Annotated in this window: 54 protein-coding genes and 1 pseudogene (1 of these 55 running past the window's edge); 28 read left to right on the top strand and 27 right to left on the bottom strand. The window is 36.1% G+C overall.

Translation table 11 applies throughout. From position 1 onward, the window contains the following. The 11 genes from DRF65_RS12985 to DRF65_RS12935 form a co-directional block, all read right to left on the bottom strand. Positions 1–375, bottom strand: the start of a protein-coding gene (locus DRF65_RS12985) for an urea transporter (RefSeq protein ID WP_115971192.1). Its footprint begins 513 nt before the window's first position; 375 of the gene's 888 nt are visible here — the first part of the coding sequence; the start codon lies at positions 373–375; the stop codon falls past the left edge of the window. Positions 376–598: 223 nt separating this feature from the next. Next, positions 599–1,300, bottom strand: coding sequence for a hypothetical protein (locus DRF65_RS12980; protein WP_115971191.1), 702 nt, complete (start codon positions 1,298–1,300; stop codon positions 599–601). Between the two features lie 190 nt (positions 1,301–1,490). Then, positions 1,491–2,279 (bottom strand): urease accessory protein UreD, encoded by a 789-nt coding sequence (locus DRF65_RS12975; RefSeq protein ID WP_115971190.1) that lies wholly within the window; start codon positions 2,277–2,279, stop codon positions 1,491–1,493. After that, positions 2,280–2,918, bottom strand: a complete 639-nt coding sequence (ureG, locus tag DRF65_RS12970; RefSeq protein WP_115971189.1) for an urease accessory protein UreG — start codon at positions 2,916–2,918, stop codon at positions 2,280–2,282. A 150-nt stretch (positions 2,919–3,068) separates the two neighbouring features. Next, the gene (locus DRF65_RS12965) at positions 3,069–3,767 is read right to left on the bottom strand and encodes an urease accessory protein UreF (protein ID WP_228438663.1); all 699 of its coding nucleotides are present in this window, start codon (positions 3,765–3,767) and stop codon (positions 3,069–3,071) included. Beyond that, positions 3,760–4,269, bottom strand: coding sequence for an urease accessory protein UreE (ureE, locus tag DRF65_RS12960; protein ID WP_115971188.1), 510 nt, complete (start codon positions 4,267–4,269; stop codon positions 3,760–3,762). The genes DRF65_RS12965 and ureE overlap by 8 nt, the downstream gene beginning before the upstream one ends. Further along, a complete protein-coding gene (locus DRF65_RS12955; protein WP_115971187.1) occupies positions 4,259–4,909 on the bottom strand; it encodes a hypothetical protein in 651 nt (216 codons plus the stop codon). Before DRF65_RS12955 ends, ureE begins: the two co-directional genes overlap by 11 nt. Before the next feature lie 113 nt (positions 4,910–5,022). Continuing rightward, the gene (gene ureC, locus DRF65_RS12950) at positions 5,023–6,744 is read right to left on the bottom strand and encodes an urease subunit alpha (RefSeq protein ID WP_115971186.1); all 1,722 of its coding nucleotides are present in this window, start codon (positions 6,742–6,744) and stop codon (positions 5,023–5,025) included. Between the two features lies 1 nt (position 6,745). After that, positions 6,746–7,114, bottom strand: a complete 369-nt coding sequence (ureB, locus tag DRF65_RS12945; RefSeq protein ID WP_115971185.1) for an urease subunit beta — start codon at positions 7,112–7,114, stop codon at positions 6,746–6,748. An 11-nt stretch (positions 7,115–7,125) separates the two neighbouring features. Continuing rightward, positions 7,126–7,428 (bottom strand): urease subunit gamma, encoded by a 303-nt coding sequence (gene ureA / locus DRF65_RS12940; RefSeq protein ID WP_047387758.1) that lies wholly within the window; start codon positions 7,426–7,428, stop codon positions 7,126–7,128. A gap of 155 nt (positions 7,429–7,583) precedes the next feature. Next, positions 7,584–7,949 carry a hypothetical protein gene (locus tag DRF65_RS12935; protein ID WP_115971184.1) on the bottom strand — a complete coding sequence of 122 codons (366 nt, stop codon included), beginning with the start codon at positions 7,947–7,949 and terminating at the stop codon, positions 7,584–7,586. 409 nt (positions 7,950–8,358) lie between these two features. Here DRF65_RS12935 and pruA point away from each other — a divergent pair, with 409 nt between their 5' ends. Further along, positions 8,359–9,984, top strand: coding sequence for an L-glutamate gamma-semialdehyde dehydrogenase (gene pruA / locus DRF65_RS12930; protein ID WP_115971183.1), 1,626 nt, complete (start codon positions 8,359–8,361; stop codon positions 9,982–9,984). A gap of 344 nt (positions 9,985–10,328) precedes the next feature. Further along, positions 10,329–10,538 carry a cytochrome C551 gene (locus DRF65_RS12925; protein ID WP_115971182.1) on the top strand — a complete coding sequence of 70 codons (210 nt, stop codon included), beginning with the start codon at positions 10,329–10,331 and terminating at the stop codon, positions 10,536–10,538. Between the two features lie 79 nt (positions 10,539–10,617). Here the strand turns inward: DRF65_RS12925 and DRF65_RS12920 are convergent, their stop codons facing one another. Then, positions 10,618–12,111 carry a serine hydrolase gene (locus DRF65_RS12920; protein WP_115971181.1) on the bottom strand — a complete coding sequence of 498 codons (1,494 nt, stop codon included), beginning with the start codon at positions 12,109–12,111 and terminating at the stop codon, positions 10,618–10,620. A 209-nt stretch (positions 12,112–12,320) separates the two neighbouring features. On the opposite strand from DRF65_RS12920, the gene DRF65_RS12915 reads away from it, so the two are divergent. After that, positions 12,321–12,524, top strand: a complete 204-nt coding sequence (locus DRF65_RS12915; RefSeq protein ID WP_115971180.1) for a hypothetical protein — start codon at positions 12,321–12,323, stop codon at positions 12,522–12,524. A 381-nt stretch (positions 12,525–12,905) separates the two neighbouring features. Here the strand turns inward: DRF65_RS12915 and DRF65_RS12910 are convergent, their stop codons facing one another. Next, positions 12,906–14,534: a tetratricopeptide repeat protein gene (locus DRF65_RS12910; RefSeq protein WP_115971179.1), complete on the bottom strand. Its 1,629-nt coding sequence runs from the start codon at positions 14,532–14,534 to the stop codon at positions 12,906–12,908. Between the two features lie 294 nt (positions 14,535–14,828). Here DRF65_RS12910 and DRF65_RS12905 point away from each other — a divergent pair, with 294 nt between their 5' ends. Next, positions 14,829–15,989, top strand: a complete 1,161-nt coding sequence (locus DRF65_RS12905) for a thioredoxin family protein (RefSeq protein WP_115971178.1) — start codon at positions 14,829–14,831, stop codon at positions 15,987–15,989. Positions 15,990–16,070: 81 nt separating this feature from the next. Here the strand turns inward: DRF65_RS12905 and DRF65_RS12900 are convergent, their stop codons facing one another. Next, complete coding sequence (locus DRF65_RS12900; RefSeq protein WP_115971177.1) at positions 16,071–17,093, bottom strand: 3-oxoacyl-ACP synthase III family protein; 1,023 nt, start codon at positions 17,091–17,093, stop codon at positions 16,071–16,073. A gap of 72 nt (positions 17,094–17,165) precedes the next feature. On the opposite strand from DRF65_RS12900, the gene DRF65_RS12895 reads away from it, so the two are divergent. From DRF65_RS12895 to DRF65_RS12875, 5 genes are all read left to right on the top strand, one after another. After that, entirely contained in the window at positions 17,166–18,065 is a 900-nt protein-coding gene (locus DRF65_RS12895; RefSeq protein WP_115971176.1) for a magnesium transporter CorA family protein, read from the top strand. 242 nt (positions 18,066–18,307) lie between these two features. Next, complete coding sequence (locus DRF65_RS12890; RefSeq protein WP_115971175.1) at positions 18,308–19,894, top strand: patatin-like phospholipase family protein; 1,587 nt, start codon at positions 18,308–18,310, stop codon at positions 19,892–19,894. Between the two features lie 39 nt (positions 19,895–19,933). Beyond that, positions 19,934–20,434, top strand: a complete 501-nt coding sequence (locus tag DRF65_RS12885) for a DUF2199 domain-containing protein (RefSeq protein ID WP_115971174.1) — start codon at positions 19,934–19,936, stop codon at positions 20,432–20,434. Position 20,435: 1 nt separating this feature from the next. Then, positions 20,436–20,909, top strand: a complete 474-nt coding sequence (locus DRF65_RS12880) for a hypothetical protein (RefSeq protein WP_115971173.1) — start codon at positions 20,436–20,438, stop codon at positions 20,907–20,909. Positions 20,910–20,964: 55 nt separating this feature from the next. Continuing rightward, the gene (locus DRF65_RS12875) at positions 20,965–21,720 is read left to right on the top strand and encodes a hypothetical protein (RefSeq protein WP_115971172.1); all 756 of its coding nucleotides are present in this window, start codon (positions 20,965–20,967) and stop codon (positions 21,718–21,720) included. Here the strand turns inward: DRF65_RS12875 and DRF65_RS12870 are convergent. Further along, positions 21,665–22,252 carry an NAD(P)H-dependent oxidoreductase gene (locus tag DRF65_RS12870; protein WP_115971171.1) on the bottom strand — a complete coding sequence of 196 codons (588 nt, stop codon included), beginning with the start codon at positions 22,250–22,252 and terminating at the stop codon, positions 21,665–21,667. The genes DRF65_RS12875 and DRF65_RS12870 overlap by 56 nt on opposite strands. Positions 22,253–22,343: 91 nt before the next feature. Between DRF65_RS12870 and DRF65_RS12865 the strand changes: the two genes are divergently transcribed. After that, complete coding sequence (locus DRF65_RS12865) at positions 22,344–22,724, top strand: winged helix-turn-helix transcriptional regulator (RefSeq protein ID WP_115971170.1); 381 nt, start codon at positions 22,344–22,346, stop codon at positions 22,722–22,724. 179 nt (positions 22,725–22,903) lie between these two features. On the opposite strand, the gene DRF65_RS12860 is transcribed toward DRF65_RS12865, so the two are convergent. Beyond that, the gene (locus DRF65_RS12860) at positions 22,904–23,464 is read right to left on the bottom strand and encodes a DNA-3-methyladenine glycosylase I (RefSeq protein ID WP_115971169.1); all 561 of its coding nucleotides are present in this window, start codon (positions 23,462–23,464) and stop codon (positions 22,904–22,906) included. A gap of 327 nt (positions 23,465–23,791) precedes the next feature. Here DRF65_RS12860 and DRF65_RS12850 point away from each other — a divergent pair, with 327 nt between their 5' ends. From DRF65_RS12850 to DRF65_RS12840, 3 genes are read left to right on the top strand one after another with little or no spacing between them, the layout of a single operon-like run. Further along, a complete protein-coding gene (locus DRF65_RS12850) occupies positions 23,792–24,706 on the top strand; it encodes an alpha/beta hydrolase (RefSeq protein WP_115971167.1) in 915 nt (304 codons plus the stop codon). A 38-nt stretch (positions 24,707–24,744) separates the two neighbouring features. Then, entirely contained in the window at positions 24,745–25,101 is a 357-nt protein-coding gene (locus DRF65_RS12845) for a hypothetical protein (protein ID WP_123947335.1), read from the top strand. Between the two features lie 53 nt (positions 25,102–25,154). Further along, on the top strand, positions 25,155–26,168 hold the full coding sequence (locus DRF65_RS12840) for a TQO small subunit DoxD (protein ID WP_115971165.1): 1,014 nt from the start codon (positions 25,155–25,157) through the stop codon (positions 26,166–26,168). Between the two features lie 300 nt (positions 26,169–26,468). On the opposite strand, the gene DRF65_RS12835 is transcribed toward DRF65_RS12840, so the two are convergent. From DRF65_RS12835 to DRF65_RS12815, 5 genes are all read right to left on the bottom strand, one after another. Further along, positions 26,469–27,065, bottom strand: coding sequence for a hypothetical protein (locus DRF65_RS12835; protein ID WP_115971164.1), 597 nt, complete (start codon positions 27,063–27,065; stop codon positions 26,469–26,471). A gap of 486 nt (positions 27,066–27,551) precedes the next feature. Further along, a complete protein-coding gene (locus tag DRF65_RS12830) occupies positions 27,552–29,129 on the bottom strand; it encodes a DHA2 family efflux MFS transporter permease subunit (RefSeq protein WP_115971163.1) in 1,578 nt (525 codons plus the stop codon). 116 nt (positions 29,130–29,245) lie between these two features. Continuing rightward, on the bottom strand, positions 29,246–30,349 hold the full coding sequence (locus tag DRF65_RS12825) for an HlyD family secretion protein (RefSeq protein ID WP_115971162.1): 1,104 nt from the start codon (positions 30,347–30,349) through the stop codon (positions 29,246–29,248). A gap of 16 nt (positions 30,350–30,365) precedes the next feature. Continuing rightward, positions 30,366–31,682 (bottom strand): TolC family protein, encoded by a 1,317-nt coding sequence (locus tag DRF65_RS12820; protein WP_115971161.1) that lies wholly within the window; start codon positions 31,680–31,682, stop codon positions 30,366–30,368. Continuing rightward, positions 31,666–32,304, bottom strand: a complete 639-nt coding sequence (locus DRF65_RS12815; RefSeq protein WP_165852219.1) for a TetR/AcrR family transcriptional regulator — start codon at positions 32,302–32,304, stop codon at positions 31,666–31,668. The genes DRF65_RS12820 and DRF65_RS12815 overlap by 17 nt, the downstream gene beginning before the upstream one ends. A gap of 97 nt (positions 32,305–32,401) precedes the next feature. Here DRF65_RS12815 and DRF65_RS12810 point away from each other — a divergent pair, with 97 nt between their 5' ends. Both DRF65_RS12810 and DRF65_RS12805 read left to right on the top strand, forming a co-directional pair. Then, positions 32,402–33,526: a hypothetical protein gene (locus DRF65_RS12810; RefSeq protein WP_115971159.1), complete on the top strand. Its 1,125-nt coding sequence runs from the start codon at positions 32,402–32,404 to the stop codon at positions 33,524–33,526. Positions 33,527–33,574: 48 nt separating this feature from the next. Then, positions 33,575–33,796, top strand: coding sequence for a hypothetical protein (locus DRF65_RS12805; RefSeq protein ID WP_115971158.1), 222 nt, complete (start codon positions 33,575–33,577; stop codon positions 33,794–33,796). A gap of 51 nt (positions 33,797–33,847) precedes the next feature. Here the strand turns inward: DRF65_RS12805 and DRF65_RS12800 are convergent, their stop codons facing one another. Then, positions 33,848–34,966 (bottom strand): DNA polymerase III subunit, encoded by a 1,119-nt coding sequence (locus DRF65_RS12800; protein ID WP_115971157.1) that lies wholly within the window; start codon positions 34,964–34,966, stop codon positions 33,848–33,850. 377 nt (positions 34,967–35,343) lie between these two features. On the opposite strand from DRF65_RS12800, the gene DRF65_RS12795 reads away from it, so the two are divergent. From DRF65_RS12795 to DRF65_RS12785, 3 genes are read left to right on the top strand one after another with little or no spacing between them, the layout of a single operon-like run. Continuing rightward, positions 35,344–36,645, top strand: coding sequence for a hypothetical protein (locus DRF65_RS12795; protein ID WP_115971156.1), 1,302 nt, complete (start codon positions 35,344–35,346; stop codon positions 36,643–36,645). Position 36,646: 1 nt separating this feature from the next. Further along, on the top strand, positions 36,647–37,237 hold the full coding sequence (gene lptC / locus DRF65_RS12790; RefSeq protein ID WP_115971155.1) for an LPS export ABC transporter periplasmic protein LptC: 591 nt from the start codon (positions 36,647–36,649) through the stop codon (positions 37,235–37,237). A gap of 10 nt (positions 37,238–37,247) precedes the next feature. Next, positions 37,248–38,291 carry an anhydro-N-acetylmuramic acid kinase gene (locus DRF65_RS12785; RefSeq protein WP_115971154.1) on the top strand — a complete coding sequence of 348 codons (1,044 nt, stop codon included), beginning with the start codon at positions 37,248–37,250 and terminating at the stop codon, positions 38,289–38,291. Positions 38,292–38,669: 378 nt separating this feature from the next. On the opposite strand, the gene DRF65_RS12775 is transcribed toward DRF65_RS12785, so the two are convergent. After that, complete coding sequence (locus DRF65_RS12775; RefSeq protein WP_115971153.1) at positions 38,670–39,059, bottom strand: SRPBCC family protein; 390 nt, start codon at positions 39,057–39,059, stop codon at positions 38,670–38,672. 527 nt (positions 39,060–39,586) lie between these two features. Here DRF65_RS12775 and DRF65_RS12770 point away from each other — a divergent pair. Continuing rightward, positions 39,587–40,198 carry an NUDIX hydrolase gene (locus DRF65_RS12770; RefSeq protein WP_115971152.1) on the top strand — a complete coding sequence of 204 codons (612 nt, stop codon included), beginning with the start codon at positions 39,587–39,589 and terminating at the stop codon, positions 40,196–40,198. On the opposite strand, the gene DRF65_RS12765 is transcribed toward DRF65_RS12770, so the two are convergent. Together DRF65_RS12765 and gldJ are read right to left on the bottom strand one after the other, a co-directional pair. Then, positions 40,191–41,462, bottom strand: coding sequence for a UDP-N-acetylmuramoyl-tripeptide--D-alanyl-D-alanine ligase (locus tag DRF65_RS12765; protein WP_115971151.1), 1,272 nt, complete (start codon positions 41,460–41,462; stop codon positions 40,191–40,193). The two genes, DRF65_RS12770 and DRF65_RS12765, sit on opposite strands and share 8 nt — an antisense overlap. A 143-nt stretch (positions 41,463–41,605) precedes the next feature. After that, a complete protein-coding gene (gldJ, locus tag DRF65_RS12760) occupies positions 41,606–43,207 on the bottom strand; it encodes a gliding motility lipoprotein GldJ (protein WP_115971150.1) in 1,602 nt (533 codons plus the stop codon). A gap of 165 nt (positions 43,208–43,372) precedes the next feature. Between gldJ and porU the strand changes: the two genes are divergently transcribed. The 4 genes from porU to DRF65_RS12740 all read left to right on the top strand — a co-directional run bounded on the left by porU (position 43,373) and on the right by DRF65_RS12740 (position 51,783). Next, complete coding sequence (porU, locus tag DRF65_RS12755; RefSeq protein WP_115971149.1) at positions 43,373–47,269, top strand: type IX secretion system sortase PorU; 3,897 nt, start codon at positions 43,373–43,375, stop codon at positions 47,267–47,269. Between the two features lie 59 nt (positions 47,270–47,328). Next, positions 47,329–48,477: a type IX secretion system outer membrane channel protein PorV gene (gene porV, locus DRF65_RS12750; RefSeq protein ID WP_115971148.1), complete on the top strand. Its 1,149-nt coding sequence runs from the start codon at positions 47,329–47,331 to the stop codon at positions 48,475–48,477. A gap of 248 nt (positions 48,478–48,725) precedes the next feature. Then, positions 48,726–50,981 (top strand): FUSC family protein, encoded by a 2,256-nt coding sequence (locus DRF65_RS12745; RefSeq protein WP_115971147.1) that lies wholly within the window; start codon positions 48,726–48,728, stop codon positions 50,979–50,981. Positions 50,982–51,054: 73 nt separating this feature from the next. After that, a complete protein-coding gene (locus DRF65_RS12740; RefSeq protein ID WP_115971146.1) occupies positions 51,055–51,783 on the top strand; it encodes a hypothetical protein in 729 nt (242 codons plus the stop codon). On the opposite strand, the gene DRF65_RS12735 is transcribed toward DRF65_RS12740, so the two are convergent. Continuing rightward, positions 51,764–52,378: a 4'-phosphopantetheinyl transferase family protein gene (locus tag DRF65_RS12735; protein ID WP_115971145.1), complete on the bottom strand. Its 615-nt coding sequence runs from the start codon at positions 52,376–52,378 to the stop codon at positions 51,764–51,766. The genes DRF65_RS12740 and DRF65_RS12735 overlap by 20 nt on opposite strands. Before the next feature lie 173 nt (positions 52,379–52,551). After that, complete coding sequence (locus tag DRF65_RS12730) at positions 52,552–53,067, bottom strand: pyridoxamine 5'-phosphate oxidase family protein (RefSeq protein ID WP_115971144.1); 516 nt, start codon at positions 53,065–53,067, stop codon at positions 52,552–52,554. A gap of 166 nt (positions 53,068–53,233) precedes the next feature. On the opposite strand from DRF65_RS12730, the gene ahcY reads away from it, so the two are divergent. From ahcY to DRF65_RS12700, 5 genes and pseudogenes are all read left to right on the top strand, one after another. After that, the gene (ahcY, locus tag DRF65_RS12725) at positions 53,234–54,547 is read left to right on the top strand and encodes an adenosylhomocysteinase (RefSeq protein WP_115971143.1); all 1,314 of its coding nucleotides are present in this window, start codon (positions 53,234–53,236) and stop codon (positions 54,545–54,547) included. Positions 54,548–54,630: 83 nt separating this feature from the next. Beyond that, positions 54,631–55,305 carry an acyltransferase family protein gene (locus DRF65_RS12720; RefSeq protein WP_115971142.1) on the top strand — a complete coding sequence of 225 codons (675 nt, stop codon included), beginning with the start codon at positions 54,631–54,633 and terminating at the stop codon, positions 55,303–55,305. 670 nt (positions 55,306–55,975) lie between these two features. Further along, the gene (locus tag DRF65_RS12710) at positions 55,976–56,746 is read left to right on the top strand and encodes a hypothetical protein (RefSeq protein WP_115971140.1); all 771 of its coding nucleotides are present in this window, start codon (positions 55,976–55,978) and stop codon (positions 56,744–56,746) included. Positions 56,747–56,914: 168 nt separating this feature from the next. Continuing rightward, complete coding sequence (gene yiaA / locus DRF65_RS12705; RefSeq protein WP_115971139.1) at positions 56,915–57,307, top strand: inner membrane protein YiaA; 393 nt, start codon at positions 56,915–56,917, stop codon at positions 57,305–57,307. Positions 57,308–57,538: 231 nt separating this feature from the next. Beyond that, positions 57,539–57,671: pseudogene (locus DRF65_RS12700) on the top strand (IS3-like element ISElsp1 family transposase); the annotation flags it as partial.

Here is a 57,671-nt window from a genome sequence, read left to right as displayed (position 1 = left end):
AAAAGGAAAAGTAAACACCGGGATTTTCTTTTGGATAAAGAAATTCTGAATAACAGCTGCTAATGCTCCTCCCAATAAGATAAGTATCCAAATTAAAATTGTTGTTTCGAATAAAAAAGCCAATGCCACTCCCACAAGTGCAGCACTGAAACCGTATAATCCGGCATTGATTTCAGACTGGTTATATTTCAGCTTCATGGCTGTAAAGGTTCCCGCTGCTGTTGAAAGCAATACTGCAACTCCGCACTGCCAGCTTCCCATAAAGATTCCTATCAGAAACAGAAGTCCGGTCCATCTGTTTTCCTGAAGCATAATTTGCCCGATTCCTTTTAAAACATTGTCTAAAAAGGGTATTTTTTTGAAAAATTCGTCCATAGTTTTTTTTAATTGTATTATTGATTGGAAATAAATTGGAGATTATGGATAGAGATGAAAGATAATAGACGAAGAGATGAGAGACATTTTAGTTTTAGATTTCAATAGTCAATTTTGCTTTGCAAGTGAATGGTGAATTATCAGTGAAAGAATGGCAACCCTAAACTTCAATCCTTAAACCTTAAACATTCTTACTCTCCTACTCTAAAACCCTCAAACCTCTTTACCAGCCCAGAAAGACCATCCCAACTCCGCAGACTGTTACCACAGCGCCACTTACCACTCCCATATATCTTTCCAGTTTTTCGGTATTGAATAAGGTTGAATAGCCATAACGTCCTAAAAGCACCATTCCAAGCATTGTTAAAACAGTAGTAACAGTAAATGAGGTTACCAGAACTGCGATTTCAGACATAGAATGTTTAACTCCCGAATAGAATAATAAAGGAATTAATGGTTCACTTGGCCCCATTACAAAGATCATAAAAAGGACAAGCGGGGTTACTTTTATTCGTGTCTGCGGCATTACGACTTCACTGTGATTATGTTCATACACATAAACATCATCCCCCATCACATCAAAATGCTTGTGAGGTTTATTTCTGATCGCCTGAATCAAACCATAGATTAAGTAAACTCCACCAAAGATCAGTAGTGCCCATCCTGAGAAATTTCCTCTGATATCCTGGAACCAGGAGATTTTATTCAGCTGCCAACCCAGAAACACTCCGATAAAACCAAGTACTAGGGAACTCAGGACGTGTCCAAGCCCACAAACCATTGTTAATACTGCGGTTTTCATTCCGCTCCATTTTTTGGATTTTGAAATCACGATGAAGGGCAGGTAATGATCCGGTCCTGAGGCCGTGTGTATAAAACTTATTGAAACGGCACTTAAAAGTAATGCCCAAACTGTACTGTCCATTTTCTATTAATTCTGTTTTCAGATTCTTATTACGTTTTGGCTAAAGCCAGTGGAAGATTTCTTTTTATTTACGCGGGCTAAAGCCCGCTTCTATTGAATGGTGGCAATGTCCGTTAAAACAATATTATTTTCTTCCAGTTCTAGCCTTGTCAAGATTTAAAACCTTGACAAGGCTCTCAAAGCTACCTTTTTACTCCAGTGACCAAAGGATTTCCTGAACATGCAGGAAGAAGTTATACATCAATTCTCCCCCATGCCCTAAGGCTCTTACTACAAATCCGTTATCTTCCATAGCAGAAACTCCTACTTCCATTTCTTCAATATGTTGTGCTGCGGCTTCAACGATCTCTTCAATCAATCCGTTTTTATCTACATTTTCCTTTGTGCTGTAGAAAATCAGAGTTCCCTGATGGGTATACTGTTCCAGATTACCGATACTGCTGATTGGGATCAGATCCGGCTGAATTACTACGTTATCCTTTACTACCAGTTTGTTATTATGATAGATTTCCATAAGATTCTGAAAACGTCTCAGTTTAAAAACCTCTCCATAATGCTTCCTTCCGCAGGTAATAATCTCACTGATGATGATCTGGCTGTTTTTCCCGATATGAACATTCGCTTTACTCTTAAAATTAGAATCTTCATGCGGAACAATAGGATGCGGAACGTAAGCGAAAGAGGCTTCATCCTCCATGGTGACATTCAGTTCCTGAACAGCCTTGTCTTCCATATTGAACAGTCTCTGATATGACTGTGACTGCAATTGAAGGGAAGATCCTTTTTCAAGGGCTACATCCAAATGGTAATGGTCACCATCCAGAATTCCCGGGGAGGAGCTCATCACCATCTGATAGAGCTTTTTGTCACTTTTTCTCTGTCCTACAGAAACTACTCTGAAAGGAAGCGAGACATAAAGATCTTTCACATAAGATTCTCCACCCTTGAATCCTGCAATAATATTTAAACGACTATCCATTTATCTTACTAAGTTCGGTTCTTCAATTTCTTCTAAAAGAGCGTATTTTTTGATCCATCCGATCACTTTATCCAACCCTTCATCTGTTTTAAGATTGGTAAAAACAAAAGGATTTCCTTTTCTCATTCTTCTGGCATCGTTCTCCATAACTTCAAGGCTGGCTCCTACATACGGGGCAAGGTCAATTTTATTGATGATTAATAAGTCTGATCTTGTAATACCAGGACCTCCTTTTCTAGGGATTTTTTCTCCTTCTGCAACATCAATAATGAAAATAGTAACGTCTGCAAGATCCGGGCTGAACGTTGCTGAAAGGTTATCGCCTCCACTTTCGATAAGAACCAGTTCAATTTCAGGGAAACGGGCTGCCAGTTCATCTACCGCTTCAAGGTTCATACTTGCATCTTCACGGATTGCCGTGTGAGGGCAGCCTCCGGTTTCTACCCCGATAATTCTCTCGTGAGGAAGAAGGCTGTTTTTAGCCATAAACTCAGCATCTTCTTTGGTGTAAATATCATTGGTAATTACTCCAAGATCATATTTCCCGAATAATTTTCTGCTTAAACGTTCCAGTAATGCAGTTTTTCCTGACCCTACAGGTCCTGCTACTCCTACTTTTATATATTTTCTGTTTTCCATTTTTTCTAAATTTTACTTTGTTTGTTTTTATTTTTCTAACGCTGAGAGCGCTAAGATTTTTTTGATTGTGAATATTTTAAGATCGCAAGGGCGTTTCACTCAGCAAATGTTATTTACATTCAATTCATTTTCCCTTTTTATCTTTTCGTATTACGACATATAAAGTCTTGAATACAACCTTTCGTGCTGCATACATCTGATATCAAAGGCCGTATTGCAAAGTCCTACCATATCTCTGTCCAGTTCCATGGTTTCCCAAACAGTTTTTTCCATGACAGGATATAGAGCGAATAAGATATCTTGCCCATCAAGCTGTCCCAGCGGTACCAGCTTTACGGCATTGGTGATCATTCCGGCAACAGAAGTGTAGTAAAATCCCAGCAATGCTTCGTATAAAGGAATTTTCATTAAATAAGCATAGACTCCAAAGACAATACAGTAATGAGAATTAGCTTCTTTATTTTGAACTGCTTTTTCAAATGCCTCCATAAAAGGGAAACTTTCTCTCCTTTTGAATATTTTTATTAATCTCAACCCCAGTTTCTGACTGGCCTGACGGATTTCTCTAGGACATTTTATGGCATTACACTCATTGTCGAGATCCAAAAGTGCCTGTAAATCTCCTTTTTCTGCTGCTTTATAAGCGAGTTTTGCAAAAGCACCGTCATTGAATTTAAGATTATACTGAAGCATGTTCTGTACAAACTCTTTCGCTGTTTCTGCATTATGAACGATTCTTTCCTGTACATAGGTTTCAAGTCCGTTGGAATGGGTATACCCCCCGATAGGAAGCGTAGGATCAGCCAGATGAAGCAGTCCTGATAAAAAGTTTATGTTTATATTATTCATCTTTCGGAGCGGCCATTTTTAAGATTTTGGTAAAAATTGTAGAGCCAAGACTTCCGTGTCCGTGAGGTTCTACATTGGATTTAAGGAGATTCAGCAGTTTTACGGATTGCTTTTCCGGTTTAAAACCACTTGCTTCCAGCCATCTGAACATCGGCATTTCAAAAGGAAGCAATACTTTATCATCCTGAATGAAAAGCGGAATATGCTTGTTCCCTATTTCGTAGCATACTGTTCCCATTTCCAGTAAAGAGCCGGGAACCATTACGATCGCTTCTGTTTCCAGGACATTGATCGCGATTACTTTTTCTGCATCCTCAAAAAGAATATCTCCTTCACGCAAACGCTGCCCTTCTTTAAGAAACTTGATGGCAACATCTACTCCATTTCTGGTTTTTTTGCGTTGGATTCTTTTTGTGGTTTCAAACCATTCAAGATCCAGATAATCTATATTCTTTTCTGTAGGATTTTCGGTGAGATTGCCTATGGTCTGATTAATTATCATCTTTAGCCGATTTTTTTCTGAAGTCAAAGTTTTTAGAAATACCCACCCCGAATGTTGAGCCACTAAGTCCCGCTACATAGCTCTTCGTCCAGCCTTCTTCTTTCGTTTTAGTCTGAAGCATTGAAAGCTCAGCAAACTTGAATTTTAAGGCCCAACCGCCACCTAATAAGATTCCGATCAAAGGGTAAGCACGGAGGCGGAATCCATTAAAGTTCTGCATTGCATCCGCTGTTGCTGCCTGCTGCTGTCCCCAAACATAATGTGCATCTATCTGCCCGATCAGTACAAAGTATTTTCCAAGCATTAGTGAAGGGCTATACCAGATTCCGGCCTCATTTTGCTTATACACCACATTATGATTCACAGAATTTTGAGAGTAAGCGTAATTAACCCCGACAAGGTCATTATTATTGATAAAGTATCCTACTCCCAATGGTGCACTGGAAACGGTACTGTTGCTATTCGTAGGGGTAGTAACCTTTGAGTAATCCAATGAACCATACATCATAAATTGACCTTTTGGTCCGGCTTCATCGCTCTTCAGCCTGCGTCCACCCAAAAACTGAGCATTTACATGACCCGAAAGCAAAGACATCCCGGCTACAGCAAGAGAAAAAACTGTTTTATTTAAATATTTCATTCTAAACTTAGTTCTATAATTGTTTTAAAATATTGCCTGATAAATCTTTTTTTGTCGTTGAATAAACCTAACAGGTTGTTGAAACCTGTTAGGTTATATTAATAGAATTTATCTTAGAACAAGTAATACAACTGAGTTAAAGGAAGTGTTTCTGCCGGTTCACAAGTGATATATTCACCATCTACCGTTACTTTATAGTTTTCAGGATTCACTTCAATTAAAGGGGTCTTATCGTTATGGATAAGGTCTTTCTTTCCAATATTTCTACAGTTTTTCACCGGAAGGATCATTTTTTCTAATCCATAAGAAGCGATTGTTCCGTTATCAATAGAGATTTGAGAAACAAAGTTGGCGCAAATACCGTATTTTGCTTTTCCATGAGCCCCAAACATATTTCTATAGATCACCGGTTGTGGTGTTGGAATAGAAGCATTCGGATCTCCCATTTTAGCAGCGATTACAAATCCTCCTTTGACAATCATTTCCGGTTTAACTCCAAATAATGCTGGTTTCCAGATCACCAAATCCGCTAATTTCCCTTCTTCAAGAGATCCTACATATTCAGAAATGCCGTGTGCAATTGCTGGGTTGATGGTGTATTTAGCTACATATCTTTTTGCACGGTAGTTATCGTTTCCGCTATTCTGATCTTCAGCTAAATCACCTCTTTGCTCCTTCATTTTGCTTGCTGTCTGCCAGGTTCTTGTGATGACTTCTCCTGGTCTTCCCATTGCCTGAGAGTCAGAACTCATGATACTGAAAACTCCCATATCGTGAAGAATATCTTCTGCGGCAATGGTTTCAGGACGGATACGTGAATCTGCGAACGCCACATCTTCAGGGATGTTTTTGCTTAAGTGGTGGCAAACCATCAGCATATCTAAGTGCTCATCAATTGTATTGATCGTGTAAGGACGCGTAGGGTTTGTAGAAGCAGGTAATACGTTTGGATACATCGCCGCTTTGATGATGTCCGGTGCGTGTCCTCCACCTGCTCCTTCTGTGTGGAACGTGTGAATGACTCTTCCGTTGATCGCTCTCATTGTATCTTCCAAGAAACCTCCTTCATTTAAAGTATCGGTGTGAATGGCTACCTGAACGTCATATTTATCAGCTACTTTTAATGCAGCATCAATCGTTGCAGGCGTTGCTCCCCAGTCTTCGTGGATTTTTACGCCTAATGCCCCTGCTTCCACCTGCTCTTCAATAGGCTCTTCTGCAGAACAGTTTCCTTTTCCGAAAAACCCTAAGTTCATTGGATATTCTTCCGCTGCTTCAAGCATTTTCTGCATATTGAATTTACCAGGAGTTACTGTTGTAGCATTGGTTCCGTCATTCGGTCCTGTTCCCCCTCCGATCATAGTAGTGATTCCACTGTACAGAGAAGTTTCAATTTGCTGTGGGCAGATATAGTGAATGTGGGTATCAATACCTCCGGCAGTTACGATATATCCTTTTCCACCGTGAACTTCAGTAGAAGCACCGATGATCATGTTCGGAGATACACCGTCCATTGTATCAGGGTTTCCAGCTTTACCGATTCCTACGATTTTACCGTCTTTAATCCCGATATCTCCTTTTACGATTCCCCAGTGATCGATGATAACGGCACCTGTGATACAAAGATCAAGAACTCCTTCATCTCTTTTAGCAGTAACATTCTGCCCCATACCATCACGTACGGTTTTACCACCTCCGAAAACAGCTTCGTCTCCGTAATGGGTGAAATCTTTTTCAATTTCAATAATGATTTCAGTATCCCCCAGTCTGATTTTATCTCCGGCTGTAGGACCTAATATATTGGCGTATTGCTTTCTGTCTACGTGTAAGCTCATCTTAGTGATTTTTAAAGTTTAACTCTTCAATTTTTGCAAGGCTTGCTTTTTTCTGATCTTCAGAATCTACCTGTCCATCAACAAGGTTATTGAAGCCCATTGCTTTTTTGGTTCCTCCTATTTCTACCAATTCCACTTCTTTTTCTTCTCCCGGTTCAAAACGTACGGCTGTACTTGCCACAATATTCAGTCTCTTTCCGAAAGCTTTTTCGCGGTCAAAGCTCATTGCTTTATTTACTTCGAAAAAGTGAAAGTGTGAACCTACCTGAATAGGACGGTCTCCTGTATTGGTCACTTTTATTTTTACGGTTTCTCTGCCTTCATTGCAGATGATCGTACCTTCTTTTACAAAAATTTCTCCTGGTATCATAATAAATAGGATTAACGGATTGGGTTGTGTACGGTTACCAGCTTGGTTCCATCAGGGAATGTAGCTTCAATCTGAACATCGTGGATCATTTCTGACACACCTGGCATCACATCATCTTTAGTTAAAAGATTTGCGCCTTCCTGCATCAGTTCGGCTACTTTTTTACCATCTCTTGCTCCTTCAAGCAAAAAGTGGCTGATCAGTGCGATTGATTCTGGATAGTTTAATTTCAGGCCTCTAGCCTTTCTTTTTAGAGCCAGCTCTCCTGCTAGAAATAGCATAAGCTTCTCCGTTTCTCTCGGTGTTAAGTGCATAGTATTTTTATTTAAAATTGAATAAACACTATCCTGTTCACCTTTTTCAAAAGGCAAATAAATAGGTTCAAAAATGTAAAAAAGGAAAATGATGTTTACGGATCTGTATTATGAAATACAAACCATAACGAATCATTAAAAACTGTAAAATGAAATTAGCAGCCCGCTATCTGCAGGGCATGATACAGAATGTACCTTGGTGCTGTAATACAAATACGGTTTTGAACGGCCGTAACCGGAGTATTAAAGGTATACTTTGCAAAGAAATAGTTGAACCACTGCTGTGCCAGTACTGAATAATCAAATTTTACTTTCTCCCAATCATTGGAATCCTGCACATCCTGCGCGTCTGAAAAACTGTATATTTCAGGCTGGGTCTGCTGATCTGATTTTTGCTGAAGAAGATGAATTTTTGAAAGAAGATCAGAATATGATTTAGTTTTTCCCGTATGCGTAAGAAGACCTACACATAAAGCTGAGAAAAATAATACAAAAGAGAAAAACAGGACTCTTTTTTTCATGTCTGATAATAATGGTGTAAAATTAGAGTAATCTTAATTCACAGGCTATCAAAAAAATTATTTAAAATGTTCAAAATCGCAACAAACACGATTTTATATAAAATTAACATTTCTTTATAAATCCTTTATTTACAACACTTAAAGGTACTTTATGAACTATGACAACTATTTCATTGTCACAATTCCAACAATTCCAACAGACTACTCTATATTTTTCTTCTCTACAAAGGATTAAATAAATCTATTAAATATTTTTAAAATTTAAGCTAAAAAAAATAATATATACTAATGATTATTGGCCAATAAAGTTTATCTCACAAAAACAGACAGGATTTTTTTCTTTCCTTATAATTATCGTAAATTTGTATACAACTTACTTATTCAGTTTAATAAAATAATAAAACGTAATATGTCAAAAGCAATTTCGCAAGTACCATTAGCGGTGAATGAGCCGGTAAATTCTTATGTACCGGGATCTCCGGAGGTTAAAAGCCTTATCAGCACTTATAAAAAAATGTGGGCTGAGAAGATAGAGGTTCCAATGGTCATCAATGGAAAGGAAGTAAAAACTGATACAAAGGTACAGCTTCAGTCTCCTCAGGATCATGCTCATGACTTCGGATTCTATTACCAAGGTGGTATGCAGCATGTGGATGACGCTATCAACGCGGCATTAGCAGCTAAAGAAGCATGGAATGGACTAGGTTGGGAACAACGTGCAGCCATTTTCTTAAAGGCAGCTGATCTATTAGCAGGTCCTTACAGAGATGTAATTAATGCAGCTACCATGATCGGACAGTCTAAAAATGTACACCAGGCTGAAATTGATGCTGCATGTGAGTTCATTGATTTCTTAAGATTCAATGTAGAGTTCATGACAGAAATGTATTCTGAGCAGCCAGTTTCTGACAACGGAATCTGGAACCGTGTAGAGTACAGACCATTAGAAGGATTTTGTTTTGCAGTAACTCCATTCAACTTTACAGCTATTTCCGGAAACCTTCCAACTTGTATGGCGATGTTAGGAAACGTTGTAGTATGGAAGCCTTCTGATAAGCAGGTTTATTCTGCAAAAGTAATCATGGATGTATTAATTGAGGCTGGTCTTCCTGCCGGGGTTATCAACATGATCTTTACAGATGGTAAAGAAACTGCTGAGAAAGTATTAGCTCACAAAGATTTCGCAGGTCTTCACTTCACAGGGTCTACAAAAGTATTCCAGGGAATGTGGAAAATGATCGGTGACAATATTCATAACTACAGAACATATCCAAGAATCGTTGGAGAAACAGGTGGTAAAGACTTTGTAATCGCTCACCCATCTGCTAACGTAGAAGCAGTAGCTACTGCTTTAGTAAGAGGTGCTTTCGAATACCAAGGGCAGAAATGTTCTGCTGCTTCAAGAGCTTATGTTCCTAAGTCCCTTTGGGCTGATGTGAAAAAAGTAATGGAAGCTCAGATAGCTACGATTAAAGTGGGTTCTCCTGAAGACACTTCTAACTTCGTAAATGCTGTAATCGACAAAAATTCTTTCGAAAAATGTAAAGGATATATCACCAGAGCTAATGAATCTTCTGAGGCTACAGTAGCTATTGGTGGAACATGTGACGATTCAAAAGGATGGTTTGTACACCCAACAGTAATCGAAACTACAAACTCTCAATACGAAAGTATGGTAGAAGAGATCTTCGGCCCAATTCTTTCTGTATTTGTGTATGAAGATCAGGACTGGAAAGAGACTCTTAAAGTAGTGGATTCTTCTTCTCCTTATTCATTAACAGGTTCTGTATTCTCTCAAGACCGTTATGCAATTGCTGAAGCTTACAAAGCTTTAGAAAACGCATCCGGTAACTTCTATATCAACGACAAACCTACAGGAGCTGTAGTAGGACAGCAGCCTTTCGGTGGCGGTAGAGCTTCAGGAACTAACGATAAAGCTGGTTCTAAAATGAATCTTCTTAGATGGACGTCTGTAAGAAGCGTAAAAGAAACTTTTGTTTCTCCAAAAGACTATAAATATCCATACTTAGGGTAATCATAAGTAATGAGTAACGGGCAATGAGTAATTTTTGTCTGTTCTTTCAATATAGCCTCGGAATTTCGGTTTCGGGGCTTTTTTATCGGAATATGATAAAGTTTGAGAGTCAGAGAGTATTAGCATTTGAGAGTGAGAATGCCAATGTTTAAATTTCAAGGTTCTGATTCTGCTTGTCATCAACACCTTTATTCAATACCATTCTCATACTCTCTGACTCTCAAACCCTCCAACTCAAGTTTATCTAACATCTTTTAACAAAGTTTACCTATATTTTACGATTTATCAACCCTCGTTAGGAATAATAGTTGTTTTTTCATTATTACACCCCAAAATAAAATTGTATGAAAAAGTTATTGCTAACAGCCATCGGAATAGGATTATTTGCAGTGAGCTGTGGAACCAAGGAGTCATCAATGTCTACCAGTAATAGTGATTCGGCTAATACACGGGCTGCAGCACCCATTGCTACAGATACAATGACTACAAAAATGACGAATCCGGACAGCATTAAGATGAAAAAGGATTCGATGGCAACATCTCCTGCCAAATAGTATTATATACGTTTAATTTAAAATGGAAAATCTGCAGATGAAAGCCCTGCAGATTTTTTTGGTTAGTATCTTCCAACTGTTATTTTGTTTTTTTAAATATTGTGCCACCTTGTATATCCATGGTGACACCGTTTACATTTCCCTTATCATCCAGTATGAAGTTAAAGTCAAAATCAGGATTCATTTGTTGTGGCACCTCCTCTATTATTTTTGATGAAAATAATTCATATTGCTGATGAACCAAAATAAATTTAAATGTCGGAAAAGTGATGTACAAATTATTCTTTTCTTTTGAAATACTAAAAGTTCCATATCCTTTATTTGAATATTCCCCGCAATATGCCTCTAAATCATGAGTGGGCTTTTTCTTTTCATTAATAGAAGAGCTTATATCTTTTTTAGGTTTCAGAATGTCATTCACTTCCATTTCATAAGAATAAGGTGTATTGTTATCCAACCCCAGCATCCGGATTGCTATCATATTACCAATCGTACTTGCAATATCTGAGTTATGTTGATTACTTAATACAACAAGACCAAATTTTTCTGCAGGAAACAATAAAACAGCCGAACTAAAACCGGATACCCCTCCTGAATGCCATACTTTATAATGTCCTTTTAAAATCTGTGTAAACCAACCATATCCATAACCCAGCAAAAAATTTTTCTGATCTGAAGTTACAGGAGGTACTCCATCAATCACAGTTTTAGTACTCATAGCACCTGTAGTATATTTCTTTGAAAGCACAACCTGATTTTCAAAAGTCCCGTAGCTGAGCCAAAGCCTGATCCAATTTGCCATATCTGTTGCAGAACTATTGATCGCTGCTCCTGGCTTATCATTATCAGGTTTTTGAAATAATATTCTTTCAATGCTTTTTTGATACATTCCATAGGGATAGGAAAAGTCTTTTTGTTTAATCATTTCATTGATCGATGTATTGCTGTTATTCATTTTTAGAGGAACAAATATCTTTTCTTTGATCAGCTCATCCCAACCTTTATGATTAAGCTGTTCTGCAATGGTTCCCAAAATAATGTATCCGAAATTACTGTACCTCCAACTATTTTTAGGCTCACCGTTTTCTTTTAAAAAAGGAAGCTTTTGCATTAAATCTACTCGCTTTTCTGAAGGGAAAAATATATAAGCTCCATCTACACTTCCCAGCCCGCTTCTATGTTCCAACAGATCTTCAATAGTGATCAAATTATTCATTCTATCCGTAGAAAATGTGAGATATGGAATATGTTGGGAAGGTTTGTCCTGAACTGACAGCTTTTTTCCATCTTCCAGCATACCAATCAAGGCAGATGTAAATGATTTGGTATTGCTTCCGATACCAAAAAGAGTATTGGGAGTTACCGGAAGTTTATTTTCATAGTCTCTGTAACCGAACCCTTTAGAATAAATCATGCTGTCATTTTTCACAATGGCAACAGATAATCCCACAGCTTTGTAATTATCCAGAATGTTATTGATTTCCTGATCAAGCCCTTTTAAGTTTTCTTTTGGTTTCTGGCTTAACATTAAACTGAAAGACAACAGGCTTACTAAATACAATACTTTTTCCATATTTTTATTTTTAAAGTAAAATAGAGATTCACTGAATAATATATTTCAGGTCATTTTCATTTGTTATTGATATTGGTATTTCTATAATAAGTAACAATATCTCCCTTTTAATTACACTAAAAATAATTTTATTTAAAGATTCTATCTATTATTGATAAAAATATCAATATTTTACTATATTTGATATTAATAACACCAAAAAGTATTATATGAAAAAATTATGGGTCGGAGCAGTTCTTGGACTTCTTTTCCTTGGAAGCTGTGCTCAGAATAAAGAGAAAAGAGAAGAATTTAAAGATGCTCACAACAAAGACTCCTTAAGAAACAGAATGGGTGATTCTGCAGTGGCCAATTCTATTCCATCTCCAACAGATACTTCAAAAACAAAAACCGACAGTACCAAAACTAAATAAAATCGCAAATCCACAGAATATCTGTGGATTTGCACTTAAAAAAACTTGACTGAAAAAAAACCGGGCAATCAACCCCGATTATATTGTATAATCATATTCTAATCGAATATTTTCTTATTAGGCAGATAAAAAGAGGAACCGTGACTATTTCATCAAAAGAAATATACACGTGTTCCATATCTGAAGTTTCATGGTTTGACCTGTTGTGGGGGAATCATATTTATTTCAAAAAAAGACTGTTCTTTTAAAGAATAAAATAGATGAGATGTAATTGTAGTCATTCCCGTAACACTGTCGCAAAGATAGGACTGCAGCTGTCTTACAAAAAACAATAGGTTATCCATTTTCGTGAAAATGGTAAGACAGAATATAGAAAGTTATTTATTGTTTATTGTTTTCGCGAAAATAGACATTTTTATCTGACTGATTTTCAGCATCAAGATGTTTAATATAAGCCGATGGTGAAAAATCTGTAACGGCCTTGAATACTGCTGCAAATTTACTGTGTGAAGAAAAGCCACATTCATCAGCAAGGATACTGATTTTATATTGCCTGTACTTTTCATCATTGATAAGTTTATCTACAATATAGTTGATTCTTAACCGGTTGATATAAGTTTTAAAATCTGCACTTTTGTGCTGATTAATGACATACGAAAGATACTTGGTATTGGTATTAAGCTCTCCTGCCAGAAAAGAAAGAGACATTCCCTTATTGTTATAAAGATTACCTTTTTCAAATTCTTCAAGCAGCTCAAGCAATTTAGCTTCAGTTTCAGAAGTCATTAGTGAATCATTTCTTTTTCGGTCTGTTTCGCTGTCTTTTTCATCTATTTCTTCTACAGAAATATTTGAAAATTCTGAATTCAAGGGTTGTCTTAGTAATGGTATTCTGTTTTCATTAGCAATATTTCCCTGAGTTCTTATAATAGTTCTCAGTTTTGAAAGCTGTCTTTTCTGCCTTGTTCTGAAAAAGATAATCAACCCGACTAAGGAAACAAACAATATGATGATTGCACTATTTTTAGCCATATTCATCTGGCCATTGTTGCTCATTTTACCAGAAACCTCTTTAGATTTTACAGAAAACTCCTGGTTACGGGCAGCAATACTGTCATAGGCTCTTACATATTTCACAGCATATAAAGATGCCTTAAAATTATCACCTATTCCTTCGTAATAATCATTAATATTGGAATAAACAGCTTTTTTAAGCTTCAGACTTCGGGAAGTGTCAGCTATTTTTTCGGCTTTTTTCAGGTACAGTTCTGCATCTTTCCAGTTCTTCTGCTTTACGCGAATTCCTCCCAATCCGTTATACACCAATCCCAATGTACAGCTGCCGGCTCTGAGTAAATCTTCAGCTTTTCTGTAATAATTTTCAGAAACGTCATAATCATTAAGTTTAAAATAAATATCTCCCAATAACTGATAAGAAGCGGCTTCAGTTCTGTCTTCATTCTGGCTGTTTATTTTTTCAAAATTCTTCAGAGAAAATTCAACATACTGTATGGCATTCATATAGTTACCAGCCTCCATTTCATAAAAAGCCATCTCCTGATTCAGCAGTCCTTCCACCTCATTACTTTCCTGAAAACCGGAAATTTTTCTGGAAGCCTGCAGTCCTTTGATAATGTATTTTTTTGCTCTTTCGTATAACCCTACCTGTCTATATTGCCTCGCCAGTAATCTGCATACACGGGACATCCATTCCGTATTGTCAGTCTGTTCAATCAGTGAGTGGGCATTTTCGCTATAGTATATTGCTTTTTTAAGATCTCCGCCATGATGATACAATTCTGAGGACAACATAAGACTTTTTACTTTCTCTGATGGCTTATGAGCAGCCAGATAAAGAGAATCGGCAGTTTTGATTGCTTTGGGCAGATCTTTATAGGCCATGATAGCGGAAGTCCTTTCGCATGCCTGATCGAAGTCGTTTTTTTTTTGGGCAGATATGAAGATTGCTGTAGTCAGCAAAAACAAAAGTTTCAATAGATTATTAGACATAAAAAAACAAATTATTATTCTTATAATAATTCATCATTTTCTCAAGGGTGTCTTTTTGTTTTTTACAAAATTAGTAATATTTTACTTTTTATTAAAATATTCTGCTGAAATTTAATCATTTAACTAAATTTAGCATTTACATTAATTTTAATAATAATCTCAAAACAATAGATGGTTTTCTTTCATATAAGTCTATACCTGTATTAAAAATAAGGTTCTTCAATAATTATTTTCAATGTGACTAACTTAAATGTCATCATATTTATTACATTTGCAGGGAACAAAACGTTTTTTATGAAAAAAATAGCAATACTTTCTACTCTATTTATAGGTGCAATAGCATGGGCACAGGGCATCAAATTTGAAGAGGGCAACTTTGCTTCTATTCTTGCCAAAGCCAAAAAAGAAAACAAACTGGTTTTTGTAGATGCTTATGCATCATGGTGCGGACCATGTAAACTGATGGTAAAAAATATTTTCCCCCTGAAAAATGTAGGTGATTATTATAATAGCCATTTTATCAATGCTAAAATTGACATGGAAAAAGGAGAAGGTATTGATCTTGCTAAAAAATACAATGTGAAGGCATTCCCAACCTATTTATTTATTGATGGAAATGGTGAAGCGGTCCACAGAACATTAGGGTACGTTGAAGAGAAAGACTTCATACAGTTTGCCATGGATGCCGGAGATCCCAACAAAAGACTGACTTCTTTAAAGCAACAATTTGAAAAAGGAGAAAAAGATCCTGCATTTTTAAAAAATCTGGCAGAGCTTACCATTTATAATGATTCAGAATTTGCAGCTAAAGTCCTGAACCGTTATTTTCAGGGTAAACCTACCATGGATGAGGATGATGCACAATTGCTTATTTCCGGTATACAGACTACAGAAAGCCCATTATATAAGGTTTTCCAGGAGAAAAAAACAGAACTTTTAAAATTTCTCCCTGAGGATAAGTATGAAAAATTAAATCAGAACATCCAAATAAATACCATCTCAAAAAAGGCCTATAACGCTGATACTAAAACCTGGAATGACCAATACTTTATTACTGAAGCCCAGAAATTGGTAAGCAAAGAAAATGCGGAAAAATTATTAAAAAAACTAAAAGCCAGCAGAGCTTTAAAAAACAAAGATATTGCACTTTATGAGAAATTAACTTTAGATATATACCAAGACTACTCTAAGGCTAATTCTTCAGAACTCAATTCTGCTGCGTGGAACTTTTTTGAAAATGTAAACAATAAAGCATCTTTGGAACAGGCCATAGCATGGGGCCAGGAATCTATAAATAAAGATCAGAGTTATGCCAATACAGATACACTGGCTAATCTTTACAATAAAATTGGTGACAAAAAAAATGCAAAGATGTGGGCTGAAAAATCCATTGAACTGGCAAAAAGTGAAGGACAGGATTCTTCCGATACTGAGAAGCTATTGAAAAGCCTTTAATATACAGGGAAATATACAATAAAAACCGCAGAAAGTTCTGCGGTTTTTTATGGTTTTAAGGGTAACTGTTCTTTCACTCAATTAATATTCAAAAAGGACACTTCCCCATGTAAATCCGCTTCCGAAAGCTGAAAGAAGTACAAGGTCACCTCTTTTGATCTTTCCTTGTTCAATCGCTTCACTTAACGCAATTGGAATAGAAGCTGCTGTTGTATTTCCGTATTTCTGAATATTGTTGAAGATTTTCTCATCCGGCAATCCGAATTTCTGCTGAACAAACTGTGCAATTCTAAGGTTAGCCTGATGAGGAATAAACATATCAAGATCCTCTACTGTTTTTCCCGCTTTGTTCAAAGCCTCCATCATCGTTTCCGGGAATCTTGTTACCGCATGTTTGAATACGAAGTTTCCGTTCATAATAGGATAAACTTCTTTATCTGTTACATTTTCCGGTTCTTTTCTCATCCTGTCGCTCCATCCAAACTTAGAACCTGGAAACTGGGTACATAATTCATCTGCATATTTACCTTCAGAATGCATATTCGTAGCCAGAATATCTCCAGAATTTTCATCTTCCGTTGCACAAAGAACTACAGCTCCTGCCCCGTCTCCAAAAATAACTGAAACTCCTCTTCCTTCATCAGAAAAATCTAATCCAAAAGAATGAACTTCCGCTCCTACCACAAGAATATTTTTATAGGTCCCTGATTTAATAAAAGCGTTGGCAACACTCATAGAATATACAAATCCTGAACACTGGTTTCTTACGTCTAATGCTCCGATGGTATCACATCCCAGCATTTCCTGAAGTAAAACTCCACAGCCAGGAAAATAATAATCCGGAGAAAGTGTTGCAAAAACAATATAATCGATATCTTTAGCCGTTAGACCAGCTTTTTCAATGGCTTTTTCTGATGCTTTGAATCCAAGGTATGCAGCTGTTTCCTGAGAATCATTTCTGTTTTTTCTGTGTCTTCGCTCCTTAATGCCTGTTCTCTCTGTAATCCATTCATCATTGGTAGTCATTAGTTTGGCTAGATCATCATTGGTAACAACGTTATCTGGAACATAAAATCCCACACCTTTTATTGTACTTTTAATCATATAGTTTTATAATTTTGGCAAAGATAAACTTATTTAAAACATAGTATTTCAAAATATTAGTATTTTTACTTTATGCCAATTGATACCATATACAGAAGCACCCACTGCGAATGGGTAGATGTAGAGTCTCCTACAGCAGAAGACCTGAAATTTCTTCATGAACGATACGAAATCAACAATCTTCTTCTGGAAGACACTATAGATCCCAATCACCTTCCCAAATATGAAGAAGATGGGAATGTAAAGTTTTTTCTTCTCCGTGAAAGCACAGAACTGGAAAGGAAAAATCTGAACACCATTAGCGATATCAGTACAAAAATTGCAATTTTCATTCTGGATAAAACCATTATCACCATCCACAGAATGAAAACCAGAAGTATTTCTGAAACGAAAAAAAAGCTTACACTCACGCAGGAAGAAGTAACTCCCCAGAAAGTAGCTTTAATGATCGCGATATTGATTATGAAAAGCTTTGATGATGAATCTATAAGTCTATTGGAAACCATGGACAATATTGAGAATGAAATTTTCCTTAAGAATACAAATCATACCAGCCAGATCCGAAGACTATACAAACTGAAACGAAAATCAGGGTTGAATTCACGGGTTTTGGTTATTTCCACAGATGCTATTGATAAATTTAAGCTATTGAACCTTCAGGATTCTGAAATTGTAGATTTAAAAGATAAACATAAAGATGTAGTGGCCGATTTTGATCATCTGAACATTCAGATTACCAACCTTATTTCAATGTTTTTGGCACTTTCTGACCAGAAAGCCAATCAGGTGATGAAAGTTTTGGCTATTTATTCAGTCTATTTCTTACCGATCACCTTTATTGCAGGAGTTTACGGGATGAACTTTGATAACATGCCTGAGCTTCACCATAAATATGGGTATTATTTTACCATAGGAGGTATGGCATTAGTTGTTATCAGTACGTTTATCTATGTAAGACGCAGACAGTGGTGATTTATGTTTCCCGCAGATTTTACAGATTACGCAGATGATTATGGGAATTTACTTAATCCGCGAGAATTTAATCTGGTTATATCCCGATTGGAGTTTTTTGATTTTTATCCCTGTAATAAATCTAATACATTATCAATCTTTAATACAAAACAGTCTTATGGTTTGTAAATAAACAGTAATTTAGAGATTGCTTCGCCCAGGATTCGCAATGACAAAATATTACGAACTGAAAACCATAGCCTATGAAAACTGAAAACCTTAATAAAATTCTGCAAGATAATTCTCTTTCACAGGCGTCTAAAGACAGACTTGCTGCTTTGCACGGAAATATTTCTGCCAAGGAGTTTTCTGACCTGTTGGATGCAGAAGGCAATCAGTATATAGAATTTGTACAGGAAGGCGGTGGTGTTTGGGGAAGTGCATTGGTAGGTTACCTTTATGGACTGGAGATCTTCGGAATCCGTTTTTTGAAAGTTGCAGGAACCAGTGCCGGAGCAATCAATACCATGCTTATTGCAGCCTGCAAAACAAAAGAAGAACCCAAAAGTGAATTGATCAAAGATATTCTGTTCAGCTGGGATTTTGCAGATTTTATGGATGGGAAAACCTATGTAAAAACAACCCTGCACGGAATGTTGAATAATAAGAATTTCTTTAAAATCAATGCTATCATTGCTGCTATTTTATTCATTATTCTTGTCAGTATTCCTTTTGCAGTATCCCCAGGAAGTATCCTGAGTGCCAAATTAATGTTTTTAATCCCTTTGATTCCAGCAATTATCCTTTTTTTCTGTATCAAAAAATTATATAACAACTTCAGAAAAGAAAACAGTGGGCTTAATCCTGGAAATGTTTTCCAAAATACCATGAAAAATGCTCTGGAAGACTTTGGAATTAAAACGGTAGCCAATCTCAATGATAAGTTTGTACAAAAGGAGCGCGATCTCAACCTCAACTACCGTTATGGAAACGGACAGGAATATTATAACATTACATTGGAAAGCATTGAAAAAATCAGGGCAAAAAACCTTGAACATATTGACCACACCCGATATAAAATTTTCTATGACAGCGCTCTCAATAATGATTATTATAAAAACAATCCATTTTACCTGCTTCGGTCTGAATATGTTGTTATTACCACAGATATCAATGCTAAAATAAAGGTAGAACTTCCTACCATGGCCAATTTATACTGGTCTGAGGAGGAACTGAAGCACATCAGTCCGGCAGAGTTTGTGAGAGCTTCCATGTCTGTTCCTTTTTTCTTTGAACCTTTTCAGAAGAGAATCAATAAGGATGACAGTTCTGTAAAATATGCCTGGAAATTCTGGATGAATACCAGACAGGAAGATATAAATCCTGTGGGAGTCTTCATTGATGGTGGGAGTATTTCCAATTTTCCTATTGACCTGTTTCACGCAGATGAAGTTTTTTATCCCAGGATGCCTCTTTTTGGAGTGCAGCTCACCAGTGATTCTGATCTTCTTTCTGAAAGAGGAAAAACCAGTGAGGAAATTCTTAAAACTCCGCTTAGTTATGCAGGAAATATCATCAGTACTTTGCAGGGGTTTAATGACAAAGTTTTTCTTACCAAACATAGTTTCTATCGTCTGTACAGCATACAAACCGTTAATTGCGGAACCAGCAGCTGGCTGAATTTCTTCATGAAAAAGGAAGAGAAAGAAGATCTTTTCAACAGAGGTTTTCAGGCTGCCCTTGATTTCCTGAACCAATTTGACTGGGAGAAATATAAGTATGAGCGCATGATGCTTACCATTAAAGAGAAAAAAATACTGAAGGAAGAGGATACACCGACGGTGGGATAAGGATTTTTAGGTATTTTAGCCCAAAACAAAAAACTTATCATGAAATACATCTGTGAATGCTGTGGTGAAGAAAAAGAAGACTGGCCGGCTCTAGCTTATAATGCTCCTTATTTTTACTCTTGCCTTTCTGACGAAGAAATGAAAAATGCAAAGCTCACTTCGGACCTTTGTACTGTTGAGAGCCCTGAAGAAACCAATAGATTCATTCGGGCTGCTTTGATACAGGAAGTTACTGATGACTGCAGAGATCTTGATTATGGAGTCTGGGTTTCATTAAGTGAGAAGAGCTATACTGAATACGTCGAAAATTACGACAATAAAGAATTCAAAGCTGAATATTTCGGATGGCTTAATACCTATCTTCCCGACTATGATTTTTCAGAAAGCATTCCTACCACAGTTGTGGTAAACAATACCATCGGGCGTCCGTTTGTTTTCCCGCATCAAAGCTATGAACATCCTTTTGTAGATGATTTCTATAATGGAATTACGAAAGATGAGGCAGAGAAAAGGATTAACAGGGTTTTAAATAGCAAATAACATGAACTGGATTATCAGAAGTACAAAAAAAGTAAAATTTCATACTAACCTACAGGAGATTTTAAAGCCTATTTGGGAAAACCTTCCAATATATAACTGGGTTCTGACTGATCTGGATTTTGTATCTGATGATGACATTCCCATTAACTTTGAGCAAGATTTTTTCACTTTAAATCAACAGCAATTTGAGCAGATTTATCATAGCAGAACTCAAATCAATTGGGGGATAATTGCTGCTGTTCCCTATCACATCAAGCCTGATCCGATAAATATTTCCCAGGTATCCGCTGAAGATTCTAAGGTATGGGATAGCCATTACTTTTCAATTCCGGAAAGCATTTTAGAAATTACTGCTTTTGACAGTGGATATACGATTGTAAAATTTAAGGATAAAAAGCTTTCAGATACCTTTAAAGAATATTTTCAGGAACAAGCCATTGACTTAGACTCTTTCAAAGCAAAACACATTAAATAAGTAATAAATTACAAAATTTCAGAACTTATCTTAAAATCACATATCAATAAGAACAATGGGTGGATTTATAGAATTTTACAGACTGGATAAAGCAAAGATCAGAGAAAACCTGTATCCGAAAATTTCAGACACAAGTCTTCCTGATGTATTTTTAGAAGTCATTAATAAAAGTTTTGGAACCTTCCGGGATTTTCTGAAAAGCGAAAGAGAATTTTCAGGAATATTCTATGAAAAGCTTATGCTAAAACTTCAGCAAGAAGATTATACCTTAGAAAATAACGAATTTACAGCTCTTTTCGATTGGTTTACCTGGTATTATCAGAATGATCATGATGGCAACGAAGAAATCTTTGCTAATCATGGATTCGTCAGTATCTGGCATCTGACTACCCGTTATGAAGTTCCCTTACTCTTTTCAGTTACAGCCATGGGAATTGAGGAATTTTATATTCCACTTCTTGATACTTCTCCCAAATTGACCATTGATAGTATTTTAAGCAGTGATGAACTTCTTCTTATGGTTGATTACCTTATTCTTCTTTCTTTTAAAGCAGCTGTTTTCCAAAAATCACCTGACGTAGAGGAAATGAGAAAATCACTTGAAATCTCACGGTTTGATGCTTCTTTTAATCTGCATATCAGCACAGAAAAACACCTAAACACCTATCTTCAATACTCTGATTATTTGTATCGTGATGAAATGAAACATCTTCTTGAAGGCGGCTATGAATATATTCCTGATATAATGATGAAAATTAAAGAGAATCTTGGCAGCTATCAAGGACCAATTTATCTTGACCACAGTTATTGACCGAAAGAGCATCTAAAAAATCAAGGTACATAGGAACACTCTTTCCAATCCACTCATCCGAAGGATCGCGTTCTATCCCATAATAAACAAAAGGTTCTTCATATTGTGCTTTAATATAATCAAAGGTCAGCTCATAAGGTCTGAGAAGTTCCTTCATAGTATATTTATATTTTCCTGAAGCAGCATATTCTTCTTCATCAATTCCGGCCGTAACAGCCAAAGTCATTTTCTTCCCTGCCAGTTTATATCCACTGTTACTTCCGTAAGCCCAACCATGTAAAATAACCTCATCCAGCCATTGTTTAAAGAGTGGCGGACTACTGAACCAATAGAAAGGAAACTGGAATACAATAGTATCATGAGATTCCATCAGTTCCTGTTCTTTTGCTACATTAATTTTTCCGTCGGGATATGCTTTGTATAATTGATGTACTGTGTATTTTTCAGGGTATTTTTTTAATTCTTCAATCCATCTTTTATTGATGACAGATTTTTCAATTTCAGGGTGCGTGACAATCACTAAAGTCTTCATTATGTTTAAATTTCTACTGCAAAATTACTACACATTACTTACATTTCGTACATTAGCAACCTATTGTAGGGTACTATAAAAAATGTAAGTAATGACTAAAATAAAAGAAACCTCAACCAATTTTGCCAATAAAAAAGCCCTTGCAGATGAATGTCCGGAGATTTATGCATCGAATATCGTCGGTGGACAATGGGCATTGGCTATCTGCTGTTATCTCATTAATGGTAAGATGAGATTTGGTGAATTGAAGAAAAGTCTTCAGAACATTACAGAACGTATGCTTACGCTACAACTTCGAAGGCTGGAAGAAGATAAGATCATCACAAGAACCGTGTATGCTGAAGTTCCGCCCCGGGTTGAATATGAATTAACAGAAATTGGTTATAAGCTGAAACATATTATTCTTGAGTTTGAGAAATGGGGAATAGAACATAAAGAACTGATAGCAAAAGACATCCATAACAAGGAATAATATTCTACACCATAAATCGAAGATTATCTCCTGTTAGACACTATCCCACGAAGTCAAAAGCCACAAAAGCTTTACGCTTATACACTTTAGAACTTTTATATACAAAGCTTCTCACTTCAAATTACTTAAGTGATTAGTTCTTTTGTGACTTTTGTGTTAAATTTTATAGTACAAACCTTTTAATCCTTTTCCACTACTTTCCACAAAGGTTTCTCTTCTAATACTTTTGCATGAATCGGACAGGTTTCATGATGTGCCCCTTTCAAATATCCGGTACTCATCAGGAATTCATTTACAATCTCTCCTCCTGTAAACTTGAAGGTTTTCTTAAACAGTTTCATCCATTCCGGTAATGTTTTGGGATGGTGATGTTCTATCCATTTTTCAAAAGAACCGAAATCTTTTTGCAGTTCAATGATTGTTTTTGCATTCTCAATAGCGGCATTTACTTTCAGTTTATTTCTGATAATTCCACTGTCGCTCAAAAGTCTTTCACGGTCTTCTTCTGTATAGGCTGCTATTTTTTGAATATTAAAGTCATCATAAGCTTTTCTGAAACTTTCTTCTTTCTTTAAAACCGTTTCCCAGCTTAAACCTGCCTGATTGATTTCCAGAATAAGCCTTCCAAACAATTCATTATCATCGTGAATAGGAAATCCATAATAGTTATCGTGGTAGTTTTTGTGCAGCTCCTTTCTGCTTTCAGGCTGCATTCCGTCTATGGCTAAGCAATAACTCATTGAAGTATCTTTTTTAGTTTAATGGGATAAAGATAAGACAAGGTTGTGACAACTGTTAGTCAGTAGGGAGGATTTTTTAGGAAAGGAAGATGGAGGCTGGAAGTTTCTTAAGTGCGAAAGAACTTCTCAAAAGCTTTTTAATTAATGGATTATTTTTTCCAATGATTCTGAAAATCTCAATTGAAGATACAAAATTCCACTCCGCTGGAGGGGTGGCGAAAATTCAAAGAATTTTTGACGGGGTGGTTGGCAACATTCCCCAACCAACAACTTTTCGTTCGACGCCTCAATAATATTAACTAGATTAGCAATCCCAAAGTATCAGCCATGAAATCAATGTTCTCCCTTCTCCTTTCTTTGTTCTTAATTTCCATACATGCTCAGAATATTTATTCAAAAGCTTATGGAAATCAACAAAACCCTGCCATTATTTTTATTCACGGCGGACCAAGCGGCAATGCCACTCTATTCGAAGGAACGACAGCTCAGAAACTTGCGGATAAAGGATTTTATGTTATTGTCTATGACAGACGTGGTGAAGGTCGCTCGAAAGATGAAAAAGCTACAATGACCTTCAAAGAAAGTTTTGAAGATCTGAATCAGATTTATCATACTTATCATATCCCAAAAGCCCATATTCTAGCTCATAGTTTTGGGGGGATCATCGGTACACTTTTTACCAATCAGTTTCCGGAAAAAGTACAAACGTTGACACTAGCAGGCGCTTTATTTACCCAACAGGAAACCTACGATCATATTTTGAAACAGGCCAAAGAGCATTTTAAAAATGATCCTGCCCAGCTAAAAGAGATCTCCGAAATAGAAAACCTGGATAAAAATTCCGCTATTTATCGAAAAAGATGCTACGAAATTGCCAGTAAACTTAATTTTTTCAATATGCCTACTCCTACCCGGGAAAGTAGAAGCCTGAGAGAGGAATATGAAGCTGGTGAATTCTATAAAAATAATATCAGAAATCACAATTCTCCTATCAAATTCTACCAGAATGAACCTTTGAACAATCTTGATAATACCGTTATTTTAAAAGAGATCAAAAGAAAAGGTATCCCTCTTTTTGCGGTGTATGGAAAGAATGACGGAATATTCTCCGAAAAGCAACTGAACACTCTTAAGAATACCGTTGGAAAGAAGAATTTTAAACTTATAGATAACTGTTCGCACTATTTATTTGTAGATCAGCAGGATGAATTTTTAAAATTTATTGAACTTACATTAAAATAAAGTGTAGTTTTGCAGGAATGTCAGATAACAAGATCCATATGAAGACCTATAAAGCCATCATTACGATGCTTATTCTTGTGTTTTCATTGTCACCATGTTCTGTTAAAAGAGATGTTCTTGATATTTTTGACATTCAATATATCAGTGGTTTAAACAAAGTAAAGGTAACATCCGGACCTTCTTTAAACTGTGATACTTCCACTACTTCCTCAAAGATTTCCATTTCAAAAGCTGAAGCAAAATACAAATGTAAAGTATCTCTTTTAGATTTTAATGCTATAGTAAACAATACAGAGGGAGGCACTATCTTTTTTAATAAATATTCAGGGTATACCACAGGAAACAGCCCGCCGAAGTATATTTTATTTAAAAGACTGAAATTGAATCTGGTTTAAAAATTTATTTAAGCCATCAAAAATCAGTTTTTTACAATACAATATTAACTTCAATGAAACATACTACAAACAGCCAGTCTTATGACCTGGCCGGATTATATACTTTATCACTCCGAATGGTTATCGGATGGACCTATTTTTCAGCCTTCTGGCGCAGACTTGTCCTCGAAAACAAGCTTATTCCCGATGAAAAGGGATATATCGGAGAAAAATTCAATCATTTTTTACCCAATGCCCTGGGAATTAAACCTATTATAGAATATCTGGTTACCCATCCGGATGCCTTACAAAGATCTATGATGACTTTTACAATCATCGAAGCTATCGTAGGATTATTTATCATTCTCGGTCTCTTTACCCGATTAATGAGTATAGGAATTCTCAGCCTTGCACTGGGAATTTTATTAGGTTCGGGATGGCTGGGAACAACCTGTGTGGATGAATGGCAAATTGGTGTTCTTGGTGTAGCAGGTGGTTTTGTCCTGTTCCTTACGGGAAGTGGTGCATATTCTCTGGATGATTATTTTATAAAGAAAAATAAACCTTTCACTCAAACAAAATGGTTTCAGTGGCTGGGTTCCGGAATTCTTCCTATTGCTCAGCCAAAGGTATTTGTACTTGCCGGATCTCTATTGATTTTCGGGCTTACCCTTTATACCAATCAGTATTTCCATGGCGGTGTTTGGGGAACCCTGCATAATAAATCGGTAAAACCTAAACTTGAAATTTCCAATATTTCCCATAATAATTCGGAGTTAACATTCGAGGTTTACAGAACAGAAGGAGCCGATGTATATGGATCTTTCCTCATTGGCATTCATATTCTGGATAAAAACGGAAATATTTTAAAGGAAATCGATCATAAAGAGCTTTCAAAATTTTCTAAAGACCGTATTAAAAACCATTATGTGGCCAAAGTAAAACCGGGAAAACATAGTCTTATTATTCCATTAGGTGCCAAGGCAGATGTAAATATTGGGATTGATGATATTCTTCAGAAAGATGAAATTCATACTTTAAAACTGATTGACATCAGTGGGATTGAGTGGATAGAAAATGTAAATTAAATTTAGGCTTCACCAATGAAATGATGTATCGTTTTCCCCTGTACTGATTCCGTTTAATTTTCACCAAATAGGAATATAGACATAAATACAATATCCTTTCCTATTGAAAATCTATGAAGGTATAGCTGAATGAATATATTCAAATATTCTTAGGTTTTGGCTAAAGCCAAATGAATAAGGATTTATAATGAGAGCGGGCTAAAGCCCGCTCCTATTGATGTTGAGATCCGTGTATGGGGATTTGTTGTTTAACGACAAGATCTTTTATCTTTTATCTTTTATCTTTTATCTTAACAAAATCTATTTCTCCGTCACAATTACCTTGTAGGCACATGAGCTGTCAGGATTCAGTTTCAGTACTTTCATCTCAAGTAAAACATCCAGTCCCATAGTATCGCATGCTCCCTGTATAAAAGGTTCTATAACCGGCCACTTCAGCAGTCCTGCGATCTGGAGACTTTGTGTGATTTTGTGGTAGCGGTCTACTCCTTTAATCAGTAGTTCAACTCTGTGGTCATTTAATTCTTTGAAATCAAAATTATATTCGGGACTGGATGTAAAAACTGCTCCTATCAATATTTTTGCTATTGCCACAATGCCTGGCTGCAAACCTGGTTTTGTTTCCAGATTTCTCAAAGCCATTTTTGATCCGAGATCATACATAAAGGCGGTAGAAAGTTCATTAACAGCCTCTTCACCGTAAAGCTTACCTGCCTGTTTCAATAATCCACCATAAAATGCTCCTGTAATATCCGAAAGGCGCTGGGTAAGTTCTGTAAATGTTGCGGGAAAGAAATCTGAAATGATCTGATCCTGATCCATTTCAGGAAGATACACATCATTTTTTCTGAAATCTGATAATGCCATAAAAGTTTCCGGCAGTTGTATTGAATTCATACTTAAATTTTATAAAGTTCTGGTCATCAGTAGATAAAAATATTTTTAAATCATGAAATACAGTATTGATTTAAAATAATTAATGAATACATAAAACATGTATGCTCTATTTCTTTGTTGAATTTCAGAAATAGGAATTTCAGCCTTTACTTTAGTAACAAAAGATGCCTGAAAGTAATGGAAAACTATGTATTAAGTATTGGATCACAAATAAGACTGTACTATTTTGCTCCAATCTGGACCTTTTGAAAAGGTTTTATAGGGATGAGGGACTCTGTTCATATTTTTTCATTTGGTATTGTAAAGCTAAAAAAAATAAACAAATTCTCCAATAAGTGATATTGTTTTTATAAATAAATTTGGAAAGGAAGCAGGGGGCTGGAAGATGGAAGTTATTGAAGTCTGAATAATCAATGTGAGCAACCTTAATCCACTGTCATTTTAAACAAAAAAACCTCCGGAAATTCCGAAGGTTTTAATTAAAATTTAGTGCATGGCTTCACTTAAATCTATCTTTTCTTTACTTTTTCTTTCTTTTATAAATAAGATAAACGGAATACATATTAAAAATATTACGCCGAGGTAAAGAAATACATCCATATAAGATAATACTGTTGCCTGTTTGGTAACAGAGAGGTCAAGCATTTTATAAGCAGCATTCATTGCAGCATCAGGAGTCATTCCTTTTGCAATGAAACTGGCCTTCAAGGCTGCCAGTCTTTGCTGAACATCAAAACTGTTGACATCTAAATGGGAAATCAGGTTATTTCTGTAGGTCTGGCCTGCATTAGCAATGAAAGTAGTGATGGCTGCAATACCAAAGGATCCACCCAACTGTCTCATCATACCGGTAAAGGCAGCACCCTGACCAATTTCCTGCCCCTTCAGAGTACTTAATGAAAGAGATGTAATTGGAATAAACAATAATCCCAAACCTGCTCCCCTCACAATCAGCATCCAGAAGAAGGCATCTTTACTCGTATCCGGAGTTAGAATTTTGTATCCCCAGAAACTATAGACAAAGAAGATAAATAGCCCTAATGAAACCAGGATCTGTTGTTTAGCTCCTTTTGCCAATAATCTACCAATGATAGGCATCATAAAGGCCGTTGTCAGTGCAGCCGGAATCATCAATGCCCCTGACTGAAGTGCCGTCCAGCCCAAAATACTCTGAGTATACAGCGGAACAATGAATGTGGACCCATAAAGCCCAAATCCGAGTACAAATGACATCATTGTTCCAATTCTTAAATTACTGTTTTTAAGTACCCTAAGCTCCACAATCGGATACTTAAAGGTAAGTTCCCGCCAAAGGAATAATATAAATCCTAAAACAGCCGCTATGGTAAACGCTACGATCATTCCACTGGCAAACCAGTCTTCTTCATGTCCTCTTTCCAGAATGAATTGTAATGATCCCACTGTTATTGCAAGCAAAGCAATACCTATCCAGTCAACATCCGAAATTTTACGTTTTTCTGCATATTTCGGACTTCTCACAAACTGCAGCGTCATCAAAGTTGCCGCAATTCCAATCGGGATATTAATATAGAAAATATAGGGCCAGCTGAAATTATCAACAATATACCCTCCAAGAGGCGGGCCCAGTGTAGGACCAATAATTACTCCAAGACCATAAATGGCTTGTGCCATACTTCTTTTTTCAATCGGATAAGATTCCGTAATGATCGTCTGTGAGGTTACCAATAAAGCTCCCCCACCAATTCCCTGCATCAGTCTGAAAAATACCAGTTCCCAGATATTCGTTGCATTTCCGCAGAGGAATGAAAATATGGTAAATATGATAATGGAAGCTGCAAAGTAATTTCTACGCCCAAACTGCTGAGAAAGCCAGCTGGTCATCGGTACGATAATTACATTTCCGATGGCATAGGCCGTAATCACCCAGCCCACTTCTGAAAGTGTAGCTCCCAGGTTACCCTTCATTTCATTAAGGGCAACATTCACAATCGTGGAGTCCACAATTTCAAGCAGAGCACAAAGAATAGCTGTGATGGTAATAATCACTCTTCGGGCTCCATATTCTACTAATGAATCTTGCATAAGTTTTTTTCGATGTTAAAAAGTCAATGGTCAATTTTGTTACGTAAGTGAATAGTAAATTTTAAAATGATTTACTATTGATCTCTCACTTAATTGACTTTTAACAATTTTAGATATTATTTCAATGAAACCTCAGCCTTCACATTCATTCCCGTTCTTAATCTTTTTGCAATATTCTTATCAAGATTTGTAAAATCGATTTTTACAGGAAGTCTCTGAACTACTTTTACGAAGTTTCCACTCGCGTTATCTGGAGGAAGAATAGAGAATGTAGCACCAGTAGCCGGAGAGAATGAGCTTACTACTCCATCAAATTCCTTATCAGGGAAAGCATCAATCTCAATTTTTACTTTCTGACCTTCTACCATCTTGTCTACCTGCGTTTCTTTAAAATTCGCCACTACCCATTTCTGGTCATTTTTAACCAAAGCAAATAGCTGGGCTCCTGCCTGAAGATACTGACCTGCCTGTGTAGATACTTTTCCAACATATCCGTCTTCAGGAGCTAAAATTACAGTGTATGATAAGTTTAGTTTAGCATTTTCTACATCTACTTCTCTTTGTTTTGCCACTGAACTCGCTACACTGATCTGTTGAGAGCTTGCCGCCGTTTGAGAAGAAGCGATAGTAGTCTGCTGAGCAATCTGATTTCTTTGCTCTACCAATACCTGAAGCTGTTTATCTGCAGACTGCTTTGCAGCCAGAGCCTGCTCATACTGCTGTTCTGTAATAGAATGATCTTTTACAAGATTTGCATATCTTTTTAAATCCTGAGAAGTTTTCCAAACGTTTACTTTCGCAGCTTCAATCTGTGCATTGGCTGTTGCTACAGCGGCTTCAGAGCTATTGATATTCTTAGAAGTAGCAGTAGTAGTAGCTTCTGCTGTAGAAATATTACTTTTTGCTGTTGTTAATGCAGCCTGTGACTGTTCAAGAGCCATTTTCTGATCTCTGTTATCTAAAATCACAAGCGTGTCCCCTTTCTTTACGAACTGGTTATCTTTTACCTTTACCTCAGCTACATATCCTGAGATTTTGGAAATTACCGGTGCCATATTGGAAGTAATCTGAGCATCATCAGTTTCTTCATGATACTGTCCGTAGCTGTATGCTCTGTAACCGTAGATTCCTCCTCCGATTACGACAGCTGCTAAAATAATAGGAAAAACTAAACTTTTTTTCTTTTTAGGTTCAACGTCCTGTGTATTTTTATTTTCCATTTTGGTTTCGATCTGATTATTTAATTGTTAAAGTTCCTGTTGTTTGCAATAGTTTTCTGTAAGCTAAAGCGGCGTCTGCCTTTGCATTGATTACGCCAACGTTAGCTGCAATCTGAGCAGCATCTGCATCCAGTAATTCTGTCATGGTTGCAAGGCCGTTGTCATATTTGTTTTTTGTAATTCTGTAGTTTTCATTAGCCTGCTCAGCTGATTTTTCAAAAACAGAAATTCTCTTTTTAGAAAAGTCTGTATTCTGATACTCCCTGTTCACATCAAGCTTAATGTTATCATTCAGTAATTCGTCGGTAGCTGCCAATTGCTTTTCTCTTGCCTGTGACTGTCTTAATGATGAGTTTTCTTTCCAGATATTGGATAAGTTGTAAGAAATTCCGATTCCTACATTTAATGCATTATACACGGTAAGAAACTTAGGAATATCTGCTGCTACATAACCGCCGGTGAATGCCAATGAAGGCAGGTTTTCTGCCTTAGCAGCTTTTGTTCCCAATTCTGCTGCTTTTCTTTGTTGAACTAAAGCCTGAAGGTCCTTACGGTTTTCTCTGGCTTCGTTTACATAAAAGTCAACAGCTTTTACCTCCGAGCCTTCTTCAATATAATTCTGATCCACTTCAAGTTCTGTATTATCAGGAAGTCCTAATAGCAAATCCATATTGATGTTCGCAATATTGTAGTTGTTTTTAGCTTCAAGTAACTGAAGTTCAATATTAGAAGTCTGAAGATTGGCTTTTAACCTGTCGTTTCTGGCAATCAATCCGTTGTTTTCCATTTTAAGGAAAGTTTCGTCTCTCTTCTGGGAAGCGGCAAGATTTTCTTCAAAAACTTTGATTGACTGATTGGCTTTAAACAGGTTATTATAAGCCTGGGCAACATTATAAGCAATAGCAGTCTTATTATTTTCAGTGCTTAACTTTGATGCTTCTACCAGATATTTTGCTGACTGAATCCCATATTTGATTCTTCCGCCACTGTAAATAGGAACACTAAGATTAGCAGAACCATACAATACCTGATGAATCTCCGGACCACCCGCTCCACCTGAAGCTCCTCCAAGTTTCATATCTACTGTCGGTTTCATCGGAAGGTACATATAACTTCCTGAAATCTTCAGTTCCGGAAGCTGTCTGTTTTTAGCTTCCAAAAGATCAGCGGTAGCCTCCTCGATCTTGGCTGCGTCGATCTTGAGATTCTTGCTGTTCTGGATTCCCAGCTGCACAGCTTCGTCAAGAGAAAGGGTCTTTTTCTCCTGAGCATTTGCATTTGCTATTCCTACGAATAGTGATAATGCAATCACTGAGTTATTTATTCTCTTCATAACCTAAAAGGTCTTTTAGTAAATGTTTTATATGTTTGTTAAGTTCTGTATAGTATTTTTCGTCAAAAACACTCTCTTCTTCTGTATTATTCAGGAATTCCTTATACATTGGCTTGGCATTAAGGGCATAGAATAAGGTTCCGCTTACCGTGGAATGAAGAAGGTAAATAGGAGGATTCTTTGTGAAAATTCCTTTTTTCAAACCCCGCTCCAACAATTGAGAATACATGGAAATGAATCCTATTTTTGTTTCCTTTAAAAATTCTAAAATCTGAGGGTTTTCGGCGTGTAACTGTTCTCTCTGCATAATCCTGTAAAAACATTTGTGATTTTTGATTCTGTTAGAGAACTGATCTATTATTTTTACAATTTTCTCCCACTCATTGATATCAGTCCGTTCCAGGATTTCATTTGAAAAAAACTGTCCTTCCTTCATTCTATACTCCACCAGTTTCTCATAAAGCTTTTCCTTAGAACCAAAATAATACGAAATCATAGAGATATTTACATTAGCCGCTTTTGCAATTTCCCGGGTTGAAGTTCCTTCAAAACCCTTCTCTGCAAAGAGCTTTTCTGCTGCGAATAATATATTTTCTTCTTTTGAAACCATGTTAGTGTTCATTTTTCAGGGTGCAAATTTACACAAGTTTTGAAATAAATCAAACGATTGATTGATTTTTTAATATAGATTTAATTTATATTTACAAAAAACAAACTCTATGGGCTTATTCGATTTCTTTTTTAAGATATTTAAGAGAGAGAAAAAACAACAGACAGATGAAGGAACTTTTAAGAATGACTTTACGCATGAGGTGATCACCACTTCACTCACCGAAGAGATATCTGTTCCATTAGAAGAAACAACTACTCCATTTACCGAAGAGACGAATACCAAATCTATTGAAGAAACACCAGTAGAATTAGAAGAAACCGCTTTTCCGCTAAATGAAGAAGGAAATCGTTTCGATCTTGAAATCATAGAAGCTTTCAGAAGATATCATTGTAATCCAAATCTTGATGTCAGTTTTCCTCTCGATGATGACAGAGGTAATAGCATTTCTCCCCATCAAGCCTATGGAACTCTTTTCAAGGAATGGGCAGGCATTCAGTCAAAATGGGACCGTATATCATTATTTTACCAATTCTGGGATCAGTCTCAATTTGAAAAACTTGAGCAGTGGCAAGTGATTGAAAGGTTTGTAAAAGATCGTTATTCAAAAAAGGCACTTCAGTATTTTGAAGAAAGTATGTCAGATAAAAGACAGTTGACAGGCGAAGAGCTTGTTTCGCTTTCAAAACTTCATCGTGTATTACTGAATAATCATGCAGCAAAGGAATATATTGAAACAGCTTATCAAAACTATCCGGAAGATGATGCTGTAAAAGTAGAATATGCCACAGTACTTCATATCATAGGAAATCACTCTGAAAAAGAAAGTTCTCATGCGTTGTTTCATGAAGTGCTGGATAAAAAAATACAACAGAGTGATACGGAATCTGTCTTCGAATGTTTCAAATTCTCAGAAGGTTATACAGACTCTTCTATTTTCGCAATGCTGTATCTTATAAACACTGAGGCAGATAATGAGACATGGGACTATGTCTCAGAAGAATATTATTATTGCCCTGTCTTCAGATATGAACATGCAGTACAATTAGCTCAAACAGATCAGTCTTTGAGAGCTCTGGCAAAGCTTACTTCTTTAAGCCAGGAATTCCCCTGGTTCAGAACAGCTCTTGAAAGTACCATTGGTAATATTAGATCAATGCGAAAGCAGCTCAACGATCCGGATTTCATGGAGAAAGAACTTCAGGAATTCCAAGCTTCATTAAAAAATTTATAAAGTAAACAAAAAAGTATTACATTTAGACACTTAAAAAATTTTAAAATCATGAAAAAAACAATCTCAATTCTTGCTATCGGTTTATTTGCATTCAGCTATGCTCAGGAAAAACCTAAAGAAGGAGGCTGCTGTGCCGGAAAAGATAAAAAAGAATGTTCTGTAAAGGATAAAAAAGCATGTTCGGATGCTCACCATAAAGGTTGTGATGCAAAAGCAAAAACAGCTGATAACGCTTCAAAAAAGGTATCAAAAGAAAAGAAAGCGGCTTAAATTGCACTACTGCTTAAAAAACAAACTCCGGAAAATTTCCGGAGTTTTATTTTATGTACTTTTATGAATATATCTCGATAATTTTATCCCAAGATCGGTCCAGACAATTTTAGGATTTCCGTTTCTTGTAAGATGCAGATCTGCAGTATTGATCTCCTCCAGAATGTTTTCAATATTGGCACCACTGATAAATTTTGAAAAACCTGCCCAGTTAAATCCATTAGCATCAATCTTTTTATAGACCAGATTCTCCGACTGATAATTCTGAAGAAGCGCCAATCTGAAAATTTCGGAACAGTAATTTAAAAAATTCTTCTGCTTTTCCCTATTCCAGCCTGCTATTTCCCTTGCCCAGATAATAATACTTCTGAGGTACTCCGGTTTTTTCTTCACCATAAAGGCATCACGAACCCATTGTACAAAGAGCTTTTCAAATTCATTGCTTTTGTCGCCTGAATTAAGAAGTTTTATAGCATCATTAAGGTTTCCCTGCGCTTCATGAATAATTTCTCTTGATTTTTCTTCAGAAACAGAGAATTTCTTTTTTAAATAGATTCCAAGATCTTCATCATGAATTCTTGGAACTTCTACGACCTGAGTACGGGAAAGTATGGTAGGAAGAATATCATTCGTACTCTCTGCAGTAAGAAGAATTATGGTTTTTGCCGGCGGTTCTTCAAGAAACTTCAGAAACTTGTTGGATGCTGCTATGTTCATTTTATCAGCTCTCCAGACGATCAGGATTTTAGTTCCCCCTTCAAAGCTTTTTAAAGCAAATTTCTGATTTTGGTCATCAATTTCATCTGCAGAAATGAAAAGCTGTTTATTTTCTGATTCCAAAAAAGCAGTCCAGTCATCGTAGCTTGCATACGGAGAAGCCAGAATCATTTCCCTGAATTCTTCAAATTTATTTTTACTTAAAGAGTTTTTATTATCTGTAAAAACAGGGAAACTGAAGTGCAGATCAAGGTGATTAAGATGTTCTACTTTTGAAGCTGCATGCTCGTTCTCCTGACTTAAAATCTCCTTTGCATAAGCCAATACCATAGGTAAAGTTCCATATCCTTCCTTTCCTACGAAAAGCTGGGCATGGCTTACTCTATTTTCAGTAATGCTTTCTCTAAGAAGTTTTTTCAGATTTTCCTGTCCGGCGATATTCTCCCAATTCATGTTTCAAAGATAAGAAATCGGGAATAAATTTGGGGTAAAGAAATTTATGAGTGAAGCAGATTCATTATTATCTATTCTTTTAAGCACTGTGAATGGTCAATTTTTGTTTCCCGAAGACAATAATGAATATATGGGAAAAAAAATTTACATGCAAAACTGATTCTTTGTTCATCATTCACGTCAGTTTCAATAGTGAATTATTAATCAACAACATACAAGTTGACAAATGAAGTAAACTTGCCTTTCACAATTGATATTAATAATCTGTAAAGATTAAAAATTCCCCATGATACCAGCCCTTAACAAACTTTAACCACATATAATTTTTACAATTCATTAATATTTAAGATATTTGCGCATTGTTTTAAAAATAAAGAATGAAAAAAATCTTTGTAGTATCATTCATATCAGTTGGATATTTTCTAAATGCACAGAGTCTAAGTAACTCGCCCTATGCAAAATACGGAATTGGAGATGTAAAATATGATAATACGATCGAAACTGCTTCCATGGGAGGTATCTCAACCGCTTTTATAAGTGATTTTACGAGTAGTTTCAACTTTGCAAACCCTGCAAACAACGCGAATTTCGAACTTACAAGTATCAGACTGGAAGCTACCAACGAAAATAACTATTTCAAATCGAATTTTAACGATATGAAATCTACAAAGCATTCTACGTATCTTTCTAATATATCATTGGCATTTCCTATTTCCTCAAAAGTTAAAATGGGACTTTCCTATCAGCCATACAGCTCAAAAAGCTATGATATTCTGAATGACGAGGTAGTAAACAAAACAGAAGGGGACATTACCAATAGTATTACTTACCGAAACCAATTTAAAGGGAGTGGAAGTGTAAGCACTGCCGCAGTGGCCGTATCTTATAAAGTCAACCAGGAATTCTCTGTGGGAGCAAGAGCCAATTTATATTTCGGAGACCTTTATGATCTTACTGAGCTTAGCGCCAACAATTCGGAATATATCAATGGGTATGAAACGAAAAACAGAATCAGGAATTTCAACTTTACTTTAGGTACCAGCTACCAGAAGCTAAATACCCGTACCGATAAAAAATTAACCATCGGAGCAACGGCTACATTCGGGAATACCAGCAACATGGTAACTGAATATAACAACAGTACTTACAGATACATTGATGCAGCAGGTACTAAAGGAGATGAAATTTTTATTGATCATAAGGAAGCCAAATCTAAAAACCTTATTCCATTACAGGCATCCGTAGGGGTTGGATATGGAAGCGATAACCATTGGTTCCTTTCCGGGCAGATTGATTATAAAAAAGGAGAAGATATTTCTTATTTCGGAACCTCTTACAGCCTGCAGGATACTTACAGAATTTCTGCCGGAGGATGGTATCTACCCAATTACAATAACTTCAGAAATTACTTCTCAAGAGTAGTCTACAGATATGGAGCTTTCTATGAAAGAGGAAACCTAAAACTGGAAGGTAACAGTATTAACAAGTTCGGTATTTCTGCCGGTGTAATGCTTCCATTCAAAAACAGCAGTATCACAAGAATGAGTGGTCTTGAAATTGGAGTAGAACTGGGGAAAAGAGGTACTCTTAAGAACAACCTTATCAACCAGAACTTTATCAACCTGAAAATCGGCTTTAATTTTGCTGATAAATGGTTCAGAAAGTCTCTTTATAACTAGAATGAATTTTTCAAAAAAAATAGTATATAAAAATATAGCATGCCTTTTTAGTTGTGCTATATTTTTTATATTGACATCCTGTGAGGAGGATCTTACCAAAAAAAATGGTAACAACAGCAAGAACTTCCCCTCACAGATCATTAATAATGCCAATATCATACAGCGTGATTCAGGGTTTGTAATTCTGAAAGCCAAAGCTGCTATCATTGAAAAATATGAGCTGATCGACAGTCCTTATACTGTGGCCAGAAAAGGAATTGATATTGAATTTTTCGATAAGAAAAAACCAAAGCTCCCGGGAACCATCAAAGCCAAATATGCCAAGTTTTTTGATTATAAACAATTTTACGAAGCTAAAGGCAATGTAAGAATCACCACCAATGAAGGTCAAAAATTTGCCATGCAGAGCGTTTATTGGGATCAGAGAAAAAAACGCATCTATACCAAAGATACTGTGTATGTAACTATGGAAGATGGCTCAACCCTTGTGGGTGCTAATGGGATGACTGCCAAGGACGACTTTTCTGAATATACTTTTTATAACAATTCCGGAGACTTTAGCTCAAAAAGACTTTCCGAAAATAAAAAATAGCGTCTTCCCCATGAAAACTCTTGCCATTGGACTTATGTCCGGAACTAGTTTAGACGGATTGGATATCTGTCTTGCTGAATTTGAAAAGAAGGACAAATGGCATTTCCAGATCCTGGAAGCAGAAACCCTTCCCTATCCTGCCGATTGGGAAAAAAAACTCAGAAATTCTATCCATCTTCCGGCAGCAGACCTTTTGGAACTGCATTCTGACTATGGTTTTTATTTAGGCCAAAAAGCAAAGACATTTATTGAAAAACATCAGCTTGAAAACATTGATCTGATTGCGTCTCACGGCCATACAGTTTTTCATCAGCCTCAGAGAAAATTTACACTTCAGATTGGAGACGGCAGAGCCGTTAAAATGGAAACCAGTGTACCGGTAGTCTATGATTTCAGGAGCCAGGATGTCCTTATGCAAGGAAACGGAGCGCCTTTGGTTCCTATAGGTGATGAACTTCTTTTTTCACAATATGATGCCTGTCTTAATTTGGGTGGTTTTTCAAATATTTCTCTAAAATCAGAGGAAAAAAGAATTGCTTTTGATATATCCCCGGTCAATATCGTCCTGAATCATTTGGCTCAACAACTGAATGAAAACTTTGACGAAAATGGTGATCTGGCAAAAAAAGGAGAGATTGTTGAGGCTTTACTAGCCCAACTTAATTCTTTAGATTTCTATCAGCTCCCTCATCCTAAATCGCTGGGCATAGAATGGTGCAACCAACATATATTTCCAAAGCTCAACGGCATATCTCCCCTGGATGCCCTGGCTACATTTACAGAACATATTGCACAACAAATCTCTGCGGTCATCAATAAATATAATATTCAAGATATATTGGTAAGCGGAGGAGGTGCTTATAACACATTTTTAATCGAGAAAATAAAAGCTAAAACAGAAGCTGAGATCATTATCCCTGAAAAGGAAATCATCGAATATAAGGAAGCTCTGATCTTTGCCTTTATGGGAGTTTTAAAAATGAACAATGAAATTAATGTTCTTTCTTCTGCTACAGGAAGTATTGCTGACCACTGCTCTGGAATAATCGTTTAAACAGCTTCAAAATGACAGCAATCATTTGATCAGATCACTTCTATACCAATTACTTGTGGTTCTCAACCGATAGTATGCAAGTATTTACAATGTGCGGAGAGATACCTATATACAATAACATTTTTATCGGTTCAGATCTTTATTGGAAAAGAAATTTGTGAACGACCGAAGTGTTGAAGCTTATTCAAAAAATGCTTAGTACCAGCTCTGGATTTCTTAATAAAATCGGCAAACAATTCTGTGGGTTGTCTGCCCAACAAATGATTCCATTACAAGCTAATTTCAGAAATAAAGAAACAACTGTGTCAAAATATAAATCAACAAAAGAGAAAAGAACCAGTAGTCATAAAAAAACCTTCATTTCTGAAGGTTTTTTTATTATTTATAAGCTTCGATCTTATCTGTCAATGTATTGATAAAGTTCTGTAATGGCTTTTCTACCATCATTTTGATGAACGGATTGAACTTCCCTTCAAACAACATCTGAACTTCTGTCTGGTTTTCATTGATAGGATTTAAAGTAGCTGTTAAAGAGAAATCCAGGCTTGAACTTGCAGATTTCAATATAGCTTTCTGATCAGTTACCTCATCTATCTTTAATGCGATTTCCGGCATTCCCTGTAATCCGAATTTAAAACCATTATCTCTTGTTTCAAATTTCTGAAGACCATCCGGCATGAAATCTTTGTAATTTTCAGGAGTTTTCAGTAATTCACTTAACTCCTTAGATGATTTATTGACAATAATTTTTCGTCCTTCTAAATTCATTTTTTTATTCTGTATTTAAATTCTTATAAAGATAAGCTTCTTTACATTTATGATAACAACAAAATTATAAAAAAAATAGACAAAGACGTTATCCAAAGCATACTTTTAAAGACGGAAGTATCTTCCTAAAAGAAATTAATTACGAAAGGAGCATATTGTAGCTAAAAACTAATCATCATCCCTATTGAAATGCTACCTTCATCCGGATTGCGCATTGATTTTCATACTTTGAACTATCACCAGGAAAAATACCTTTGTCTGTGTAATTTTTCCATAATTGTTCAAATCTTAAATCTATTAAAAAAAGCTTCTTCAAAATAATACAATTCAAGAAAGAATATTATAATAAAAAACCAAACAATTGTTCTCATTAAGAAAAATAAAGCACTTAAAGAGGTATATTTTGTTGCTATATTTTGATATATTTGCGTATAAATTGTGGTATAAAGCACGGTAAAAACCATCTGTTTTATCGTATATTAAAACCATTACTCCCTAAGGATCAATACTAACTATAACTATCTGAGATGTATAAAGTTTTTGTGAACGAAAAAAAATTATTGATATCTAAGCATCCCGAAGAACTTGAAAAAAAACTTGGGTATGAAAGTTTCACGACTTTAGAGATCGCATTGGATCTTTTAGAAAATACTTCTGTAAACGAACTTAATGTTTATGGTGAGAATATTGATGAGATCTGGCAGGAGTTCCAAAAACTGTTCAGAATTATAGAAGCGGCTGGAGGACTGGTTATCAAGCCTGAAGGTGAAATGCTTTTCATCAGAAGGCTAGGCAAATGGGATCTTCCAAAAGGAAAGATGGAAAAGGGAGAATCCAGGGAAGAATCTGCAGTAAGGGAAATTGAAGAAGAAACCGGTTTAAAGGATGTGGAACTTGTACAGTTTATCAATACTACTTATCACATCTATATTGAAAGAAACGGTGAGAAAATCCTGAAATGTACTCATTGGTTTGAAATGAACTTCAATGGTGAAGATACTTCAAAGCCACAGATCGAAGAAGGAATTACTGAAGTTGCCTGGAAAAACACTCTTCAGATTGAGGATGAAGTTTTCCCAAGCACATTCAAAAATATTAAACTTATTGTAAAGGAATTCTGGGCTTTAAAGGCTAAATAAAATCAATTACCTTTTCCAGTGCTATTCCTCTTGATCCTTTCAACAGTATATTTTCTGACTGAATTTTATTTTGCTGTAAATATGCTGTCAGTTCAGCAGTATTTTCAAAAGCCAGGTCTGATGAATTCACTCCTTTAAAGTGTTTCCCTACTGTAATGATGGTATCAAAACCAAGAGTTCTGGCCAATTCCAAGATATTCTGATGCTCTTTTTCACTCTCTGTGCCCAATTCCAGCATATCACCGATGATAATGGTTTTACGGCCCTCAAACGTGATAAAGTTATTTAATGATGCAGTCATTGAACTTGGGTTGGCATTGTAAGTATCCAACACTAATGTTCTGTTCTCTTTTTTCACCACCTGCGAACGCATATTGGTTGGGGTATACTGTTCTACTGCATGCTTTATTTTTTCAAAGCTGATTCCAAAATGAAGGCCAAGACTTGCTGCAGCGCAAAGGTTGGTAAAGTTATACTCTCCGGTCAGTTTAGATACGGTTTTTTCTCCCTGATAAATCAGTCCTACAAAATGATCTTCTGTACACGGTTTAAAATCATAATCTGACCCTGCTTTTCCAAAAGTGATCTTAGGTGAATAGTTTTCTGTTTTTTCAACCTGAACAGGGTCATTTTCGTTAATGATAATTGTCTGATGATTTTCTTTAAGATAATCATAAAGCTCAGACTTCCCTTTAATTACACCTTCAAAACCGCCGAAACCTTCCAGGTGTGCTTTTCCAAAATTGGTAATATATCCGAAATCCGGCTGTGAAATGGTACAAAGGAATTCTATTTCCTTCTGATGATTAGCCCCCATTTCAATCACAGCCATTTCATGCTCCGGCTTAATGGAAAGAATCGTCAGTGGAACTCCGATATGATTATTGAGGTTTCCATATGTATACTGAACATTAAACCTCTCAGACAACACGGCATGGATCAGCTCTTTAGTGGTTGTTTTCCCATTACTGCCTGTAAGGCCTATAAAGGGAATATTCAGTTTACTTCTGTGGTAGATGGCCAATTGCTGCAGGAATTCGAGTGTAGACGGAACATAGAAGATATTTCTATCCTTATTTTCAAACTCAGGCTGTTCAACAATGGCAGCTAAGGCTCCGTCATCAATGGCTTTTTCCGCCAGGGTTGCTGCATTAAAATTATCACCGGAAAATGCGAAAAAAATGTCATTTCTGTCTATTTTTCGGCTATCAATCGTTACTTTACCGGCTTGTAAAAGCAAAGGATAAAACTGTTCTATATTCATGTGGAACTATATATATTTTCAAATAGAAATCGCTAAATCTGCATTAGTATTTCAGAATTTTTCAGTCAAGCAATTTCATGGTTCAAAAATAAAAAACCTTCCGAAAATCCGGAAGGTTTTTTAAAAGTATTTTTTGATAAATATTATCTTCTAGTTCTGTTCTTATCATTAGTTCTGGCATCCTGTGCAACACGGAAACCAATCCAACCATAAGCCCTGCCCTGATTTTTATATCTTCTTTGTCCCGGGTCCAGCCAGTACGCAGTATCTTGCCAAGAACCTCCTTTTACAACTCTAACATCGTTAGAAATTCCGGATGTTCTGTCTTTGGTATCTTTCTGCATCTTAACTCTACCGCTAGCATCTACAACAAAGCTTTTTTTAGGAGCATTGTACATATTAAATCCTGAAGCAGAATCTGAAGCTCTGTAATACTCTAAAGAAGATTGTCTGTCACCATCTCTATAGTTTCTGTAGTCAGCAATCGTTTCTCTTTCGAATTGTCCCGGAAGACCTTTGTAGACTAATCTACCATCCGCTAAAGTATCATACTTAATGGTACCTTCATCAACCATTTTGTAAGTTCCGTCTCCATTTTTTACGATAGCCTGAGGCATATTTCCTCTGTAGTAATTGAAGTCGTTGTAATCTTCATCAATGATCGGTCTGTAAACATCGGCAGTCCATTCTGCAACGTTACCATACATTCCATAGATTCCAAGGTCGTTAGACGGATATTGTCTTACGTCTGAAGTCTGTGCAGACCCATCGTTTTTCCATCCAGCGATACCAGAGTAATCTCCTTTACCCATTTTAAAGTTCTCAAGGAACATACCTCTTTCTCTTCCTTTGGTACCTCTTAATCTTTCGATTTCTGGTTTTTTACCAAGGTATTGGTTATATTCTCTGTTTTTTGCCATTCCTAAAGCTGCATATTCCCATTCAACTTCTGTAGGAAGTCTGAATTTTTGAACCATTGCACCATTAGGAGCTCTGTTTGCCGACAATAATCTTTGGTTGGTAGTTTTCATACCAGATTTTTGCTGCATTCTTTTTTCGTTGATATATCCTTGCATTTCCGGATCATTCGCTTTGAATTTATCCATGTTAAATGCTGTTCCTCCCTGGTTATTGGATTCGTTGATATACATATCTTTAGCAATAATACCTGCCTGCATCAAAGCTTTTTCGTTCGCTCTGTCTGTCAGCCATTCACAGTATCTGTTTGCCTGTGTCCAAGAAACTCCTACTACCGGATAATAATCGAATTCCGGAGAACGTAGATAGGTTTCATTATAATCGTTTCTAGATAATTTGTTGTCCCATAATAAGGTATCCGGTAAAGCACCGTTATAGATCTCCTTAAAGCTAGGGTCACTTGGTGGGAATACATACTTCAACCATGTAAGGTATTCGCGGTATTCGTAGTTAGTAATTTCTGTTTCTCCGATAAAGAATGAACTTACCTGCATTCTGCGCGGCGTGTTATTCCAATCGTGCATAACATCATCTTTCACTAATCCCATTGTAAAAGTTCCTCCTTCTACATATACCATTCCCGGCCAACCCTTCTGCTTCTGTTGCTTTCCTGCAAAAAACCAACCCTGTTTTTCGTTTGGCTTCCAACCCGTTTTACTGACAAATTTTTTGGTACCGCCACCTTTGCTGGTTCCTGATCCGCCACAGCTGGTTAATGCAAGTGTAGAACTTAATGCTATTAATGAAAACAACTTTAGTTTTTTCATAGTCGATATAAATATTTTCAAGAGTACAAAGAAAAAATAAATTATTCAATAAATCAAATAAAGATTTGATTTTTTTGAACAACGATAACAAATTAATTTTATTGTATTGCAATTTAATTCTAAAATTTTCATTTATTTTGTAATTTAGCAATTTCAATAATAAACATGAAACGAAAAATCACGCTTTTATCTTTAATCGCTTTTGCATCAACACTTTACGCCCAAAGAAACACCATAGAATGGAATGGTTCTAAAATTCAGGATTTTGGTGAGACAAAATTAAATCTTCCCAACTTTAAAAATGAAGGTTTTTCTTTCAGCCAAAATAATGTTTTTATAGTAACCAAGCAAAAAATCGGAGAAAAGGAGCTGAAAATTTCGGATCTTGTCTGGGATGGAGTTTCCAACCAGGATTTATATGAACTCAAAAAAGGAGTACTTCCTGATCATGACATTGCTGAAGTAACCTATTATACATTAGATGGAGAAAGATATGCAGGTATCAGTGTAGGTCTGTTTAAAAATATAAATGGGCAGGTTCAGAGATTGTCTTCGTTTAATGTTTCAGAAGCTTCTACTCCTATCAATACTTTTGGAGGCACCAATAAAATAGGAACTACAGTCAATCCTCTTGCCAGCGGAAACTTTTATAAAATAAAGGTGGATAAATCCGGAATCTTCAAAATCACGGCACAGTTTTTAAGAGATAACGGAATTAATCCTGCTTCTGTAAATCCAAAAAATCTCAGAGTTTACGGAAACGGAGGAGTCATGCTGCCTGAATTCAATCAGGACCCGCGATATAATTCTTTACAGGAAAACGCTATTCAGGTAGCGGGTGAAGATGACGGAATATGGAATGATAATGATTATGCTTTATTCTATGCACAGGGTCCGAACGGTTACAATCTTTATGATACCAATAATGGGAAAGGCTTTAAGAGAAGAGAAACAAGATCCGATACAAGTAACAATCTCAAAAATATATATGATGACTCTGCCTATTATTATATCAACTTTGATAAAGGTGCAGGGAAAAGAGTCGCAACTATAGATGGGGATTTACCTGCTCAGATGATTACCCGCTACGATAGCTACCAGGTGATCAACAATGATCAGAAAAATTTATTGAAAGTAGGTAGAATATGGGTAGAAGATACTCCTTTCAGTACTGAAAAGGTTATTACTCTGACCACCAATTCGCCTATACAGCCTAATGATATCATAAAATACAGATCACAAGTAATAGGATACAGGTCACAGCTGAATTCCATTGATATTAAAATCAATGATCTGAACCTGTACCATAATTCCGTTCCTACTGATGACCCAACCTATCAGTACAATTATTATCCGATGAGATATAATGGTTTTATTACCAACCAAAGCGGAAATCAGATCACATTGAAATACAATCCGGATATTTCTAAAAACCCTAACGGAACATTCTACTTTGATTACCTGGAGGTACAGTATAAAGAGAATCTTGCATTCAACGGTTCTCAGATGAACTTCAGGGATTATTCTATAATAAGCGGAAGTAATACAGATTATGGTTTCAGTATTTCTAATGCGTCTTCTATAGAACAGGTATGGGATGTTACTGATATCACCAATGCCAACAGAAGAGTCAATAAAACGGGAACAGGGTTTTTCAATTTTGCATATAAAGCTTCCAGTACAGATTTCAATAATGAATTTGTAGCCTTCCGTGCTGATGCTGCTTTTACGCCTCAGTTTGTAGGAAGAATTGCCAATCAGAACCTCTCTGCGATCTCTAATATAGATTATTTGATCCTTACTGTACCTGAACTGATGGGACAGGCACAAAGACTGGCCAACTATCATCAGACAAAAAACAATTACAAAGTAGAAATTGTAGATGTAAATAAGGTCTATGAAGAATTTGGAAACGGAAGTAAGGATATTACCGCAGTAAGGGATTTCGTTACCAAATTAAATACCCCGCAAGGCAGACTTCAGTATGTATTCATTCTGGGAGATGCTTCTTATGACTACAAGAACAGAATATCTGGTAATAACAATATTGTTTCAGCGTATCAAAGCGAGCATTCCTCAGATTATGTACAGTCCTACGTTACGGATGACTATATTGTAATGACTCAGCCGCAGACTGCCACTAATATAGGATACAATTTGCCGAATCTGCCTGTAGGAAGAATTCCTGCTACCAATAATACGGAGGCTGCTAATATGATTGATAAAACTCTAGCATATTACAATGCCCTTCCGGGACAATCAAGTCCTTTTGGAGACTGGAGAATGAAACTGGATTTTGTGGTAGATGATAATGAAGAAGGTGGCAGCCCTTTCCATGATGTTATGAATAAAGCACTGGTCGATATATTTGAACAGCCGGGTGTACCGACTCTGAAAGAATATAATGTAAGAAAACTGTACCTGGATGCTTTTACCATGCAAAGTACTGCAGCAGGACCAAGATATCCACAGGTAAACCAGGCCATCTCCAACAGTATAGGAAACAGCTTATATTTATTCTATTTTGGACATGGAGGAGTCAACGGTTGGGCCCAGGAAAGGATATTAACCACTACAGAGGTACAAAATTCCAATAACTTCACCAGTGTATACAGCAGATTCCCTTTGGTATCTACCATAACCTGTGAGTTTACATTGTGGGACGAGCCTTCTACCAATTCTGCAGGAGAGCAGTTCATGAAGCTTAAGCAGGGAGGTCCTGCTACAATGGTCACTTCAAGCCGTGCCATAGATATTGGTTATGGGCGTACTTTCACCGATATTTTTACCAGAAATATTTTCAAATTGGCCAATGATGACTTCAATACGTTAGGGTATGCCCATCTAAACGCAAAAAAGGAAAAAGGAGTTAATGAGAACCATTTAAGAGTAAATTTACTGGGTGATCCGGCGATGAAACTTAGCAGACCTCAAAGATTACTTACCATTGACAATATTGAAACACCTGTCCCGGGATTGATCCGTGGACTTGATTTTGTTAAAATAAAAGGACACATCAATAACCCTAACGGAACTTTGAACAATACTTTCAACGGAAGGGTTTCTATAAATATTTTTGATAAAAGACTGAATAAGAAAACGCTGAACAATAATAACTGGTCTCACCCTATACTTAATTATACAGAAGAAGGAAGTGCTATTGTAAAAGCATCAGGAATTGCAGTAAACGGTGTGTTCACTGCAGAATTTTATGTTCCGAAAGACATCAATTATGCTGTTGGAGAAGGAAGAATAATGGGCTATGCAGACAATAAAGCAACCGATGTATTCAATAATCAGGCTGTACAGATTGGAGACATCAATCCTAACGGAATTAATGATAACCAGCCGCCAAAAGTAAAGCTGTATATGAACAATACCAACTTTGCTGATGGTGGAATTACTAACCAGAACCCAATGCTTCTGGCATGTCTTACAGATGATACAGGAATTAATTCTGCAGGATCAGGGATAGGTCATGACATTACTGTATATTTAGATGGTCAGGTGATCAATACTGTTATTCTGAATGATTTTTATTCTCCCGGGGAAGGAAACGGATGCTTAAACCCGAGTCTTGCTGAGTATCAAAAAGGAAATGTAAGCTATCCTTTCAGGAATCTTCCGGTCGGACAACATCAATTAACATTTAAAGTTTGGGATATAAACAATAATTCGACAACTGCTACGTTAAATTTTGAGGTTAAGGATGAAGCTGACCAGCATCTGATAATCAACCGTCCATTGAACTGGCCGAATCCATTCACCAATAAGACATATGTTCAGTTTGAACATAATTGCGATGATATACTGAATGTAAATGTGCAGATTTATACCATAACCGGAAGATTAGTAAGAACCTTATCTCAGGCAGTGGTTGCAGAACCGTTCTTACAGGGATTCAGAACTCCCCGTCAGGCTATAGAATGGGATGGAAGAGATGATTTTGGGGCAACTGTTGCAAAAGGTACATATATTTTTAAGATATTTGCAAAAAGTCAAAACCAAGAAAAGTGCAAAGGAAGTGCCACAGCTGTAGAAAAAATGGTACTTTTGAAATAATTATATAAAACATAGACAATAAAATTAATAAAAAACTGATAATATATAAAAGACAATATATGAATTTAACTACTAAACTGCTTTTAGGACTTGGGTTAAGTGCTGGTTTTCTGGGTTATTCACAAATAAACCCTGTACTTACCGGAGCTCCTTTCCTGAGAATTGCGCCAGATGCAAGATCGGGAGGTATGGGAGATCAAGGGGTAGCAACCTCTCCTGATGCATTTTCACAATTTTGGAATGCAGCTAAATATCCTTTCAGCAGAACAAGTTCTTCCATAGGTCTTACCTATACACCCTATATGGGAAAACTTACCAATGATGTATTCTTATTATATGGATCTTTCCATAAATTTCTTGGACAGGATGAAAGATCTACTATTTCCGCGAGTATCTATTACTTCAACATGGGGGAAGTAGACCTTACTCAGCTGGTAGGTAATGATGTTACTTCCAATGGGGTATCAAAACCTAATGAATTCTCCATTGATGTTGCCTATGGTCTTAAACTTTCTGACTCCTACTCCATGGCTGTTACAGGTAGATTTATCCGTTCAGACTTAGCCGGAGGATTCAATACAGATAATACCCTTAAAGCAGCAAACTCTTTTGCTGTAGATATTTCAGCATACTATACTTCCGAGAGATTCTCAAGTTTTGGAGGATATGATGGTAAATTAAATGCAGGTTTAGCCATCCAGAACCTTGGTCCGAAACTTGACTATACCGGAAATGAAGAATCAAGATCTTATCTTCCAACTATGGCAAGATTAGGGGTTGGATATGATATGTATATGGATGATATGAACAGAATCGGAATCTCCGTGGAAGGTTCAAAACTTTTGGTACCAGGATCTGAATACGTTGGATTAAATGCTTACAGAGAGCCTAGATACGAAATTCCGAATGTAGGTCCAATTGCCGGTATCGGAAAATCATTTAAAAATAAAAACAGTATCATGTACAGTGGTGCTTTAGAATATTCTTATGACAATGCTTTTTCTGTAAGAGGAGGTTACTTCCATGAAAGTGAAGAGCAGGGAGCAAGACAGTTTGCTACAGCAGGTATCGGATTAAAGTACCGTTCTTTCGGGCTTGATCTTTCTTATCTGATCAATATGTCTAAAATAAACACGGCATTGGATAACACACTCCGTTTCGGTCTTACCTGGAACATTGGTGAAGAAACATCCAACAACGAACGTTAACACATTTCAACAATTATAAAAAAGCCTCATCCATTTTGCATGAGGCTTTTTTATTTAATTAACCCCACCGCACCAGTCAATTTCTATACCTACCTATTCACTTGGTAAAACAAAAGCTGACCATTGACAATACTCCTATACCCACTCCCCACACTTTCTCCGGCTTTATTAAAAAAATATAACATTTAAGTTCACAAAAGTCTTCCCTTTATGGCTATTTTTTTAAATTCAATAGCTATTTTTGTAGTATGAACTATTCGGCGGAACTAAAAAAATTTGTGACCAGTCAGTATCTGTATTCTGCAATCAGAATTACATTAGCTACTGTTCTCCCTTGTTTGGTTCTCGCTCACTTTGGAATTTTAAAAGAATACTTTCTTTTCCCACTCGGGACCAGCTTTGTTGCCCTTACCGATCAACCCGGCCCTTTTATAAGAAGAAGAAATGCGCTGGCATTTGCCATTTGCTGTTTTGTCTTTGTGGCACTCATTGCTAGTCTGGTGATGAATTTTAAGATATTGGTATTATTGGAGATTATCGTCTTCGGGATGTTCTTCTCCCTCATCGGGGTCTATGGCCAGCGACTGGCAGCAGTGGGTTCATTATCACTCGTAGTACTTGCCATCTTTATTGACGGGCATCTTACAGGAGCGGATATCTTTAAAAGTCTCCTCATTTTTGCATGTGGATGTATTTGGTTTTTACTGATATTCCTTGTGGTAACAACTATCCGTCCTTATAAATTGGCTAGCCAGATGATTGGAGAAAATTATCTTCAGCTGGCAGAATTTTTAAAGATCAAAGCTAATTATTATCAGAAGAATCCGGACTTTGACAAACTTACCACTCAGGTTATTGCCAAACAGATTGAAATTAAAAACCTTCAGGAAGACACCAGAGAAACTGTTTTTAAAACAAGAACCATCGTCAATGAATCTACGACAACCAGCCGCTTATTGATGCTGATGTTCCTGAATTCTATGGACCTTCATGAAAAGCTGATGACTTCTGAAAGCGATTATCAGAAGCTACAGCAGAGCTTTGAAGACAGCATGATCCTTGTTAATATCCATGATTATCTTAATCTGCTTGCTGAAGAGATCACCAATATCGGAATTGCCCTCCAAAGCGGAACAAGGGCAAAGCCTATGTTGAATCTTGAATTAGAATTAAAGAATCTCAACTATAATTACTTCGAACTTAGAAATAGGCAGCTATCACCTGATAGTCTGGAAAACTTCATGGTTCTGCGACAGATCCTGATGCGTATTAATGAAATCACCAAGGAGATCAATGAGATTTACAAAGTTTTCTCACAGGATGTAAAACTGGCAAAAAGTTTATCCACCGGGCTAGACTTAAAAAAGTTCATGCCTAATGAGCCCAAACTGAACTCTAAGGTTTTAAGAAATAATATTTCATTATCGTCTTCTCATTTCCGCCATGCAATAAGAATTACAACCGCTCTGTTGGTAGGATATCTCTTTTCTATGTTTGATTTTCTGGGATTGGGACATACGTATTGGATCCTCATTACCATTACAGCTATTTTAAAACCGACCTACTCCATCACAAAGCAGCGAAACCTCCTGCGTCTCTACGGAACGGTGACCGGAGCCACAATAGCCTATATCATCCTGCATTTCATACACATCAATAGTGTTTTGTTTGCCATCCTGCTGATCAGCATGATTATGTGCTTCAGTTTCTTGAAGGGAAAGTATTTTTGGGCAGTCCTTTTCATGACGATCTATGTTTTCCTGAGTTTTAATTTTTTAAATCCCGGAAAAGTAAATATCATTTTTAAAGACAGAGTTGTAGATACAGCTATTGCCGGAATTATAGCATTTGCGGTTTCCTATATTGTGTTACCTGTTTGGGAACATACACAAAACCTGGATCTGATGAAAAAGTCTGCTGCAGACAATCTGATCTATTTTCAGAGTGTAATGTCTAAATTTTTGCAAGGGAACTTCGATATTGAAGACTATAAAGTAAAGCGAAAAAATGCCATCATTTCATTAGCCAATCTTTCTGATAATTTTCAGAGAATGATTTCGGACCCTAAAAATCAGCAGAAAAAGTTGGAAGTGGTTCACCAGTTTGTAGCGACCTCACATCTTGTCACCGCTTATACTGCTTCTTTATCTCAATACTCTAAAAGCAATGAGCAATATCCCGAAATAGATGCAGAAAGCTGGAGCCGAAAAATAGAGGCTGAAATGCAGCAAACCTCAACGTTATTAAATGGAGATGATATCACTGAAGCTCTTAGAATGGAAAGCCGCCTGGAACCTGAAGATTCATCCATTGAAGATATGCTTTTGAAGAGAAAGACCGAAATTGAGGAAAATGATATTATTGACCGAAGGGATCCTGATAAAATATCCCATTTAACGGAACTTAAAAATATTCATGATATTCTGGAACTGATCTACGATGTTGCCAAGGAGCAAAGAAAGGTGATAGAAAAGTATAAAGCTGAAAAAGTAGAGGAATCCTAATCTCTTATTTTGTTTCTTGTCCTACGGCAATTTAATTTTTGACTGATTATAATATCTTAGTTAAAAATTAACCATGGAAAACCTTACTATTCCCATTTCATTATTGTTTGGAATCATCACTTTCGTGACTCTGCTGCTATTTTGTTGGGCAATAAAAAATTCTGCTTCAGCGATCATAAAATCCGGAACAGGAAAGATTTTTCTTATCCTTCTCTGTTGGCTAATCATTCAGGCAGCTTTATCTTTAAATGATGTCTATAATAGTCATTTAAATTCTCTTCCTCCTAAAATTGTACTGCTGGGTATCCTTCCTCCGGTTCTCGTAATATTATTTATGTTTAATACACCAAAAGGGAAACTCTTTATTGACAGCCTCTCTCTTTTACATATTACTTACCTTAATATAATAAGGATCTTTGTTGAAATAGCCTTGTATAAACTGTTCTTATACAAAATGGTACCGGAAATTATGACGTTTAAAGGAATCAACTTTGATATTCTGGCAGGTATTTCGGCTCCATTTATTGCTTACTATGGAATAAGAATGTCGAAAATAAGCAGAAACCTGATTTTGTACTGGCATATTATAGGGCTTGCATTGCTGCTCAATATAGTCATTATTGCTCTTCTTTCAGCTCCATCACCGTTACAGAGGATAGCCTTTGACCAGCCTAATATTGCTATATTGCATTTTCCTTTCAGCTGGTTACCTACTTTTATTGTTCCGGTAGTTCTTTTTGGACACCTGGTTTCAATACGGCAGCTACTCAGGCAGAAACAGCCTACTCCTCCACAATCGTAAAGCAGTAATCATCAAAAAATTCCACTCTTGCCTTAAATTCATCGGAAAACTGCTCGTCATACACACGGCAGCTTATCTTATGAAGATGCTTTAACTCAAAAGGTTTTACTTCATAATTTTTCTTCAGCGACCAGTATTTGGAATGGTGAATCTTATACATGCTTTCCTTTACACTCCAGATGATCGTATAAAAAGTATCGGCTTTATCTTCAGGAATAAAACCTCTTTCATTTTCATAGGTGAATTTATCGATGACCCTTAAGATCTTAGGATTGAACTTTTCCACATCTATTCCTATTTTATTTTTAGAAATAGCTATGGCTGCAAATGGAAAAGAATGGGTAATGGAAATCTCAGCATCATAGGGAGAAAGAAAAGGTTCTCTTTCTCTGTATAGAATTTTGGAATTAGGTTTTAAACCTTTCAGAAGCTTACGAACCATCAATACCTCCAATAGTTTTTTAGGATGGTAATCCTTTACTTTTTCAGCATTCTCCGGTTCCAGAAGTTCATTGATGTCAAGTTCTTCACTTTCATCATACTTCCAAACAAGGATTATGGCACTATCATCTGAAAAATCTCGGTAAAGGGGCATTCTTTTTTTATTGGACAAAAATAAGGAAAAAGTTGGAAGATGGGAGCTGGAAGATGGAAGTTTCTATTTGGCGATAAAACAAATACTCATGCAGAAGACCTATTAAAAAGTAGCTCTACTCCTAGTTTAACAAGTATAACCTCCTACTTCCCTCTTCCAGCATCCCTTCCAATTTATTTAGCCTGATGATTCACATCATTCCTGTGCTCAATAATTTCCAGATTTGGATCTACAAAATAAGCACTTCCGAATCCGTTCACGTAAGAACCTTTTGCAGGCTGCAAAGCAATTAAAATAAAGTCACCCATTTCAGAAATGACATCCACTACTTTTCCGTGTGCTTCTTTTAGTTTTGTCACCACATGAGTCCATGTTTCAGAATCTCTTTCGATCTGGGAAGTTGTCGCTTCAATAGTCAGGCGTTCTCTCGCATAGATCTGTTTGGTTGCTGATTCATCTTCAATAAACATAACAGAAGTTTTTCTTCCTTCTGCAAGATTTTTAGTATGCCTTGCCATAAAGGAAACAAGGATATAGAAAGTATTGTCTACCTGTACAAACGGTGCGTAGCTGGAATTAGGATTTCCTTCAGCATCTACAGTAGCCAGAATTACACTTTTGGTTCTGTCAATAAGCTCCTGTACCTTGGGAGCTACAGGTTTTGTTTTTTTCTCTGTATGGGTATTCATAAGATATAATTTATAAGGGTAAAAATAATTATTTATATTAAGACTAAATAATATTAAGTTATGTTTAATCTCATGAAACTGAAATTGATCTGTTGTTTTTTTATCTTAATTATAAATTGTAATTTTGCCTTTCGTTATCAACTGAATTTAAATTTATTCATTACATATGAGTACAACAACACAATACGTTCCTTATAAAGTTAAGGATATCTCCCTTGCAGAATGGGGAAGAAAAGAAATTACCCTTGCAGAAGCAGAAATGCCAGGTTTGATGGCTATCCGTGAAGAGTACGGACCATCTCAACCGCTTAAAGGAGCAAGAATCGCAGGATGTCTTCACATGACGATCCAAACGGCTGTGCTTATCGAGACATTGGTAGCTTTAGGAGCTGAAGTTACTTGGTCATCTTGTAATATTTTCTCTACACAGGATCACGCTGCTGCGGCTATTGCAGCTGCAGGAATTCCGGTTTATGCCTGGAAAGGTTTAAATGAAGAAGAATTTGACTGGTGTATTGAGCAGACTTTATTCTTTGGGGAAGACAGAAAACCACTGAACATGATCCTTGACGATGGTGGAGATTTAACAAACATGGTGTTTGATAAATACCCTGAATTCACAAAAGACATCAAAGGTCTTTCTGAAGAAACGACTACCGGAGTTCACAGACTTTACGAAAGAATGAAGAACGGAACTTTGGTAATGCCTGCTATCAACGTAAACGACTCTGTAACTAAGTCTAAATTCGACAACAAATACGGATGTAAGGAATCTGCGGTAGATGCTGTAAGAAGAGCTACTGACGTAATGTTGGCTGGAAAAAGAGTGGTAGTTTGCGGATATGGAGACGTAGGTAAAGGTACTGCTGCTTCTTTCAGAGGAGCTGGTTCTATTGTTACTGTTACTGAAATTGACCCAATCTGTGCGCTTCAGGCTGCTATGGACGGTTATGAAGTGAAAAGATTAGATACTGTGGTAGATAACGCAGATATCATCATCACTACAACAGGTAACTTCAACATTGTAAGAGGAGAACACTTCCTTAAGATGAAAGATAAAGCGATTGTTTGTAACATCGGTCACTTCGATAATGAAATCGATATGGCTTGGTTAAACCAAAACTATGGTCAGACTAAATCTGAAGTGAAGCCTCAGGTTGATATCTATACTATTGAAGGTAAAGAAGTAATCATCCTTGCAGAAGGAAGACTGGTAAACCTGGGATGTGCAACTGGACACCCAAGTTTCGTAATGTCTAACTCTTTCTCTAACCAGACTTTGGCTCAGATCGAATTATGGAACAACTCTGCAGCGTACGGAAACGAAGTATACATGCTGCCTAAGCATTTAGATGAAAAAGTAGCAGCTCTACACCTTAAGAAATTAAGCGTAGAACTTGAAACGCTTTCTCCTGAGCAGGCTGAGTATATCGGAGTTGATGTAAAAGGGCCATTCAAGCCTGAATACTACAGATACTAAGAACTTTAATTTTTATAAAAAATTCCTTTGCAAGTCATTGTAAAGGAATTTTTTATACATTATATTTATCGAAAATTTAATTAATGAGCATAGATAGCTACCTCTTTATATTAATTTGTTACTCATCGATATTTATTTCTGGATTTTTTATTTCCAGGATTGTCAATTTTAAGACTGCAACCAATCGTTTTGAAAGTATTGATGGTTTTAGAGGGCTTCTAGCAACTGGGGTTTTTATTCACCATTCTATAATTTGGAAAAATTATCTCAGCTCTAATACATGGGAATTACCTAAAAATCATCTTGCTGTACATCTTGGTGAAAGTTCTGTAGCATTTTTCTTCATGATTACCAGTTTTTTATTCACTAATAAACTTTTAAAATCAGGAAATCAGAATTTGACTTTTTGGAGAAACTTATTGTATTCAAGGATTTTCAGACTGTTCCCTTTATATTTTTTTGTGGTCACTATTTGTATTTTTTTCGCATTAGCTATAGATCATTTTATTTTTAACTCAACTCTATATGTTTTTTTAGCACAATGCTTAAAGTGGTATATGTTCAATATTAAAGGGAAAGTAATTATTGGACAAACTTACAATATCGATTTTATGCTGGCTGGTGTGGTTTGGTCATTACCCTATGGAATGGTTATTCTATTTTACCCTTCCAATTATTGGAGCTTTTATGTTGAAGAACAAAAATGTTATCTCTATAATTGTATCGATGCTATTTATTTTAGTATATATAAATCATAATACAATTAGCCTAACCCATGTTATTTCATTCTTAGGAGGTATGATTCCAGCAATAATTCATTACTTTCACCCTAATATAAAAGTAAGCAATAAACTATATGCCCTTTTAGCAATTTCTTGTTTAATTATAGGTTTGTCTTTTGATTCAAGTAGTCGTAATTATTTTTCTAAAACATTTCTAATCATAGCATTTACTATTATAGCTTTAGGCAATAATTTATTTGGTTTTTTAAAAATCAATTTTTTTAAATTTTTAGGGGAGATTTCATATAGCACTTACCTAATTCATGGGATTTTATTATTCACAACTTTTTATTGTATTGGTTTTGATACTGTAAAAATTATGAACGGAAACACCTATATGTTTTTGATATTCATAATTGCAATTTTTCTAAATATAATTTGCTCATTTACATTTTATTTAATTGAGAAGCCATTTATAAATTTATACTATAAAATAATAAGTAAGAAACAAGTATAACGTTCCAAAAAAGATAGTTTTTATTTAAAATATAACATACAAACTCTCTAAAATTAGAGAGTGTTTGTTTTTAATAAGCTAATTCCGGAATTCAAAAACATGATTTAACCCCACTAATCTGAAATAGTAGGATTTTTTGCTTCCCAACCCGTAAGGTATTCTTTACTTTTGCAGAAAATTTAAAATAGCATGAAAAAACACTTATTTCTGGGGATGATGGGAGCTGCTGTATTCTTTAACAGCTGCAGTAGTAATGATGAAAATGAACCTGCAGAAAAGAAATTATTACTAAGCAAAGTAACCACAACTTACAGTGACCCTATTGTAAGTTTTCTAAATGGTACGCTAACACTGGAATACAATAGTAAGGGACAGCTTATAAAAATGCAGTCAAAAGAAGGAACCAGTATTTTTGAATATAAGAATGGCAAACCTATAAAATCAAATGATTATAATTCACAGCAGCAGTTGGAAAGTTATTCTGAGTTTAATTACTCTGGAGATCAGTTGGTAAGTAATAAAATTATATATACAAATTCTGAGAATAACAGAACTCATCAGTATGCTTATAACGCAGTGGGTCAACTCTCCTCTTACACATCCTGTAGATCCGTTAATTGCTCAGACCCTACTAAAGAAACCTATATTTATAATGGTGATAATGTATCACTACATACTCTTAATTTTAATGGAACAGATTTAAAAACCGAATACTCTTACGATAACAAATTCAATCCATACACCAATACCGATAAATATTTGAAAATATCATGGGGTAGAAATGATATTTTAAGTAAAAACAACTGTATAATAAGCAAAAGCGATTCACAATACAGTGGAAAGGATATTACTACATACAATTTAGAATACAATAGTGCAGGTTTTCCCACTAGAACTATAGGAAAAAGTATGAATGGAGAACCTTTTGTTCAGTATGATTATGAATATATTACCTTGTAAAAATATACAAACTCTCCAGTTTCGGGGAGTTTTTTTGTATTAGGCTACGGATTCCGAATGAAAATAATAGAGATTAATGCCTCCGTATTTTGCCCATATTTTCTCATGATTACAACAATGTTAACAAAAAATGAATATATTTAGCTTTTTAAACAAAACATTAAATTCATGAAAAAACAAAGAGTATCAAATGCATTTATTGCAGCCTCATGGGTCGCATTGGGAGCAGGAATGATTGGGTATATTGTAGGACTTGTAAGGGCAGAAATGCTGCTGAATGAGAAAGGTTACTATTTTACGATCTTATTATATGGTTTATTTGCTGTTGTTTCCTTACAGAAAGCTGTTCGTGATAAATTGGAAAATATTCCGGTAACGGATATTTACTATGGAATCTGCTGGTTTGCTACCTTGTCCTCCATCGTATTACTGGCCGTTGGACTTTGGAACGCCACCATCCTTCCAAGTGAAAAAGGATTTTATGCCTTTGCCTTCCTGCTGGCACTTTTTGGTGCTATTGCTGTCCAGAAGAATACAAGAGATAATATGCTTCAGGAATAATACAGAAACTCTTCCACACAGGGAGAGTTTTTTATTTCATCCAAATCAATATTCAAACCTTAGCAGCATTTGGGAATTATAGCTTACCTATTTATTCGAAGACCAATACACCACATTTAAAATTCATTTAAAAAATAAAAGCAAAAAAGCCCCGCTAAAAAGTGAGGTTTTTTATATACTTGTCTCGTCCTGAAAAAGGTTGACTAAAAAACCATAAAATCAGTCACCCTAATGAAATTAACAAAAATATCATCCCCCGTACAAAAATACAGTGAGGCATTCAAAAGACAGGTTGTTTCTGAATATGAGCGAGGATTATATACCAAATCCCAATTACAAACCCGATATAATATTCGAGGTAATT

The organism is Chryseobacterium pennae (assembly GCF_003385515.1).
Lineage (GTDB): Bacteria > Bacteroidota > Bacteroidia > Flavobacteriales > Weeksellaceae > Chryseobacterium > Chryseobacterium pennae.
Note: the sequence above shows the minus strand (reverse complement) of the source record. Positions and strands in the feature narration are given on the sequence as shown.

Bases quoted from the DNA above. Each gene is read 5' to 3' on its own strand.
- DRF65_RS12775 (WP_115971153.1), bottom strand. From the start codon at position 39,059: ATGAATTTAGAAGGACGAAAAATTATTGTCAATAAATCATCTAAGGAG.
- DRF65_RS12975 (WP_115971190.1), bottom strand. From the start codon at position 2,279: ATGGATAGTCGTTTAAATATTATTGCAGGATTCAAGGGTGGAGAATCT.
- DRF65_RS12710 (WP_115971140.1), top strand. From the start codon at position 55,976: ATGAAAAAACACTTATTTCTGGGGATGATGGGAGCTGCTGTATTCTTT.
- DRF65_RS12910 (WP_115971179.1), bottom strand. From the start codon at position 14,534: ATGTCTAATAATCTATTGAAACTTTTGTTTTTGCTGACTACAGCAATC.
- DRF65_RS12955 (WP_115971187.1), bottom strand. From the start codon at position 4,909: ATGAAATATTTAAATAAAACAGTTTTTTCTCTTGCTGTAGCCGGGATG.
- DRF65_RS12825 (WP_115971162.1), bottom strand. From the start codon at position 30,349: ATGGAAAATAAAAATACACAGGACGTTGAACCTAAAAAGAAAAAAAGT.
- ureE (WP_115971188.1), bottom strand. From the start codon at position 4,269: ATGATAATTAATCAGACCATAGGCAATCTCACCGAAAATCCTACAGAA.
- DRF65_RS12920 (WP_115971181.1), bottom strand. From the start codon at position 12,111: ATGGAAAAAGTATTGTATTTAGTAAGCCTGTTGTCTTTCAGTTTAATG.
- DRF65_RS12965 (WP_228438663.1), bottom strand. From the start codon at position 3,767: ATGAATAATATAAACATAAACTTTTTATCAGGACTGCTTCATCTGGCT.
- DRF65_RS12980 (WP_115971191.1), bottom strand. From the start codon at position 1,300: ATGGACAGTACAGTTTGGGCATTACTTTTAAGTGCCGTTTCAATAAGT.
- DRF65_RS12905 (WP_115971178.1), top strand. From the start codon at position 14,829: ATGAAAAAAATAGCAATACTTTCTACTCTATTTATAGGTGCAATAGCA.
- DRF65_RS12885 (WP_115971174.1), top strand. From the start codon at position 19,934: ATGAAATACATCTGTGAATGCTGTGGTGAAGAAAAAGAAGACTGGCCG.
- DRF65_RS12805 (WP_115971158.1), top strand. From the start codon at position 33,575: ATGAAAAAAACAATCTCAATTCTTGCTATCGGTTTATTTGCATTCAGC.
- porU (WP_115971149.1), top strand. From the start codon at position 43,373: ATGAAACGAAAAATCACGCTTTTATCTTTAATCGCTTTTGCATCAACA.
- DRF65_RS12815 (WP_165852219.1), bottom strand. From the start codon at position 32,304: ATGAACACTAACATGGTTTCAAAAGAAGAAAATATATTATTCGCAGCA.
- ureG (WP_115971189.1), bottom strand. From the start codon at position 2,918: ATGGAAAACAGAAAATATATAAAAGTAGGAGTAGCAGGACCTGTAGGG.
- ureA (WP_047387758.1), bottom strand. From the start codon at position 7,428: ATGCACTTAACACCGAGAGAAACGGAGAAGCTTATGCTATTTCTAGCA.
- DRF65_RS12820 (WP_115971161.1), bottom strand. From the start codon at position 31,682: ATGAAGAGAATAAATAACTCAGTGATTGCATTATCACTATTCGTAGGA.
- DRF65_RS12810 (WP_115971159.1), top strand. From the start codon at position 32,402: ATGGGCTTATTCGATTTCTTTTTTAAGATATTTAAGAGAGAGAAAAAA.
- pruA (WP_115971183.1), top strand. From the start codon at position 8,359: ATGTCAAAAGCAATTTCGCAAGTACCATTAGCGGTGAATGAGCCGGTA.
- DRF65_RS12850 (WP_115971167.1), top strand. From the start codon at position 23,792: ATGAAATCAATGTTCTCCCTTCTCCTTTCTTTGTTCTTAATTTCCATA.
- DRF65_RS12925 (WP_115971182.1), top strand. From the start codon at position 10,329: ATGAAAAAGTTATTGCTAACAGCCATCGGAATAGGATTATTTGCAGTG.
- DRF65_RS12720 (WP_115971142.1), top strand. From the start codon at position 54,631: ATGAGCATAGATAGCTACCTCTTTATATTAATTTGTTACTCATCGATA.
- DRF65_RS12915 (WP_115971180.1), top strand. From the start codon at position 12,321: ATGAAAAAATTATGGGTCGGAGCAGTTCTTGGACTTCTTTTCCTTGGA.
- ureC (WP_115971186.1), bottom strand. From the start codon at position 6,744: ATGAGCTTACACGTAGACAGAAAGCAATACGCCAATATATTAGGTCCT.
- DRF65_RS12875 (WP_115971172.1), top strand. From the start codon at position 20,965: ATGGGTGGATTTATAGAATTTTACAGACTGGATAAAGCAAAGATCAGA.
- DRF65_RS12865 (WP_115971170.1), top strand. From the start codon at position 22,344: ATGACTAAAATAAAAGAAACCTCAACCAATTTTGCCAATAAAAAAGCC.
- DRF65_RS12935 (WP_115971184.1), bottom strand. From the start codon at position 7,949: ATGAAAAAAAGAGTCCTGTTTTTCTCTTTTGTATTATTTTTCTCAGCT.
- DRF65_RS12735 (WP_115971145.1), bottom strand. From the start codon at position 52,378: ATGCCCCTTTACCGAGATTTTTCAGATGATAGTGCCATAATCCTTGTT.
- DRF65_RS12740 (WP_115971146.1), top strand. From the start codon at position 51,055: ATGGAAAACCTTACTATTCCCATTTCATTATTGTTTGGAATCATCACT.
- DRF65_RS12870 (WP_115971171.1), bottom strand. From the start codon at position 22,252: ATGAAGACTTTAGTGATTGTCACGCACCCTGAAATTGAAAAATCTGTC.
- DRF65_RS12890 (WP_115971175.1), top strand. From the start codon at position 18,308: ATGAAAACTGAAAACCTTAATAAAATTCTGCAAGATAATTCTCTTTCA.
- DRF65_RS12895 (WP_115971176.1), top strand. From the start codon at position 17,166: ATGCCAATTGATACCATATACAGAAGCACCCACTGCGAATGGGTAGAT.
- DRF65_RS12835 (WP_115971164.1), bottom strand. From the start codon at position 27,065: ATGAATTCAATACAACTGCCGGAAACTTTTATGGCATTATCAGATTTC.
- DRF65_RS12730 (WP_115971144.1), bottom strand. From the start codon at position 53,067: ATGAATACCCATACAGAGAAAAAAACAAAACCTGTAGCTCCCAAGGTA.
- ureB (WP_115971185.1), bottom strand. From the start codon at position 7,114: ATGATACCAGGAGAAATTTTTGTAAAAGAAGGTACGATCATCTGCAAT.
- DRF65_RS12830 (WP_115971163.1), bottom strand. From the start codon at position 29,129: ATGCAAGATTCATTAGTAGAATATGGAGCCCGAAGAGTGATTATTACC.
- lptC (WP_115971155.1), top strand. From the start codon at position 36,647: ATGAATTTTTCAAAAAAAATAGTATATAAAAATATAGCATGCCTTTTT.
- DRF65_RS12900 (WP_115971177.1), bottom strand. From the start codon at position 17,093: ATGATTAAAAGTACAATAAAAGGTGTGGGATTTTATGTTCCAGATAAC.
- DRF65_RS12770 (WP_115971152.1), top strand. From the start codon at position 39,587: ATGTATAAAGTTTTTGTGAACGAAAAAAAATTATTGATATCTAAGCAT.
- gldJ (WP_115971150.1), bottom strand. From the start codon at position 43,207: ATGAAAAAACTAAAGTTGTTTTCATTAATAGCATTAAGTTCTACACTT.
- DRF65_RS12800 (WP_115971157.1), bottom strand. From the start codon at position 34,966: ATGAATTGGGAGAATATCGCCGGACAGGAAAATCTGAAAAAACTTCTT.
- DRF65_RS12795 (WP_115971156.1), top strand. From the start codon at position 35,344: ATGAAAAAAATCTTTGTAGTATCATTCATATCAGTTGGATATTTTCTA.
- DRF65_RS12745 (WP_115971147.1), top strand. From the start codon at position 48,726: ATGAACTATTCGGCGGAACTAAAAAAATTTGTGACCAGTCAGTATCTG.
- DRF65_RS12765 (WP_115971151.1), bottom strand. From the start codon at position 41,462: ATGAATATAGAACAGTTTTATCCTTTGCTTTTACAAGCCGGTAAAGTA.
- DRF65_RS12880 (WP_115971173.1), top strand. From the start codon at position 20,436: ATGAACTGGATTATCAGAAGTACAAAAAAAGTAAAATTTCATACTAAC.
- DRF65_RS12845 (WP_123947335.1), top strand. From the start codon at position 24,745: ATGAAGACCTATAAAGCCATCATTACGATGCTTATTCTTGTGTTTTCA.
- yiaA (WP_115971139.1), top strand. From the start codon at position 56,915: ATGAAAAAACAAAGAGTATCAAATGCATTTATTGCAGCCTCATGGGTC.
- porV (WP_115971148.1), top strand. From the start codon at position 47,329: ATGAATTTAACTACTAAACTGCTTTTAGGACTTGGGTTAAGTGCTGGT.
- DRF65_RS12840 (WP_115971165.1), top strand. From the start codon at position 25,155: ATGAAACATACTACAAACAGCCAGTCTTATGACCTGGCCGGATTATAT.
- DRF65_RS12785 (WP_115971154.1), top strand. From the start codon at position 37,248: ATGAAAACTCTTGCCATTGGACTTATGTCCGGAACTAGTTTAGACGGA.
- ahcY (WP_115971143.1), top strand. From the start codon at position 53,234: ATGAGTACAACAACACAATACGTTCCTTATAAAGTTAAGGATATCTCC.
- DRF65_RS12860 (WP_115971169.1), bottom strand. From the start codon at position 23,464: ATGAGTTATTGCTTAGCCATAGACGGAATGCAGCCTGAAAGCAGAAAG.